We start from the raw sequence: 57120 nt of genomic DNA on the forward strand, positions 1-57120 counted from the left end.
AACAGCAGGAGGATTGAGGCGTGTCGTCTACACGCGATTTTCGCAACGTCGCCATCGTGGCCCACGTCGACCACGGCAAGACGACGCTGGTCGACGCCATGCTTCGTCAGTCGGGCGCGTTCGCTGAGCGAGCCGAACTGGTCGACCGGGTCATGGACTCCGGAGATCTGGAGCGCGAGAAGGGCATCACCATTCTCGCCAAGAACACGGCGGTCCACCGCCATCACCCCGACGGCTCCGTCACCGTCATCAACGTGATCGACACCCCCGGCCACGCCGACTTCGGTGGTGAGGTCGAGCGCGGCCTGTCCATGGTCGACGGTGTCGTGCTGCTCGTCGACGCCTCCGAGGGCCCGCTGCCGCAGACCCGGTTCGTGCTGCGCAAGGCGCTCGCGGCCAAGCTGCCGGTGATCCTGGTCGTCAACAAGACCGACCGCCCCGACGCCCGGATCGAGGAGGTCGTCGAGGAGTCGCACGACCTGCTGCTCGACCTGGCCTCCGACCTCGACGACGAGGCCGCCGAAGCCGCCGAGCTGGCGCTGGACCTGCCGGTACTGTACGCCTCCGGCCGTGAGGGCAAGGCCTCCAAGGAGCGTCCCGAGAACGGTTCGGCGCCCGACGCCGAGAACCTCGACGCCCTGTTCGACGTGCTCATGGAGAACATCCCGGCGCCCAAGGGCAACCCGGAGGCTCCGCTGCAGGCCCACGTCACCAACCTCGACGCTTCGGCCTTCCTCGGCCGTCTCGCCCTGGTTCGCGTGCACAACGGCGAGCTGCGCAAGGGTCAGAACGTCACCTGGATCAACGCCGACGGCGCCAAGCAGGTCAAGATCACCGAGCTGCTGCAGACCATCGGCGTCGAGCGTCAGCCGGGCGAGGTCGCCGTCGCCGGTGACATCGTCGCGATCGCCGGCATCCCGGACATCATGATCGGCGACACCCTCGCCGACACCGAGAACCCGGTCGCCCTGCCGCGCATCTCCGTCGACGAGCCCGCCATCTCGGTGGTCATCGGCACCAACACCTCGCCGCTGGTCGGCCGGGTGCAGGGCCACAAGCTGACCGCACGCATGGTGAAGTCGCGCCTGGACCAGGAACTGATCGGCAACGTGTCGCTGCGCGTGCTCGACATCGGCCGTCCCGACGCCTGGGAGGTGCAGGGCCGTGGTGAGCTGGCGCTGGCCATCCTGGTCGAGCAGATGCGCCGCGAGGGCTTCGAGCTGACCGTCGGCAAGCCGCAGGTGGTCACCAAGACCGTCGACGGCAAGGTGCACGAGCCGTTCGAAGAGCTGACCATCGACTGCCCCGACGAGTACCTGGGCGCGATCACCCAGCTGCTGGCCGCCCGCAAGGGCAAGATGGTGCAGATGAGCAACCACGCCGCGGGCTGGGTGCGCATGGAGTTCATCGTGCCCTCGCGTGGCCTGATCGGCTTCCGCACCGTGTTCCTCACCGAGACCCGCGGCACCGGCATCGCCAACGCCGTCTCCCACGGCTACGCGCCGTGGGCCGGTGAGATCCGCGCCCGCCACACCGGTTCGCTGGTGTCGGACCGCGCGGGCACCGTCACCCCGTTCGCGATGATCCAGCTGGCCGACCGTGGTCAGTTCTTCGTGGAGCCGGGCTCGGACACCTACGAGGGCATGGTCGTGGGCATCAACCCGCGTGCCGAGGATCTCGACATCAACGTCACCCGCGAGAAGAAGCTGACCAACATGCGCAGCGCGACCGCGGACACGTTCGAGACCATGGCCAAGCCGCTGCAGCTCGACCTGGAGCTGGCGATGGAGTTCTGCGCAGGCGACGAGTGCGTCGAGGTCACCCCGGAGGTGGTCCGCGTGCGCAAGGTGGTGCTCGGCGCCAACGAGCGTGCTCGCGACCTGTCGCGCCGCAAGGCGCGTGACCGCGCGGTGAGCAACTCCTGATCGAGTTCTGACAGTGGGACGGTACTTCGGTACCGTCCCACTGTCGTTTTCGCAGAGACCGGTGCCGGGATCCGGACAGATGGGCGAGGTAGGGTGCCAGAGTGAGTTCGGGGGTCAGACGCGCAAGGTGGCGCGTGGCGGTGATGGTGATGGCGGCCTCGACGGCGGTCGTCGCCGGTTGTACCGCGAATCCACCGCCGCCGATCGAGAGCACCGATTCGCCCAAGACCACCCAGGCCAAGCCGGGGAAGAACACCGTCGTGGTGGCGATCGATGACATCGGCATCGGCTTCAATCCGCATCTGCGCTCGGATCAGTCACCCGCGACGAACGCGGTGAGCTCGATGGTGCTGCCGAGCCCGTTCCGGCCGGTGCCGAACCCGTCGCTGCCCGGCGTGGTCGACCGGGTGCCCGACGCCTCGCTCATCGAGTCGGCGGATGTGACGGCCCAGGAGCCGTTCACGATCACCTACACGCTGCGTAATCAGGCCAACTGGTCCGACGGTGCCCCGATCGCGGCCGAGGACTTCCGGTTCCTGTGGCAGCAGATGACCACCCAGCCGGGCGTGGTCGATCCGGCGGGCTACCGGCTGATCTCGGACGTGGCGTCCTCCGGTGGCGGCAAGACGGTCACCGTGACGTTGACCCAGCCGTATCCGGCCTGGCGCGAACTGTTCTCGAACCTGCTGCCCTCGCATCTGGTGAAGGACTCGCCGGGCGGGTTCACCAGCGGCCTGGTCGACCGGATTCCGGTGTCGGGCGGCAATTTCACGATCAAGTCCGTCGACCGCGGCCGCGACGAGATCCTGCTAGAGCGCAACGACCGTTTCTGGGGCACCCCGGCCGCACCGGACCAGATCCTGTTCCGCCGCGGTGGAACTCCCTCGCAGCTGGCCGAATCGCTGCGCACCGGTGACGCGCAGATGGCGCTGGTGCACGGCGGGGTGGCCACCCAGGCGCAGCTCGCCGCGATCCCGTCGGTGCGGACCAACATCATGCCGCAGGCCAGGGAACTGCAACTGGCGCTCAACGGCCGCTCCGGCGACCTGACCGACGTGCGGGTCCGCAAGGCGGTGCTCGCGCTGCTCGACCCGGCGCTGCTGGCCACCGTCGGCGCGCAGACCGGCGGCTGGGTGGAACCCGCACGCGCGCAAGTCCTTCCGCCGTCGAGCCCCGGCTACACCCCGACCGCCCCGCCGCGGCCGACCACCGACGAGGCGTTCGCGCTGCTGGCCGAGGCCGGTTTCGGGCGTGCGCCGGAGACACCGCAAACCGGTTCGCCGACCTCGCCCGCCCCGCGCCCGCGGTCGGTCGCGCGCAACGGCAAGGGGCTCTCGGTGCGGATCGGCGCCGTCATCGAGGACGCGCAGGCGCAGGCCGTCGCGAACACCGCCGCCGACCAATTGCGCAGTGCGGGCATCGAAGCCACGGTCCGCGGCCTGCCGGCCGACGAGCTGTACGGCAAGGAACTCACCGAGTCGGGGATCGACGCGATCGTGGGCTGGGAGCTGGCAGGCGACGACCCGGCGACCGTGCTGGCCTCGCGCTACGGCTGCCCGCCCGTGGAGGTCGCCGGTGCCGACAGCAAGTCGCTGGCCGCGGCCGAGGCATACCGCAAGGCGCCGAGCAATATCGGCGGCGTGTGCGATCCGGCCCTGCAACCCTCGATCGACGAGGCACTACGCGGTATCGACGTGCCGCGCATCCTGACCGAGGCCGAACCCCGGCTGTGGGAACTGTCGACCGTGCTGCCGATCGTGCAGGACAATGTCGTCGCCGCGGCGGGCCCGCGGGTGGACGGTGTGTCGCTGTCCGGGGCGATCCAGGTCGGCATCTTCGGAGATACGGCGCAATGGCGGAGGCTCCCATGACGCAATCCCACCGTGGCACCGGCGGTCTGCTGCTGGTGCACGCCCACCCCGACGACGAAACCCTCACCACCGGTGGCACTATCGCGCATTACCGTCGCCGCGGCGTTCCGGTCACCGTGGTGACCTGCACGCTCGGCGAGGAAGGCGAGGTCATCGGCGAGCGCTGGGCGGGCTTGATCGCCGGCCAGGCCGACCAGCTCGGCGGGTACCGCATCGCCGAACTCACCGCCGCGCTGGCCGCGCTGGACGCGGGCGAGCCGTGGTTCCTCGGCGGCGCGGGCCGGTGGCGCGATTCCGGCATGGCGGGCACGCCGTCGGCCGAACATCCGCGGGCCTTCGTGAATTCCGGTGACGCCGCGGTCGACGCGCTCGTCGCGGTGCTGCTGGAACTGCGCCCGCGTGTGGTGGTCACCTACGACCCGCGCGGCGGCTACGGCCACCCCGACCACATCCGCGCCAACGAGATCACCACCGCCGCCGTCGCCGCGGCCGCCGAGCAGGGCTGGGACGTTCCCAAGTTCTATTGGACCGTCACCGACGGCGACCTGCTGCGCCAGCACACCGCCGCCCTCGCCCGTCGCACCGTCGACGAGCTGCCCGGCGCGCTGCCCGCCGGTTGGCGGTTGCCGATCGAGGCCGAGCTGGCCGCGATGTCGACCAGTGGCGTGACCACCGTGGTCGACGTGTCCGACGCGGTCTCGGCCAAGCGGGCCGCGATGCGCGCGCACGCCACCCAGGTCACCGTCGCGCCCAGTGGCCGAGAGTTCGCCCTGTCCAACAACATCGCGCTGCCGGTCCTGCCGGAGGAACATTTCACGCTGGTGCGCGGCACCCGTGGCCAGGTCGGGGCGGACGGGTTCGAGCACGACCTGTTCGCCGGTCTCGAGTGAATAGACTCGCCGCCATGGTGACCGACTCCGATCAGCCCGCAGGTACCCCCACCGCCGTGCTGCGGTCCGTGCGCCTGCCCGCTGGACTCGACCCGGTGCTCTCGGGTCTGATCGTCGTCGCGCTGCTCGCCGACGCGCTGATCACCCTGGCACTCGAGGTGCTGTTCCTGCCGCTCTACATCGGCACCCTCGCGTTTCCGGTGGCCGCGCTGCTGGCGGCGCCGATCAACGTGGCCCTGGTCTACGGCATGGAATCGGTGACCGACCGGCTCGGCTTCACCTTCGCTCCGATCGTGGTGTGGGTCTTCGGCTTCCTCGTTGCGTCCTCGCGCGGGCCAGGCGGCGACGTGCTGCTCGGCAGCGACGGCCGCACCCTGCTCCTGCTGGCCTGCGGTGTGCTCGCGCCGCTCGCCTACCTCTACTACCGCGCGAATTTCGGCCTGTTCCGGTCGAGCTGAGTCAGCCGCGCCGGGTTTCGGCGCCGTCCAGGAGCAGGTCGATGGCCTGGGTGAACCTGCTGACCACCCCGGCCGCCGCTTCGGCGACGACCTGCGGACGCTGCTCGACGTAGCGCCGGTGCAGGCGCGGGTACCGCGTCGACGCGGCCGCGCTGGCCGCCATCACCTGGTCGACCCACTGCTGGGTCGACAGCCCGCTGCGGGCGACGGTCATCAGCATCGCCGCCTCGTTGGCGCAGGCGCCGACGATGAACTGGAAAACGGTGTTGGTGGTGATGTCGACGACGTCGTCGTCGAAGCCGCCCGCCTCCACGATGGCGAGCATCGAGTCGGTCAGCCGCATCATGTTCGGGCCCAGGTAGGTCAGGGCCGCGTTGCTGAGCACGATCGTGATCCACGGGTGCGCCAGCAGGGTCGCGCGCAGTGCGTCGGCCTGCTCGTGCATCGGCACGCGCCAGTGCTGCGGGTCGGGCGCCGGGCACTTGACCTCGCCGATGACCTGGTCGACGACCAATTCCAGTAGTTCGTCCTTGTTCGCGACGTGGGTGTAGAGCGAGGTCGCGCCCGCGCCGAGCCGCGCGCCGAGCTTGCGCATGCTCAGCGCGTCGAAACCCTCCGTGTCGAGCAGGCCGATCGCCTCGGCCACGATCTGGTCCCGGCTGAGGGCAGGCTGGTCGCGTCGTTCGCGCGCGGGCCTGGTCCAGACCGATGCGATCGCATTCGAGTTCGTGCTGGCTGCGGCCATCGCTTGCCTCCTCCGGTGGGTGATTACGTGCACTGTACGGACATCGTACAACGTTCCTCTTGCGAACATCGTGCGAATAACCGTACAGTGTGCGGCATGCCCGCACGGCGTGCGGAGAACTTCGAGAGGAGAGCGCGAACCATGCTCACAACGACTTCCGCGGACGAGAGGGTCCGCAATCCCCGCCGCTGGCTGATCCTGATCGTGCTGTGCCTGAGCTCGCTGGTGCTGGTGGTGGACAACATGGTCCTCACCGTCGCCATCCCGCAGATCGCCACCGATCTCGGCGCGAGCTCCCAGCAGATCCAGTGGATCATCGACGCCTACCTGCTGGTGTTCGCCGGCCTGCTGCTCACCTCGGGCAGCCTGTCCGACCGGTTCGGCCGCAGGTTGGTGATGGTGATCGGCCTGGTGCTCTTCGGCGGTGCGTCACTGCTGGCCGCCTATGCGGGCAGCGCCGAGCTGTTGATCGCGGGCCGTGCGCTGATGGGCATCGGCGGCGTGCTGATCATGCCGAGCACGCTGTCGATCCTGATCACCGTCTTCGACGACGACGAGCGGCCCAAGGCCATCGGCGCGTGGAGCGCGGTCGCGACGGTCGGCATGGTCGGCGGTCCGGTCGTCGGCGGTGTGCTGCTCGATCACTTCTGGTGGGGTTCGGTGTTCGTGATGAACGTGCCGATCGCGGCGGTCGCCATCGTGGCGGCGCTGGTGCTGATGCCGGAATCCAAGGGCCCGTGGCGCAAGCCCGACTTCCCCGGCATGCTGACCTCGATCATCGGCATGACCGCGCTGGTGTGGACCATCATCTCGGTGCCGCACGCCGGCTGGACCGACCGCGGTGTGCTGACCGGCTTCGCCGTGACCGTGCTCGCCCTCGGCGCCTTCGTGATTCGTGAACTGCGCACCGATGCGCCGATGGTCCCGCTGCAGCTGTTCCGCAATCGCACCTTCACCGGCTCCAGCTTCTCGCTGGTCCTGGTGACCTTCGCCAACGGCGGCCTGGTACTCGTGCTCACCCAGTACCTGCAGTTCGTGCTCGACTACTCGCCGATGGAGACCGCCCTGGCCTTCACGCCGATGGCGATCACCCTGCTCGTCGCCAACGGTATCGGCGCGGTGCTGGTCGGCAAGGTGGGCGCGCGGATCGTCACCATCGCGGGTCTGGTCGTCGTTGCCGCGGGCTTCGCGGTGCTGGCGACGCTGGACGCCGGTGCGAGCTTCACCCTGCCCGCCGTCGCGATGGCGCTGCTCGGCGCCGGTGGCGGTCTGGCGATGCCCGCCGCGATCGGTGCGCTGATGAGCGCGGTGCCCGAGGACCACGCCGGCGTCGGGTCGGCGCTCAACGACACCATCCAGCAGGCAGGCGCCGCCCTCGGTGTCGCGGTGCTCGGCGCCGTGCTGGCCGGTACCTTCGCCGGCGCCATGCCGGATTCGGCGCCCGCCGCGGCCAGGGAGTCGATCGCGGGCGCGGTCGGCACCGGCGACGACACCGTCATCGGGCTGGCCAGGGACGCCTTCTGCACCGCCATGCAGGTCACCTTCGGCGTCGGCGCCCTCGCCTCGCTGGCCGCCGCGGTACTCGCGGTCATCCTGATGCGCGACACGAAAGCTGTTGCGGGTCAGGAAGAACCGGCGAAGGAAGCGGTCACGGTCTAGTTGCCGCAGTACGCGCGAACGGCCGGGAGTCGGCTGACTCCCGGCCGTTCGCCGATGCCGGTCCCCTCACGGCGAGGCGACCGTCGACGAATCGGATTTCGGGTGCTGCCACGGCCACTGCCCGGTCAGTTCGAGCTGTAGCGAATAGCTGAGGAAGGTTCGTACCAGCACGATCAGTGCCAGCACGCCGACGCTGGTGAAGCTCGGCGAGATGGCGACCGATCGGATGATGTCGGCGGCGACCAGGAACTCCAGCCCGAGCAGAATGGCCCGGCCGAGCCCGCGGCGGTAGCTGCGATACGCGTGTTCGAAGTCCCCGCGACCGGCCACCTCGCGGGCGAAGCGAATCGTGCCGATCAGTCCGCCGAGCACGATCGCGGCGACGCCCGCGGCGTCGAGCACCTTCCCCGCGGTCTCGATGATTTCGGTGAACTCCACGAACCGCCCTCCGTCCGCACCACAACACCTCTCAGGAGGCTACGCCGCACCCCCATCGGTAGCGGGTGGACACTCGGTGTGACCGGCGATCAGCGTGTGCCCCGCAGACCGGGCGTGACGGCATCGATCAGCGCGACGGCCTGGTCGATGGGGATGTCGACCACCTGGTAGGCCTTCTTGCCCGCGGCGGTGGCGGCGACCACGGTGGCCAGGCCTGCCCTGCGCTGCCAGTAGGTGCGGCGGAGGGTCCAGCCGATGATGCCGGGCGCCTCCAGGCAGTCGCGATTGCGGTCGAGGCTGCCGCGGCGGGTGATCAGCCAGGTGGGGCCGGTGCTGCCGGGCAGTACGCGGTGGCCGAGGCTGCGGTAGCGATCCTCGGCGAGCACGGCATTGAGGACGGCGAACACGACGGGCACCGACCAGATCCAGGTGGGCAGCGGACCGGTGGTCACGGCGAGGACGATCAGCACCGCGGCCAGGATGCCGACCGGCCACGCGGCCTTCGTATAGCGGCGACGGCGTGCGGCCGGACCGTGCTGGATCAGGTCCATCGTGCCGAGAGCTGAGCCGGTGATCGGTTGCGGCGCAGCATAATCCGCGGGCTTTGTCAGGAGCTCCGGTGTGCGGGAGTGCACCGCCTGCTCTCCGCCGCTCTGCCCGCCCGGCTTGCGGCGGGTGCGGAGGAGTTCGTCGAGGGTGCGTTCGACGGCGGTGCGTGGCGCCTGGGGCAGGATCTTCTGGCGCGGATTCTCGCCGGTCATGATCATTTCCAGCTGGGCGGCCTTGGCGGCGCGCAGCAGCAGGGGATCGTTGAGGGTCGCGCCGCGGAAGCGGGCCAGGTCGAGGGTGATCTGGCGTTTGGTGAACAGCCCGTGGTGCAGGTGCAGGGTGGCGCCGTTGTCGATCACCCGCAGCCCGAACCACAGGGCGAGGTACTGCGCGCACGCGGCGAGGCTCACCAGGATCACCGAGAGCAGGATCAGTCCGGAGATGACGATCGCCGCGATCGGTGCGCTCTCGTCGTCGATGTGTTGCACGGCGGCCGATCTCGACAGCACGTCGATGAGCCCGTACTGGGCGCCGATGCCCGCGATCGGCGCGACCACCGCCAGACCGGTCAGCGACAGCGGCGCGTAGCGCACCCACGCTGTCTGCCAGTGCCCGATCTCGGTGCCCGCCTCGCTTGCCGATTCAGCAGGTGAGACATGATGCGCCACATCGGAGTCGGACTGCCCTGGCACGTATTGCCCGGTGTGCGCGAGCAATTCGGCGCGCAGAGCGGGAATGCGGCTGATGTCGAGCGCGTCGAGCTTGAACTCCTCGCCCTTGTCGGTCTGCTTGCCGGTGCCGATGGCCAGCACCGCCAGACCCAGAATCCGGTGCAGCAGATCGGCTTCCACATCCACCGACCGGATCCGCGGCCGCGGCACCGACAGGGTGCGCCGCTGCACGATCCCGCTGCGCAACTGCACATGATCGGCGTCGATGCGGTAGGAGGTGGTGAACCAGCGGGCGACGCCGTACGCGGCGACCAGCGTCACCGGGATCAGGGTCCACAGCGGATTACCGCTGGTGGTGCCGACGATGACCGAGCCGAGCAGCACCGGAATGTATTTCATGATCTCGGTGACCGGGTACACCAGCAGCATGCGCGGATCGAGCCGCTGCCAGTCGGCGAGCTGCATCGCGGACCCGGTCACGTCGCGTCCCCGCGATGCTGGGCGGCGATGGCGGCCAGCCTTGCCACGGTCTGCTCGGCGTCCGGCAGATCGAGCGCGCTGATCTTCACCGCGCCCGCCGAGGACGCGGTGGTGACGGTGACGGTGGCCAGCCCCAGCATCCGTTCCAGCGGCCCGCGCTCGGTGTCGACGGTCTGCACCCGCGAGATCGGCGCGACCCGCGACTCCTGATCCAGCCACCCGACCCGCGTGTACACGGCCTCGTCGGTGACCTCCCACCGATGCACCGCGTACCGCCACAGCGGCACGACGACCACCCCGAGCACCGCGAGCGCGACGATCACCAGCCCCGCTGCCACCTGCCACCCGCGCCGGTCCGCGTCGAGCATCGCCCACACCGCGAGCGCCACGCACAGCATCCCGATCCCGATCGCGTTCTCCAGCGCCCACAGCAGCTTGGCCTTGGAACTCGGACGCCAGGCCGGTTCGGCCAGAATGGTGGAGCGCGGCAGCGACATGGTGCCATGGTTTCATGCGGGGGCGGTGAGATCACCCCCTCGGGAATATGTGCGGTCGTGTGGAGGGTTGTCGTCCGACGAGGATGACCACCGCGTGCCCGCAGCGGGCCCGTGACCAGCCGACCGCACGTTCGGGAAAGAAGTAGCGCATGATCGACGGGGTGACCGAGCTTCCGAACCCGAGCGTTCCCCTGCCGCCGCCGAGTCCCGCCGCGATGCGCCGGGCGCTGCGCCGGGCCCGCGACGGTGTCACCCTGAACGTCGACGAGGCCACCGTCCTGCTGCACGCCACCGGCGACGATCTCGCCGACCTGTGCGCGAGCGCGGTCCGGGTCCGCGACGCGGGCCTGGAATCGGCGGGCCGCCCCCGCACGATCAGCTACTCGCGCAATGTCTTCATCCCGCTGACCAAGCTGTGCCGGGACAAATGCCACTACTGCACGTTCGTCACCGTGCCGGGCAAGCTGCGCGCCGAGGGCCACGGCATGTTCCTCGAGCCGGACGAGGTGCTCGAGATCGCCAGGCAGGGCGCGGCGCTGGGCTGCAAGGAAGCCCTGTTCACCCTCGGTGACCGGCCGGAGGACCGCTGGCCCGAGGCCGCGCAGTGGCTCGACGAACGCGGCTACGACTCCACCCTGGACTACCTGCGCGCGGTCTCCATCCTGGTGCTCGAGGAGACCGGCCTGCTGCCGCATCTGAACCCCGGCGTGATGAGCTGGGCCGAGATCGCGCGCCTCAAGCCGGTCGCGCAGTCGATGGGCATGATGCTCGAGACCACCTCCACGCGGCTGTTCACCGAGAAGGGCCAGTGCCACTACGGCAGCCCCGACAAGGACCCGGCGGTGCGGCTGCGCGCGATCACCGACGCGGGCAGGCTCTCGGTGCCCTACACCACCGGCATCCTGGTCGGCATCGGCGAGACGCTCACCGAGCGCGCCGAGTCGATCATGGCGATCCGCAAGCAGCACCGCGAGTTCGGGCACATCCAGGAAGTGATCGTGCAGAACTTCCGCGCCAAGGACGACACCGCCATGCGCGATGCCCCCGACGCCGATGTCGCCGAATTCCTGGCGACCGTCGCGGTGACGAGACTGCTTCTCGGACCGGATGTTCCGGTGCAGGCGCCGCCGAATCTGGTCTCGCACAGCGATTGCCGCGCCCTGATCGACGCCGGCATCGACGACTGGGGTGGGGTCTCGCCGGTGACGGTCGACCACGTGAATCCCGAACGCCCGTGGCCGAACCTGGACACCCTGCGCGAGATCACCGAATCGGCCGGATTCACCCTGGTCGAGCGCACCTCCGCGCATCCGAAATACGTGCGGGCCGGGCACCCGTGGATCGATCCGCGCATCGGCGCGCACGTCGCCGCGCTCACCGATCCGGCGACCGGTCTGGCCAGGCCCGACGCGCTGCCGGTCGGCCTGCCCTGGCAGGAACCCGACGAATCGTGGGATTCGGTCGGCCGCGTCGACCTGAACACCGCCATCGATACCGAGGGTCGAAACACCGAGAGCCGCAGCGATTCCGGGCTCGGCCAGGAGGTCGTCGGCGCGTTCGGTGACTGGGAGACCATCCGCGAACACGCCCGCGACCTGGCCGTCACCGCGCCCGAGCGGCTCGATTCGGACGTGCTCGACGCCCTGCGCGCCGCCGAGAAGGACCCGGCCGGACTCACCGACGACCAGTACCTCGCGCTGGCCACCGCCGACGGCGTGAACATGGATGCCATTGCGGCACTGGCCGATTCGCTGCGCCGCGAGGTCAACGGCGACGACGTCACCTACGTGGTGAACCGGAACATCAACTTCACCAACATCTGCTACACCGGCTGCCGGTTCTGTGCGTTCGCCCAGCGCAAGGGCGACGCGGACGCCTTCACGCTGAGCACCGACGAGGTCGCCGACCGTGCCTGGGAGGCGCATGTCGACGGCGCCACCGAGATCTGTATGCAGGGCGGCATCGACCCCGAACTGCCTGTCACCGGCTATGCCGATCTGGTCCGCGCCATCAAAGCCCGCGTCCCGTCGATGCACGTGCACGCGTTCAGCCCGATGGAGATCGTCAACGGCGCCTCCCGCGGCGGCCAGAGCATCCACGACTGGCTCTCGGCGCTGAAAGAGGCGGGGCTGGACTCCATTCCGGGCACCGCGGCCGAGATCCTCGACGACGAGGTCCGCTGGGTCCTCACCAAGGGCAAGCTGCCCACCTCGGCCTGGATCGAGGTGATCACCACCGCGCATCAGCTGGGCATCCGGTCGAGCTCGACGATGATGTACGGCCACGTCGACAACCCCAAGCACTGGGTGGGCCACCTGCGTGTGCTGCGTGGCATCCAGGACGAGACCGGCGGCTTCACCGAGTTCGTCCCGCTGCCGTTCGTCCACCAGAGCGCCCCGCTCTACCTGGCAGGCGCGGCCCGCCCCGGCCCCACCAACCGCGACAACCGCGCGGTGCACGCCCTGGGCCGCATCATGCTGCACGGCCGCGTCGACAACATCCAGACCAGCTGGGTCAAGCTCGGCACCGTCGGCACCCAGATGATGCTCACCGGCGGCGCCAACGACCTCGGCGGCACCCTGATGGAGGAAACCATCTCCCGCATGGCCGGCTCCCAGCACGGCTCGGCCAAGACGGTCGCCGAACTGACCGAGATCGCCGCAGGCATCAACCGTCCCGTCCGCGAACGCACCACCGTCTACGGAACAGTGGAAGCGAAACCTGTCGCCCTGCCCCTGACAGTCAGCTAGCGGCGAAGATTCGCGAGTCCGGGTCAGGATTCGAGGCGGGCCCGGATGGTGGCGAGGCGTTCTCGGAGTTCGCGCTCGTCGATGATGCCGCGTGTGACGAGCGAATGCGCCAGGGCGACGAGCTGGTTCTCGGGGTAGGGCAGGCTCGCATAGAGGGTCGCCGAGAGCGTGTCTTCTTCGTCGCGCCTGCGCTGGAAATCCGGGATGTCGGCGTCGCAGCGGGCGTGGTCGAGGGCGTCGCAGATTCCGTCGAGGCTGGTTTTCCACGGCGGCACGGGATTGCCGACACCGTAGGCGGCGGCCATGCGCGGCCACACCTGGTTGCGTTCGACGATGGCTTTCAGCGGCTCGATGTCGTGGGGCGTGCTCATTGCCCGCTCCCTTGCTCGGTGACCGGGTGGACGGCCGGACGGGTCGCGGTGATCACGTTCGTGGTCACGCCCGGCTTGGGCAGGGCGACGCCGATCAGACAGTCGCGGGTGAGGATCTCCGTGAGCTGATCTTCGTCCCAGCCGTCGGTACCCGCGGGGCGCAGGGGCATCACCATGAAGCGGTGCTTCTGGTTCGAGTCCTGCACGCGCACCGCGACGTCCTCGGGCAGGGTGAGCCCGAACTCGGACAGCACCTGGCGCGGCCAGCGGACCATGCGCCGCCGGTAGTTGGGCGTGCGATACCACTCGGGTGAATTGCCCAGGATCGGGCGCGGATAGCACGAACACAGCGCGCACACGATCACGTTGTGCAGGGTCGGGGTGTCTTCGAGGATCGAGAACGCCGTGAAGTCGCTGGGTGTGCCGAAACCTGTCGGCTCCAGCCAGTCCACGCCGACTTCCTTGCTCGCGGTCATCGGTTCGGCGAGCGCGAGCGCCTTGAAGTCCGGATCGAGCCAGGACTTGGCCACCAGGCGCGCGGCGGGCGTCGGGCCGATCTGTTCGGCGAATTCGGTGAATCGCCGGTGTTCCTCGGCGGTGAAGATGCCCTTTTCGATGCACAGCTCGCGCAGTGCGATCTCCAGCACTTCGAAATCGGTGATCTCGTCGACCATCGGTGCGACGGTACGTTCGTGATCGTGATCGTGATCGTGCTCGTGGCCGGTCATGGAGTCCTTTCCCGATCAGGTGTCAGTTCGCCGGGCTGAGCCACCGTTCGGGGATCTCGGTGCGCAAGACGTCGGTGCCGATCCCGGTGTAGGTGTCCCACAACTGCGACAGGTTGAACTCGACGACATAGAACCACTCGGGCTTCGCATCGTGGCGGTCCCACGTCTCGTCCTCGGGGGCCGGGCTTTCGTAGGCGAGCGCGGCGATCTTCCCGACCGCGCCGCGCACGTATTCCGGCGTGCGGGTGTAGAACAGCGCGGGCAGTTCCCGCACGAGCACCTGTTCGCCGACCTGGAACCGCGCCGCGCCCGCACGACCCGCGAACACCTGCGGATCGCCCTTGCCGACCGCGTCGATGTGATGGCGATTGCGCTCGACCTGCGAGCCGTCGCCCGCGAACTTCGGCTCGGCCGTCGGCGTCTTCCCGGCCAGGCCGCCCTCGTAGCGCGCCTTGACCTCGAGCATCCGCTCACTCAGTTCCGTCAGCCCGATGTGCTGCTTCTCGGCCAGAACCCGCGCGACGGCCAGCAGCCATCTACCGTAGTAGGGAAGGCCGAGGTACATGGTGCGTCCGAGATCGACATTGCCGATCCGGCGCCGCTCCTCGGACAGCCAGATCCCCCGCCAGGCCAGCACCTCGCAGATCACATAGGTGTTGTGCTCCCACGTCTCGTACTGCTTGTTCTCGTACCTGATGGGAGCATCGGGCTCACCGCCCACATCGTGATCGGTCTTGAGGTACGCCCACAGACGTGCGTGGTCGAGGAGGTCGGGAGCCGGTGCATCGGGAAGCTCGGGATAGGAGGACTTGAGCCGGGCAACCAGATCCAGCGCGGCCGCACGATCTTGCGCCGTATTCATGGCGAGTCCCTTCGTCGCGCGGAGACAACGAGTTCCTTGCACCAAATCTAGGGCCCCATACTGCGAAGGTAAAGAGTGATCGGCTGATCGGGAGTGCGAGTTAGGGCAGGCTGACCTGGGACTGAGGCATGGTCTCGGGATAGGGTTTCGGGTGGCGGAGTACCACCGCAGGTGAGGACAGACTAGGAGAACGGCAGTGCCGTACATCATCGCTGAACCGTGCGTTGACGTGAAGGACAAGGCGTGCATCGAGGAATGCCCCGTGGATTGCATCTACGAGGGTGGTCGCATGCTGTACATCCAACCCGACGAGTGCGTTGACTGTGGTGCGTGTGAGCCGGTCTGCCCGGTGGAGGCGATCTTCTACGAGGACGACACCCCGGACCAGTGGAGCGGTTACATCAACGCCAACGTCGACTTCTTCGACGAGTTGGGTTCGCCCGGTGGCGCCACCAAGGTGGGCAAGGTCGACTTCGACCCGGCCTTCATCAAGGCGCTGCCCCCTATGGCAGAAGAATGAGGGTCAGCAGTCTGCTGCCCGATTTTCCCTGGGACACGATCGCCGCGGTCAAGCAGAAAGCGGCGGCGCATCCCGGTGGGCTCGTCGACCTGTCCGTCGGCACCCCGGTCGACCCGGTCGATCCGCTGATCCAGGCGGCATTGAACTCGGTCGCCGCGGTGCCCGGATACCCGACCACGCACGGCACCCCTGAGCTGCGCGCCGCCGCCGTCGCGGCGCTGGCCCGCCGGTTCGGGGTCACCGGCGTCGACGAGGCGGCCGTGCTGCCCGTGATCGGCACCAAGGAGCTCATCGCCGGGCTGCCGCGCCTGCTCGGCCTCGGTGCGAACGATCTGGTGGTGATCCCCGAGATCGCCTACCCGACCTACGAGGTCGGCGCGCTGCTGGCGGGCGCGAAGCCGTGGCGCGCGGACGGTCTCACCCAGATCGGCCCGCAGAACCCGGCGCTGATCTTCGTGAACTCGCCGTCGAACCCGACCGGCAAGGTGCTCGGGGTCGAGCATCTGCGCAAGGTGGTCGCGTTCGCCCGCGAGCGCGGCGCGATCGTCGCCTCCGACGAGTGCTACCTGGGGCTGACCTGGGAGGGCGAGGCCCTCTCGATCCTCGACCCGCGCGTGTGCGATGGCGACCACACCGGTCTGCTGGCGATCCACTCGCTGTCGAAGACCTCGAACCTGGCCAGCTACCGCGCCGGATTCGTCGCCGGCGACCCGGAACTGGTCGCCGAACTGCTCGAGGTGCGCAAGCACTCCGGCATGATGCTGCCGTTCCCGATCCAGGCCGCGATGACCGCCGCACTGGGCGACGACGAGCACGAGGCGAAGCAGCGCGGGCTGTACCGCGCGCGTCGCGAGATCCTGCGAAAGGCCTTGCAGCAGGCCGGTTTCCGCATCGACTTCTCCGACGCCGGCCTCTACCTGTGGGCCACCCGCCGTGAACCGTGCCGGGTCACCCTGGACTGGCTCGCCGAGCGTGGAATCCTCGCCGCCCCCGGCGATTTCTACGGTCCGCGCTCGCCGGAACACGTGCGTATCGCGCTCACCGCGACCGGCGAACGGGTGGCCGCCGCGGCCGAACGGCTGGTCTGACCCACCGCTTCCGCAAACCCCGGGCACCGATGTGCCCGGGGTTTCGTTTGTTCGAAACGTGTTCGTTTCACTGCAAGTCTCGGTATAACAGGTTCTCATTGCAGTCTCGATGAGGAGCCGCACAGTGCGTGAATTCTTGTATGAAAAGCCAGGTAGTAACCGATACACCGGCGGTGTGTCCCGTCGCCGGTTCCTAGCTGCAACAGGTTTCACGCTAGGCGCGGCTGCGCTGGCTGGTCGCGCCGTCGCCACCGCCGCTCCCGCCCTCGACGGCGACAAGGTGCCCGCCCTGGTGATCGGCAGCGGGTACGGCGGCTCGGTCGCCGCGCTGCGCCTGGCCCAGGCCGGGATCGACGTGCTGGTCGCCGAGATGGGGATGTCGTGGACCAAGCCGGGGCCCGACGGCGACATCTTCTGTCCCGTACTGAAACCCGACGGGCGGTCCTACTGGCTGCGGGAGACCACCGACCAGCCTGTCGGCTACTTCCTTGGCGGTTCCTACAACAAGGACATCGACCGCTACACCGGTGTGCTCGACTCCGAGGGTTTCGGCGGCATCCGGGTCTACCAGGGCCGCGGCGTCGGCGGCGGGTCGCTGGTCAACGGCGGCATGGCGGTGACGCCCAAGCGGGAGAACTTCGGCGCGATCCTGCCCTCGGTCAACGCCGACGAGATGTATGCCACCTACTACCCGCGCGCCAACAGCGCGCTCGGGGTGAACCACATCGACCAGAACTGGTTCGAGTCGGCCGAGTGCTACCAGTTCGCGCGGGTGGGCCGCAAGCATGCCGAAAGATCCGGTTTCGGCTGGACTTTCGTGCCCAACGTCTACGACTTCGAGTACATGAAGAAGGAGCAAGCGAACACGGTGCGTCGCTCCGCGCTCGCCGGCGAGGTGATCTACGGCAACAACGCGGGCAAGCGCTCGCTGGACAAGACCTACCTGGCGGCGGCCACCGGCACCGGCAAGGTGACGATCGCCGCCCAGCACATGGTCACCTCGGTCACGCCCAGCGGCAGCGGCTACGAGGTCGAGATGGCCCAGATCGACACCCAGGGTCGCACCACCGCCACCAAAAAGGTTGTCGCGGACCGGGTCTTCTTCGCGGCGGGCAGCGTCGGCACCAGCAAGCTGCTGGTCGCCATGAAAGCCAAAGGGCAGCTGCGCAATCTGTCCGACGCGGTCGGTCAGAAGTGGGGCAACAACGGCAATGTCATGGTCGGTCGCGCCAACCACATGTGGGACGCCACCGGCAGCCTGCAGTCGGCCATGCCGTGCCTGGGCATCGACAACTGGGCCGACGCGGGTGGCCCGGCATTCGCCGAGGTCGCGCCGTTCCCGTCCGGCATCGAGACGTATGTGAGCCTGTACCTGGCGATTACGAAGAACCCGAACCGGGCGAAGTTCACCTTCAACTCCGGCACCGGCAAGGTGGATCTGAACTGGCAGACCGCCTGGAATCAGTCCTCGATCGACGCGGCCAAGCGGATCTTCGACAAGATCAACAAGAAGGAAGGCACGATCTACCGGACCGACCTGTTCGGCGTCTACAAGACCTGGGGTGACGACTTCACCTATCACCCGCTCGGCGGGTGCGTGCTCAACGAGGCCACCGACAACTATGGTCGCCTGCACGGATACCAGGGCCTCTACGTCATCGACGGCGCGCTGATCCCCGGCAACACCAGCGTGAACCCGTTCGTCACCATCACCGCGCTGGCCGAACGCAATATCGAACGCATCATCGCCGACGATCTGGGCTGATCTCGCGCTCCGGCTGCCGGATCGGCTATGGTCCGGCAGTCGGAGCAGTGGAGATCGGAAGGCTCGTCACGGATGCACGGGGTGGAATTCGGCGCGGGCACGGTGTTCGCCGGGTATCGGATCGAACGGCTGCTCGGCCGGGGTGGAATGGGGACGGTCTACCTGGCGGCGCATCCGCGGCTGCCGCGGCAGGTGGCGCTGAAACTGCTGAATCGCGAACTGTATTCGGACCCGGAGGTACGCGGCCGGTTCGAGCGTGAGGCCGATGTGTCGGCGCATCTCGATCATCCCGGCATCGTGTCGGTCCTCGATCGCGGCGTCGAGGACGGGCTGATGTGGATCTCCATGCAGTACGTCGACGGCACCGACGCGTCGGTGTTTCGCGGCACATCACTGGATCCCGCCCGCGCCGTCGACATCGTCGCCCAGACCGCCGAGGCGCTGGACTACGCCCACGAACGCGGCGTCCTGCACCGAGATGTGAAGCCCGCCAACATCTTGCTGGCCCGCGCCCGCAGCGGCGACCGCGTCCTGCTCACCGACTTCGGCATCGCCCGCCTCCGCGGCGACGCCCGCCAGCTCACCCGCACCGGCGCCTTCCTGGCCACCCTCGCCTACGCCTCACCGGAACAGCTCTCGGGCGCCCCGGTCGACCACCGCTCCGACCAGTACTCCCTCGGCTGCACCCTGTTCACCTTGCTCACGGGTGAAAGCCCTTTCCCCGCAGACAATCCCGGCGCGGTGGTCGCGGCCCACCTGAGCAAGCCGGCGCCGCGTGCGTCCGCCGCGGTTCCCGCCCTGCCCGCGGGCATCGATGCGGTGATCGCCCGCTGCCTGGCAAAGGATCCGACCGAAAGATTCGGCAGCTGTGCGGAGTTCGCGGAGACGGCCGTCGGTGCGTTGGGGTCCGCTTCGCGGCCGAACGCGCAGGCATCGAACCCGTCGGCGCCGCAGGCACAGGCGCTACGCGAATCCGGGTCGCAGGGGCCGGTCGCACAGTCGGATTCGAGGCCGACGATGGCAACACTTGTCGCGCCCCCGAATTCGGCGCCCCAACTGCCGCTTGCCGGCGGACCCGGCTGGGGTGGGCCCGTCGGCAGCTCGGCGAGTCCGCATCGGGGCGCGACTCCGCCGCCGCGCAAGGCGGTGTCCTCGCGATGGCGGGCACTCGCGGTGACCCTGCTCGTACTCGCCATGGTCGCCGGTGTCGGCCTCGTCGGTGTCGGCGCGATCTACTGGAAGTTCGTGCGGCCCACCCGGGTGCCACCCGCCCCGACCTGGGGTGCACACGAGTCGGTCGCGTCGGGCTTCACCGACCTGATCCCGATCCGGCCCGACGGCCGCGGCTGGCGCGACGCGTCGTGTTCGGCCACACCCTCGCTGGTGGTCCTGCCCGGCGACCCGGCACCGCTGCGCCAGATCACCTGCACCGACGCCAACGGCGTGCTGGCCTGGTACACCGAGTACCCGACCGCCGCCGACGCCGAGGCCTACCTCGCCCGCCACACCACCGAGGACGCCATCCGCCAGCTGCACCACACCAGCCTGGCGGCCTACCGCCCCCGCGACCCAGCCGCACCGTTCACCCTGGCCGCCAGAGAACGCGGCAATGTGTTCAGCGCCAACTCGGTGGTCGAGGTGTCCTGGCCCGGTCATTCCTTCGAGGAGACCCGCGACGACTGGTGGCAGCAGGCATCCTTCTGACCGGTCACGCGCCGAGCGCGCACTGATCCGGGCGATCTTGGGGCGGCGGCGATAGCCTCGGGGTATGGACGCTGTCACGGTGGTTCCGGTGCCCGCGAACGAGCCCGCGCAGTCGTATGCGCCGGGGACGGCGGGGCGGGAGCGGCTGCGGGCGCGGTTGAGGGAGATCGCGGGGGAGTGTGTGGATGTGCCGATGGTGATCGGCGGGGTAGAGCGCAGCGGGGAGGGGGAGCGGCACGGGATCGTGGCGCCGCATCGGCGGTCGCTGGTGCTCGGCACCTATACCGATGCCACGCATGAGGAGGCCAGTGACGCGATCGAGGCGGCCATTGCCGCGGGGCCGCAGTGGCGGGAGATGTCGTTCGATGCGCGCGCGGCGGTTTTCCTGCGGGCCGCCGATCTGATGGCGGGGCCGTGGCGGGAGACCGTCGCCGCGGCGACCATGCTCGGGCAGTCGAAGTCGGCGGTGCAGGCCGAGATCGACGCGCCGTGCGAGCTGGTCGACTTCTGGCGGTTCAATGTCGCCTATGGCAGGCAGCTGCTCGAGTGGCAGCCGCAGTCGAGCCCCGGTGTCTGGAACCGGATGGACCACCGGCCGCTGGAGGGTTTCGTCTACGCGATCACCCCGTTCAACTTCAGCGCCATCGCGGGCAATCTGCCCACCGCGCCCGCGCTGATGGGCAATACGGTGATCTGGAAGCCGTCGTCCGCGCAGACGCTCGCGGCGTGGGTCACCATGCAGATCCTGCTGGCCGCCGGCCTGCCGCCCGGCGTGATCAACCTGGTCACCGGCCACGGCCGGAATCTCTCGGAGGTCGCGCTCGCCGATTCGCGCCTGGCCGGTATCCACTTCACCGGTTCGACCAAGACCTTCCAGCACCTCTGGCACCAGGTCGGCGCGAATATCGGTGGCTACAACGCCTATCCGCGGCTGGTCGGCGAGACCGGCGGGAAGGATTTCATCCTCGCGCATCGCTCGGCGGACCCGGATGCGTTGTCCACCGCCATGATTCGCGGCGCCTTCGAATATCAGGGCCAGAAGTGCTCGGCCGCCTCCCGCGCCTACGTACCGCGGTCGCTGTGGCGGACGATGGGTGAGAAGTTCCTGGCCGCGGTCGAGGAGATCAGCTACGGCGATGTCGCCGATCTCGCGAATTTCGGTGGGGCGGTGATCGATCAGCGCGCCTACGACAAGGGGGTCACCGCGATCGAGCGGGCCAGGGACGCCGGCGTCACCATCGCGGCGGGTGGCACCTACGACGACAGCGTCGGCTGGTTCGTCCGCCCGACGGTCCTGATCGCCGACGACCCGCGCGACGAGGCCTTCAGCACCGAGTACTTCGCGCCCATCCTGCCGGTGTACGTCTACGACGACGACGCACCCGACGCCTTCGATGTCATTCTCGCCGAGGTGGATTCGACGTCACCGTACGCACTCACCGGCGCCGTCTTCGCCCAGGACCGCGCGGTCATCGAGAAGGCTAGTGCCGCACTGCGTTTCGCGGCGGGCAACTTCTACATCAACGACAAGCCCACCGGCGCGGTGGTCGGTCAGCAGCCCTTCGGCGGAGCCAGGTCCTCCGGCACGGACGACAAGGCGGGATCTCCGCTGAACCTGCTGCGCTGGGTCGCCCCGCGCGTGATCAAGGAAACCTTCGTCCCGCCGACCGGCCACCGCTACCCGCACATGGGCTAGTGCGGGCCGACCACCAGGCGCACGATCAGCGCGGGCAGTGCGTCGAGCACATCCGCGGACTGGTCGGCCGGGCTGCCGTAGGTGTGCGCGGCCACCGAGAAACCGGATCCGAAGGACGCGGAGGCGACCTCGGGGGCGCCCACATCCGACCAGCCCCACTTGCTGCCCTGCACGCCGGGCAGCTGGGCGGTGCCCCAGTTCTGGGGTGTGCCGTCGGCGGCGGTATTGCTCGCGCCCGCCATCCACTCGAAGATCGGCGAGCCGGGGTCGGTGCGCTGCTTGGCGGACAGGAAGTCGGTGATGTCGGCCGTGCTGGTGCTCGACCGGCCCCAGTCGGCGGTGCCGTGGGTCTGGCGCAATCCGTATTCGCTCGCGGTCGCCTCGATGGCCTGCGGATACTTGGACGCGAGCTGGGTGGCGGCGCCGTCGTCGGAGTCGCGGATCATCCGCTCCGACAGCGCCCGGTCCTCCGGCGAGCCGTCGCCGTGGCGCAGCGCGTAGTCGACGATGTAGAGCTTGGACATCGACAGCGCCGAGCGCGACTCGTGCTCATTGGCTGTGCCCCAACCGAATCCGCCGGGTGTGCGCAGCGAGATGGCGGTCCGTGGCGGCACCGTGGTCGGGTCCTCGTCGGCGTTGGCGGCGGGCGCGGCGATCACGAGACCGACGGCGACCGCCGCCACGCACCCTGCCAGTGTTCGAATACTCACGAGCGTTCCTCCGATTCTGCGGCGACGGCGATCAGATCGTCGGGAATGAAACCCGAAAGTCGCAGGTCAGCGGGGGAGGCGCGCGGGAGCGCCGATCAGATCAGCGGCTTGCCCCTGTGGTTGCGGCGGCGCATGTCGGCCAGGGTCGCGTTGAACGGGAAATTGCGGACGACCCGCGGCATCCGGCCCCACACCACGCCGCTGGCGCGCATCAGCTGGTTGAGCTTGCGCTCGTCATGCTCGGTCCAGGTGAGGCCGAGTTCGTCGCGAAGGTGCTGGGGGAGCAGGCCGGTGGTGAACCAGCGGTGGAACCGGGCGAACGGCAGCCGCAACGGCGGGCTGATCATCTTCAGGTCGAGCAGGTCGTCGAAGTAGGCCTTGATGGTGGGATCGACGCTGGTCATCGGCAGATTCGCGGCCCAGTAGGCGTCGAATGCGGCGCGGTCGGCAGGCCACATCGCCTTCGGCACCTGCAAGGTGGTGCCGAGGTGGTGGGCGTACTCGTAGAAGGTGTCGGCGATGTCGTCGTCGATGGGGCCGTAGACGCGGCGCATCACGTCGACCGAGCCCCAGTACAGGCAGGCGGCCACCCACAGCTGCAGGTTCTTGTCGAAGGCGTTGTACTTCACCGGGCTCGCGGCCGTGGAGTGGACGTATTTGTGCGCGCCGTTGATCGCGGTGCGGTAGGCGGCGCGATCGGCGTCGGTGCCCATCAGCGCCACCGACAGATAGGTGAGGGTGGTCCGTGTTCGCTTCACCGGATGCTTCATGATGCTGCCGCTGTGTACTCGCGATTCCGCGACGCCGTAGCCGACGGGTGCCAGACTGAGCTGCATGATCACATTGGCGGTCGCGCCCCAGAAGGCGGCCGAACCGTCGACGTAGTCCCGGATGTCGAATTCCGCCGGTTCGGTCCGACCCGAACGTGCGCGAGCAAGGATGGTCATCGTTGACCCCTTCATCGGTGAGAGAACTATATGGAGAATGTCTCATCATGTCGTCGGGGAGTCAACGGACGGCGGCGCGTAGCACCGAAACATCGCCGCGTTAGCGTGGACGGATGCCCTACGGTCCGCCGCTGCTGCTCGCCTCGCTGAATCCCAACGCCATCGCCGCCGGGGCCGACATTCCCGACGCCGTCACCATCGATGATGCCACTTTGTCGCGATCCGACCTGCTGGGTGCGGCGACCTCGGTGGCCGAGCGCATCGCCCGCGCGGACCGGGTCGCGGTGCTGGCCGAGCCGACCGTGCGCACGGTGCTCGCGGTGGTCGGCTGCCTGATCGCCGGGGTGACCGTGGTGCCGGTGCCGCCGGACTCCGGTGCGGCCGAGCTCGAGCACATCCTGCGTGATTCCGGTGCGCAGGCCTGGCTCGGCGCGGCACCGGAGGGGACCGAGCTGCCGGTGGTGCCGGTGCGCCTGCACGCCCGCTCCTGGCACACCTATCCCGAGCCGGATCCCGCGTCGACGGCCTTCATCCTCTACACCTCGGGCACCACCGGGGCGCCCAAGGGCGTGATGCTGAGCCGCGGGGCGATCGCCGCCGGGCTCGACGCCCTCGCCGAGGCGTGGGACTGGACCTGGAAAGACACACTGGTGCACGGACTTCCGCTGTTCCATGTGCACGGGCTGATCCTCGGCCTGCTCGGACCGCTGCGGGTCGGCAGCCCGGTGATCCACACCGGCAAGCCGACACCCGAGGCCTACGCGGCGGCGGGCGGCAGCCTGTACTTCGGGGTGCCGACGGTGTGGTCGCGGATCGTCGAACAGCCTGAGCTGGCACGGCAATTGGGCAAGGCCAGGCTGCTGGTGTCGGGCAGCGCGCCGCTGCCGGTGCCGGTGTTCGAGAAGCTGGCCGAGCTCACCGGGCAGCCGCCGGTGGAGCGCTACGGCATGAGCGAAACCATGATCACGCTGTCGACCCGCGCCGACGGCGAGCGTAGGCCCGGCTGGGTCGGCACCCCGGTCAGCGGCGTGGAGACCCGGCTGCGCGACGAGTCAGGGGCGCCCGTCCCGCACGACGGGGAGAGCATCGGCGCCCTCCAGGTGCGCGGGCCGATGCTGTTCGACGGGTATCTCAACCGGCCCGAGGCCACCGCGGCGGACTGGACCGAGGACGGCTGGTTCCGCACCGGCGACGTCGCCGTCATCGACGCCGACGATTTCCACCGCATCGTCGGGCGCGAGTCCATCGACCTCATCAAATCCGGTGGCTATCGCATCGGCGCAGGCGAGATCGAGACCGCCCTGCTCGGTCATCCCGCGGTGGCCGAGGTCGCCGTGGTCGGCCTGCCCGACGACGACCTGGGCCAGCGCATCGTCGCCTTCGTCGTGCCGCGCGAGGGTGGTTCCGCCGAGCTCGGCGCCGAGCTGATCGCCCATGTGGGCGCGCAGGTTTCGGCGCACAAGCGGCCGCGCGAGGTCCGTTTCGTCGACACGCTGCCCCGCAATGCGATGGGCAAGGTGCAGAAGAAGCTACTGGGCTGACGCGTGCGTCACCGGGCCCGCTTCTCGCTGCCCCTGGCGCTCAGCGCGCGGATCGGCCCGATGAGGCGATGGTAGATCGGCCGCACCACCCGGGCGGGCAGGTAGCGGTGCCGCTCCTCCTCCCAGACCCGCGCCCTGCGGTGCGCGGCCAGCGGTGACCACTTGTCGGGGTCGGCGGGCGGCGAGGTGTGGAATTCGATGCGGCACAGGTGCTTCGTATTGACGAAGCCGTACTGGCGTGGGCTCACCAGCCGCACCGGAGCGCCGTGGTCGCTGTTCAGCGGCTGTCCGTCGAGCCGGTCGGCGATGAGCACGTCGTCGGCGAGGGCGTCCTCGAGCAGGACGACCGACTGGTAGCCGTCGAGACCTTCGAAGACGACATGGCTGATCGTCGCGCCCGGACGCAGTGCCGGCTCGACCCGCAATCGGTAGAACGTCGTGAACGGGGTGCCCTCCCACACCAGGCCGGTGGCCGACCAGCCTGCGACGCAATGGAAGTCGGCTTCCATGCGCTGCCGCGGCAGCTGGGCGAGGTCGGTCTCGGACAGGGTGACGGGCGCCGTCACCGCGCCATCGATCTCGATCACCGGGTGTTCGGGGACCGGCGGCGGCGGGTGATGGAGGTGGGTGCCGAAGCGGGGGAAGCCTTCGACGGCGCGCTGGCCGGGTGGGAGTGGCATCGTTCCTCCAGTTATACGGTTCCGTATAAGAGTCGAGCGTACTGCGCGCGGCGGGCCGAGTCGAGTATCGGCCGGGTCACTCCGGGATGCGCACGGCCCGGAGCTTGTCGGGATTGCGCACGCAGTACACCGCCGTGACGACGCCCTCGGTGACCTCGATGGAGGTCACCTGGTCGAGCACGCCATCGAGGGTCGCGGCGACCGTGGGCATCGCGTTGTAGACGCCGAAGTGCACGCCCACCTCGCCCATCCGGAAGCCCTTCTGGAACAGGCCGATGACCAGCCGCGCCACCTTGTCCGGCCCGAACACCGGCCTGCGCACCGCGCTGACCACGCCGCCGCCGTCGCCGATGAAGACCACGTCGGGAGCGAGCACGTCCATCAGCGCCTGCACATTGCCGGTGGCCGCCGCGATCGAGAAGCGCTCGGCCACCGACTGCGCCTCGGCCGGTGTCGCGATCGCGGTGGGCCGCTTCTCGTGCACGCGATCCCTGGCACGCTGATTCAATTGCCGCACAGCCGCTTCGGATTTGCCGACGGCCGTGGCGATCTCGGCATAGCTGAACGCGAACACCTCGCGCAGCACGAACACCGCCCGCTGCACCGGGGTCAGGGTCTCGAGCACGAGCAGCATCGCGGTGGTCACCGCCTCGCCGGTCAGCACGTGCTCGACCCCGCCCTCGGACGCCGCGGCCAAGGGCTCGGGCAGCCACGGCCCGATGTACTCCTCGCGCCGGCGCGCGGCCGAGCGCAGGACGCCGAGCGCCTGCCTGGTGACGATCTGGGCGAGGTAGGCGCGCGGGTTCTCGACGGGAGCCAGGTCGACGTCGACCCACCGCAGATAGCTGTCGTGCAGCACGTCCTCGGCGTCGACGACCGAACCGAGGATCTCGTAGGCGATGGAGAAGAGCAGTCGCCGGTTCTCGGCGAAGGTCTGCTCGTGCTCGGCGCTCACCGCTTCGGACCGCTCAACCACACACTGTTGCCGGTGCGCGCGCTCCACGCGGCATACCGGACGATGCGCTCCTTGGTGAACGCGGCGCCGCGGCCCGCGAACGACACCGGTAGCGGGCTGTCGTCGCGGCGCGAGGACTGGACGACGGCGTCGCGCCTGCCGACGCTCAGTGCCTGGCCGCTATATCCCATCGAATAGGGCCGTGGCTCACGTCCTTCGATCATCCGGACCAGCGTATCCACCGCGTGCGCGCCCTGCGGCGCCGCCGTCGCGCAGGCCATTCGCGCCCCTGGCACGGCGGCGCAGTCGCCGATGACGAAGACGCGCGGATCGGTCACGCTGCGCAGGTACGGGTCGACCAGCGCCCGGCCGTCGGCGTCGACCGCGAGCCCGCTGCGTGCGGCCAGGTCGGGCACCCCCGACACCACCGCCCACAGCGTCAGGTCCGACGCGAGTGCGCCGCCCGAGCGCAGCCGCACCGTTCCGTGCTCGATCCGCTCGACCGCGTCCGTCCGGATCTCCACGCCCAACCTGTCCAGCCCGCGCCGCACGCGCCGCTGTCCGCCTGCCGACAGGCTCGCGCCGATCTCGGCCCCCACCAGTCGAACTCGTAGATCCGGCCTGGCCTCCGCGATCTCCGCCGCGGTCTCGATGCCGGTCAGTCCGCCCCCGATGACGGTGACGGCCCGGTCCGCGGGCAGCGCGGCCAAGGCCGCGCGCGCCTGCTCGGCGCCCTCCCACGTGCCGACCGGGATCGCGCCGGGCAGCGGCGTCGCCGTGCTGCCGACCGCGACGAACAAGTGGTCGAAGTCGACAGCGGTGCCGTCGTCGAGAGTCACGGTGCCGTCGCCGATCTTGTCCGCGCCCGCCACGCGGGTCGCGATGGCGGGGGCGAGCATGTCGGCGAGTGGGGTCGCGGCCGTGCCGGTTCCGGCCAGTTGCTCGTGCAGCCGGACCCGTTCGACGAAATCGGGCCGTGGGTTGACCACGGTGATCCGGGCCTCCGGAGCCTTCTTCGCCAGTCGGTTCGCCGCCACGGTTCCCGCATATCCTGCGCCGATCACCACGATGTCCATCGTCTGCCTCCTGCCGGGAAAAATCTGGGTCGGCTATGGGATGCGGGAGAGGCCATGTTTGTGATGGTGATCTGGGTCACGCACCATCGGTGCTGGGGCCGACGAGTTCGGCGACGGTGAGGCCGCGCTCCGGGAACGACAACGGCCCCGCACTCTCGCGAGTACGGGGCCGCCGGGGAGAAACCTCAGTCGTTGGCGTGCAGTGCGGCGTTGAGTTCGATGCCGGTGCCCTTGCGCGGCACGACCTCGACCGCGCCGGTGGTGGAATTGCGGCGGAACAGCAGGTTGTTCTGACCGGCCAGGGTCGCGGCCTTGACCACGGTGCCGTCCGGTCCGGTGACCTTGGTGCCCGCGGTCAGGTACAGACCGGCCTCGAGGACGCAGTCGTTGCCGAGCGGGATGCCAAGGCCCGCGTTCGCGCCGAGCAGCGAACGCTCGCCGACCGAGATCACGGTGGTGCCGCCGCCGGACAGGGTGCCCATGGTGGACGCGCCGCCGCCGATGTCGGAGCCGTCGCCGACGACGACGCCCGCCGAGATGCGGCCCTCGACCATCGAGTTGCCCAGGGTGCCCGCGTTGAAGTTGACGAAGCCCTCGTGCATGACGGTGGTGCCCGAGGCGAGGTGCGCGCCGAGCCGGACCCGGTCGGCGTCGCCGATGCGCACGCCCGACGGCACGACGTAGTCGACCATCCGGGGGAACTTGTCGATGCTGAGCACGGTGACCGGGCCGCGGGCGCGCAGCTTCAGCCGGGTCTGCTCGAAGCCGTCCACCGCGCACGGGCCGTGGTTGGTCCACACGACATTGCTGAGCAGGCCGAACTGGCCGTCGAGGTTCACGCCGTGCGGCTGCACGAGCCGGTGCGAGAGCAGGTGCAGGCGCAGGTAGACGTCGTGCGCGTCGACCGGGGCGGCCGACAGGTCGGCGATCGTGGTGCGCACCGCGATCACCTCGACGCCGCGCGCCGCGTCGACACCGAGCAGCTCGGCGAACTCGGGCACCTCCGCCGCCTCGACGCGCTTGGAGCCGGTCTCGGTGAATGCGCCCAGCTCGGGGCTGGGGTACCAGGTGTCGAGGACGGTGCCGTCCGAGGTGACGTTCGCGATGCCGACTGCAGTTGCTCCCTGAATACTCACGGTGCTCATTTTGCCCGGTCTGCGGGGAATTGTGTCGGCCACCCCCGACGCACACGGGTGCGCGGGCAGAATCGCCCGCGCACCCGTGTGGTGTTGCTCGCCTCGGGTCAGGGCTGGCCGGTGGCGAACGCGATGACGGAGTCCAGGAATTCCTGGCCACCCATCACGTAACCGCCGATCAGCATTCCGGCCGGGATGGTGATCAGCCACAGGAACGGGAAGAACGCGCCGATGATGCCGCCGATGACGATGCCGGGCAGATTCTTGTCGACCTGCTCCATGAGCCGGTCGTAGGAGCTGATGTCGCGCAGACCCGCGACGTCCTGCAGCTTCGCGGTGTCCTCCTGCGTCATCGACGCGGCCAGCGTGACGGTGCGGCCGTCCTCGCTGATCTGCGGGGTGACCGCGATCGGCAGCCCGGCGACCTCGGAGCGCAGCGGCGCCTGGTCGACGGTCACGCCGTCCTCGGTGCGCAGCTGCACCGCGGAGCCGTCCGCGGCGAGCACGAACCGGCCGCTGTCGACCGCCCAGGTGATGGTCTTGTCGGCAGGCGACACCGCGGTGGTGTAGTTGATGCCGTCGGCAACCCCAGAAGTCGCGCCCCCCGAAGCCACTACGGCAGGCTGCTCGGTCGCCACGGCGGGCCGACCGTTGGCGGTGGCCGCGGAAATCCCCATCGCGGTGATCGCCAGGAATGCAGCGGTAGTGATCTTTCCGAACTTCATTTCGTGTGAACCCCTCCGTTTTCCGGCTGCCCGGATATTGGCAGCACGAGAACGCCAACTCGGCGCAATTCGACTGCCACACAAGGGGGTTCATCGTCAAACAATCGCAATATTTGCCCTTGATTCGCTCCGTCGACCGGCGTCCGTACTACTGTCGAGAGGTGACTTTCGATTTGCATGCCGACCCCATTCAGCTGACGGCCGCCCTGGTCGACGTCCCCAGTGTGTCGCTGGACGAGGTCAAGATCGCGGATCTGGTCGAGCAGGCATTACGGGAGCAGACCACCGGGTTCGAGGTGCTGCGGCACGGCAACGTGGTGCTGGCGCGGACCCACCGCGGGCTGCCGACGCGGGTGATTCTGGCCGGGCATCTGGACACCGTGCCGATCGCCGACAACGTCCCGAGCCGCCCGGACACGGTGGACGGCGAGCCTGTGCTGTTCGGTTGCGGCACCGTCGACATGAAGTCCGGCGACGCGGTGTTCCTGCACCTCGCGGCCACCATCGCCGAACCCGCGCACGACCTGACGCTGATCTTCTACGACGCCGAGGAGATCGCCGCCGAATTCAACGGACTCGGCCGTATCGAACGGGAACTGCCGGAGTGGCTCGACGGTGATTTGGCCATCCTCGGCGAACCCTCCGGCGGCTGGATCGAGGCCGGGTGCCAGGGCACGCTGCGGGTGCGGCTGAGCACCGCGGGCGTGCGGGCGCATTCGGCAAGGGCCTGGCTCGGCGTCAACGCGATCCACGGGCTCGCGCCGGTGCTGGCCCGGTTGTCGGCCTACGAGGCGCGTGAGGTCGACATCGACGGTTGCGTGTACCGCGAGGGCCTGTCGGCCGTGCGCGTGTCCGGCGGGGTCGCGGGCAATGTGGTGCCCGATGCCGCCGAGGTGGATGTGAACTTCCGCTTCGCCCCCGATCGCACGGTCGAGCAGGCCATCGCCCACGTGCGCGAGGTGTTCGACGGGCTCGACGTCGACTTCGTGGTCACCGACTCCTCACCCGGCGCGCTGCCCGGCCTCACCGCGCCCGCCGCGCGCACCCTCATCGACTCGGTCAACGCGCACGGTGGTGGCGGCGTCCGGGCCAAGTACGGCTGGACCGATGTCTCCCGCTTCGCTGCCCGCGGCATCCCCGCCGTCAACTTCGGTCCCGGCGACCCCAATCTGGCCCACAAGCGCGACGAACACGTCCCGCTGAGCCAGATCACCGCTGTCGCCGCGATGCTGCGCACCTACCTGTCAGCCCGCTGACGACTGCCGGTCAGGCGGACCCAGTAGCGTGGGGGTATGTCTACCGATTCCGCTGATCAGGCTGGGAAGGTCAAACCCACGGCGAAGTTCCGTGGGCCGGTGATGTTCCGGCGGGATCGCAAACCAGGGATGCGGACCGCGGACCGGAACCTGCTCGACACCCGGCAGGACAGCGACTGGGTACACACCGATCCGTGGCGGGTGCTGCGGATCCAGGCCGAATTCGTCGAGGGATTCGGCGCGCTCGCCGAGGTTCCGCCCGCGGTCACCGTGTTCGGTTCGGCGCGCACGGCGAGCACCGATCCCGAGTACGTGGCGGGCAGGGCGATCGGAGCCGCGCTCACCAAGGCCGGTTTCGCGGTGATCACCGGTGGCGGACCTGGCGCGATGGAGGCCGCCAACCGCGGGTCGTCGGAGGCGGGCGGCTACTCGATCGGGCTCGGCATCGAGCTGCCGTTCGAGCAGGGCCTCAACGACTGGGTCGATCTCGGCATCAACTTCCGGTACTTCTTCGTGCGCAAGACGATGTTCGTGAAGTACTCGCAGGCCTTCGTCTGCCTGCCGGGCGGCTTCGGCACCCTCGACGAACTGTTCGAGGCGCTGACCCTGGTGCAGACCCGCAAGATCACCCGGTTCCCGATCATCTTGTTCGGCACCGCCTACTGGTCGGGTCTGGCCGACTGGCTGCGTGATTCGCTGGCGGGTTCGGGAAAGATCGCGCCCGAGGACCTCGACCTGCTCCAGCTCACCGACAGCGTCGACGAGGTCGTGCGCATCATCCAGGGCGAGACCGGCAATCACGCGAACATCGAGCGGCTCGGCACCGAGGACAAGTGGTGAGCGCGCCCTACTCCGTCTGCGTCTACTGCTCGGCCAGCACCACCGATCCCGATCTGATCAGCCTGGCCGCGCGCGTGGGTACCGAGATCGCCCGGCGCGGTTGGCAACTGGTCTCCGGCGGCGGTCACGTGTCGATGATGGGCGCGGTCGCCACCGCAGCCCGCGCGGGTGGCGCGCACACCGTCGGGGTGATCCCGAAACATCTGGTGCACAAGGAAGTCGCCGATGTCGACGCGGGCGAGCTGCTCGTCACCGACACCATGCGTCAGCGTAAACAGCTGATGGAGGCCCGCTCCGACGCGTTTCTCGCGCTGCCGGGTGGGGTCGGCACGCTCGAGGAGTTCTTCGAGACGTGGACCGGCGGCTATCTCGGCGAGCACGCCAAACCCGTTGTGGTGCTGGACGCGAACGGCTTCTACAGCGGGCTGTTCCGCTGGATCGATGAACTGTACGAGCGCGGAATGGTGGCGCCGCACGCGCGCGACCGCATCACCGTGGTCGCCGACCTGCCCGCCGCATTCGCTGCGCTGAACCCGGCTGCGGCCGGCTAGGAGAGATTCGACGTGAGCAATGACGCCCGCTCGACCGTGAGCGTTTTCGACCTGGCCAAGGCGCTGCCCGGGATGGCGCTGGACGCGCCAGGCATGCTGCGCAATGCGCGCGGAATGCTGGTGGGGCCCAAGGCCAAAGCCTCCATCGGCCTGTATTTCCAGCGGGTCGCCCACCGCAGGCCCGACCGCGTGTTCCTGCGTTTCGAGGGCCGCTCCTACACCTATCGTGCCGCCAACAGCGAGGTGAACCGGTACGCGGCAGTGCTTTCCGCGCGCGGGGTGCGGCGCGGCGACGTGGTCGGCGTGCTGATGACCAACCGGCCGGAGACCCTGTTCACGGTGCTCGCCGTGCTCAAGCTCGGTGGCAGCGCGGGCCTGCTCAACTACAACCAGCGCGATCAGGTGCTCGCGCACAGCATCGGCCTGCTCGACAGCGTGCTCAACGTGGTCGGCGAGGAATGCGCCGAGGCCCTGGACTCGCTGCCCGAGCCCGCCGCGAACGTGCTCACCGCCGAGGAACTCGCCGAATCCGCCCGCACCGCACCCGATGCCGACCCGGCCGTGTGCGCCCAGGTCACCGCGGGCGAGCGGGCGTTCCTGATCTTCACCTCCGGCACCACCGGCCTGCCCAAGGCCAGCGTGATGACCCACTATCGCTGGACCAAGAGCATGGCCGGGCTCGGTGGCCTCGGCGTTCGGTTGCGCGCGGACGACGCCCTGTACTGCTGCCTGCCGCTGTATCACAACAACGCGCTCACGGTCGCGCTGTCGGCGGTGCTGGCGGGTGAGGCGACCTATGTGCTCAGCCGCAAGTTCTCGGCGTCGGGATTCTGGGACGAGATCGCCCGCGAGCGCGCGACGGCGTTCATCTACATCGGCGAACTGTGCCGGTACCTGCTCAACCAGCCGGTGCGGCCCGCCGAGAAGAACAACCGGGTCCGCCTCGCCGTCGGCAACGGTCTGCGGTCGGAGCTGTGGGACGAGTTCCGCAGGCGGTTCGGGATCGGCCGGGTGGTCGAGTTCTACGGGTCGAGCGAGGCGCCGCTGGCGTTCGTCAACGCGTTCGGCGTCGACCGGACCGCCGGACTGTGCCCGCTGCCCTACGCGGTCGTGGAATACGACGACGAGACCGGCAAGGCGCGGCGCGGCAGCGACGGGAAGCTGCGCCGTGTGCGCTCGGGTGGGGTCGGCCTGCTGCTGGCGAAGGTGAACGACCGCCAGCCCTTCGACGGCTACACCGACAAGAAGGCGTCGGAGTCCAAGCTGGTCCGCGACGGCTTCAAGAAGGGTGATTGCTGGTTCGACACCGGCGACCTCGTCCGCGATCAGCACTTCTGGCACATCGCCTTCGTCGACCGGCTCGGTGACACGTTCCGCTGGAAGGGCGAGAACGTGGCGACCACGGAGGTCGAGGGCGCGCTCGACCACGACGAGAACATCGAGCAGGCCGTCGTCTACGGCGTCGACATCCCCGGCACCGACGGCAAGGCGGGCATGGCCGCGGTGACCCTGCGTCCCGGCGCGGAGTTCGACGGCAAGGCGCTGGCGGCGACGGTCTACCAGCGGCTGCCGATGTACGCGATCCCGCTGTTCGTGCGGGTGGTGGCGGAGCTGGAGCAGACCTCGACGTTCAAGAGCCGCAAGGTGGAGTTGCGCAAGCAGGGGTATGCCGTGGACGGGGACAGCCGGCTGTACGTGCTGTCGGGTCCTGCCACCGGCTATGTGCCGGCCTACGACGGGTACGCGGCCGACGTCGCGGCCGGTCAGGCGCCGCGGTAGCCCGGAACGCCCCGCGATAGCAAGGTAACGTCTGATTTCGCATGAACATGGGTAACTCGTCGGGCACGCCCGAACCCCGACCAGACGCACAACCGCCTGCCCGGAGCACCAGCAGAAGCGGTGCTGAGTCGTCGGCAGAAGTCGCGGTTACGCCTACCTTTTGCGGGCGGGCAGTGGCGACCGATCGTGCCCTGGTGATGGCGATCGTGAATCGCACCCCGGACTCCTTCTACGACCGTGGTGCGACATTCAGCGACGAGGCCGCCATGGAACGCGTGGCCCGCGCCGTCGACGAAGGCGCTGATCTGGTCGATATCGGCGGGGTGAAAGCGGGCCCGGGCGTCACGGTCGACGCCGTCGAGGAAACGCGGCGGGTGGTCCCGTTCGTCGCGGCGATCCGGGCGAAGTATCCCGACCTGTTGATCAGTGTGGATACCTGGCGCAGCGATGTCGCGCGGGCCGCTGTCGGCGTCGGCGCCGATCTCGTCAACGACACCTGGGCAGGCGCGGATCCCGACCTGGTGCACGTGGCCGCCGAAACAGGCGCCGGCATCGTCTGCAGTCACACCGGCGGGGCGGTGCCGCGCACGCGCCCGCATCGGGTCCGCTATGCCGATGTGGTGGCCGAGGTGACGGCGACGGTTGTCGCCGCGGCGGAAAATGCGGCGGCCGCGGGTGTGCGCCGGGACGGCATCGTGATCGATCCCACCCATGATTTCGGAAAAAACACCTATCACGGGCTCGAGTTGTTGCGCGGAATCGACGGTCTTGTAAATACCGGATGGCCAGTCCTGATGGCACTGAGCAACAAGGATTTTATCGGGGAGACTTTAGGTGTCGGTCTGACCGAAAGGGTCGAGGGCACATTGGCGGCGACCGCATGGTCGGCCGCCGCGGGCGCTCGAATCTTCCGGGTTCACGAAGTCGCCGAAACGCGGCGGGTCGTGGACATGATCGCCGCGATCCAGGGCATCCGGCCCCCCGCACGAACTCTGCGAGGTCTGGCATGAAAATCCAACACCGCGAGCCCGCCTGGGCCACCACCCACACCTGGGACACCCCCGATTGGACGGTCGGCGAGCTCGTCGCCGCCAAGGGGGGCCGCACCGTCTCGGTGGTGCTGCCCGCGCTGAACGAGGAAGACACCGTCGCCGAGGTGGTGGCCAGTATCCGGCCGCTGCTCGGCACGCTCGTCGACGAACTGATCGTGCTCGACTCCGGTTCCACCGACGCCACCGCCGCCCGCGCCCGCGCGGCAGGCGCCGAGGTGTTCACCCGCGAGGAAGCCGTTCCCGAACTCGAGCCGGTCCCCGGCAAGGGTGAGGCGCTGTGGCGCTCGCTGGCTTGCACGACGGGCGACCTGATCGCCTTCGTCGACTCCGACCTGATCGACCCCGACCCGGCCTTCGTGCCCAAACTGCTCGGCCCCCTGCTGACCATGCCGGACACCCACCTGTCAAAGGCCTACTACCGCCGCCCGCTGCGCCAGGGCGAGTCCGTCGACGCCAACGGCGGCGGACGCGTCACCGAACTCGTCGCCCGTCCGCTCCTGGCGGCCCTGCGCCCCGAACTCTCCCAGGTCCTGCAGCCCCTCGGCGGCGAGTACGCGGGCACCCGCGAACTCCTCACCGCCGTTCCCTTCGCCCCCGGCTACGGCGTCGAGATCGGCCTGCTCCTCGACACCTACGACCAGCTGGGCATGGACGCCATCACCCAGGTCAACCTGGGCGTGCGCACCCACCGCAACCGCCCCCTGGCCGACCTCGGCGTCATGAGCCGCCAGATCCTCGGCACCGCCCTCGGCCGCAGCGGCGTCACCGACTCCGGCGCCGCCCTCACCCAGTTCCCCATGATCGGCGGCGAATTCATCGCCCACTCCACCGAGGTCTCCCTCGAAGACCGCCCCCCGATGAAAACCCTTCGCCCCGAACAGGTCGCGGCGTAATCCACCGCACCGGGCGCCTCGTCACCTCGACGAGGCGCCCGTCTGCTGCCCGTGTTGCGGGTGGTCGCCTCTGCTACCTTCGCGACCGGATCGCCATCGATGAAGACCCGAGCACGGGTTCACGAGCAAGGCGGCGGTGGCCAAGATGACCAGCAGGACCCCGGCCAAGAGGACCTGCGGGTGGAGGCCGAGCAGGGATGGGTTGTCGAATTCTGGGTCCTGGATGGCGGTCCCGGGGAACAGGAAGGCTGCCAGCAGGCCCAGCCAGGGGGTGGCGAGGAGGGCGCAGGATGTGCGGATCCGGGAAGGGGTGGCGCCGCCGGGGCGGAGTAGCAGGAGCAGGGCCAGGCCGCCGAGCAGAATGGACATGACGATGTATTGGGCGTCGTGGAATTTCGCGTGTGGCGGCCAGGCGTCGTTGTGTAGGTGCTGTTCGGCGCCGGCCGGAATGACGAAATCGGCCAGTAGCGCTCCGAATACGGTGACGACGGCGACCAGGATGGCGAGCAGGCGTGCGGTCATGTCACGAAGGTCCTTGCTGGTGTGGGGTTTTCGTGGAGCGGCAGCGCAGAAAGTCGTCGACGACCGCGTGCACGTAGTCGAGGTCGAAACTGCGATGGGCGACGAGCCGGCGAAAGAACAGGGGGCCGTGCAGTTGATCGACGGCCAGGTCGACATCGAGATCGGGGGGCAGGTCACCGCGGGTGACGGCATCGGCCAGGATCGAGCGCACGACCCGGGTGCCCGACCGGTACAGCGACTCCTTGACCTCCGCGAATTTCGGGTCGACTGCGGCTCTTTCGATCAGCACTCGCATCGCCTGTTCACTGGCCGGCTGGTGGAGCATCGCGCGGGTGCCCGTCAGTTCGGTCAGGAGATCGGCGCGCAGATCACCGGTCGGCGGTGACTGCGCGCGGGCGATATGCCAGGTGATGGTGGCGCGCACCAGATCGGTCGGTTCCGGCCAGAGGCGGTACAGCGTGGCCCGGCTGATCCCGCTGCGCATCGCGACGGCGCCGTGCGTCAGACCTGCCAGTCCCTGTTCGACCAACAACTCTCTGGCCGAGGCCAGCGCGGCGTCGCGACTGCGCACTGTTCGGGGATCGGGTGGGCGCACGGAACCTCCCTGCGATACAAGATGTTTCATAACTGTGAAACAAACTGTATCGAAGTGCGGTCGGTATGTACAGAGATCCAGGCGGTTCCGGCTAGGGGCGGCGGTGGATCGGGCCGTCGAGGGCTGTCAGCGGCTGCGCCGTGGCGCCGGTTCGGTCGGCGAGGATTTGGGCGAGGATGGAGATCGCGGTTTCTTCGGGGGTGCGGGCGGCGAGGTCTAGGCCGAGGGGGCTTCGGATGCGGGAGATTTCGGTGTCGGGGAGGCCTAGTTCGTGGAGGCGGTGGGTGCGGTCGGTGTGGGCTCGGCGGGAGCCCAGGGCGCCGAGGAAGGCTAGGGCGGGGAAGTTGAGAGCCGTTGTCAGGGTGGGGATGTCGAATTTGGGGTCGTGGGTGAGGACGCAGATGACGGTGCGGGCATCGATGCGGCCAGCTTGGTGCTCCGCGGTGAGGTAGCGGTGGGGCCAGTCGACGACCACCTCGTCGGCGGCGGGGAAACGGGCTGGGGTGGTGAAGGTTTCGCGGGCGTCGACGACGGTGACGTGGTAGCCGAGCTGGGAGGCGGCCACGGCGAGGGCGCGGGTGTAGTCGTTGGCTCCTGCCAGGATCATGCGGGCCGGGGAGCGGAAGACCTGGACGAAGGTGCGTGGGCGCGTCGCGGCGGCGGGGGTGCAGTCCTGGGCGCCGATCAGGCCGTTGTGTCCTGCGGTGAGGAGTGCGGCGGCGTCCTGGTCGAGGTTGCGCCATGGTTCGATCCGGCCGGGGTGCAGGAGTTTTCGATCGGGGGTGGATTCGAGCGTGGTGGCGTAGGCGACGGGCTGGTGCGCGGTGAGGGCGGTGTGCAGGTCGCGTAGCAAGGGGAGGTCGGAGTGGTCGAGGCGTTCGACGAAGACTTCGATCTCGCCGCCGCAGGGCAGGCCGACGGTGAATTCGTCTGCCGCGGCGAAGCGTTCGGTGCTCGCGTGGCCGTCGAGCAGGACCTGTCCGGCGGTGGTGACGACCGCCGATTCGACGCAGCCGCCGGAGAGCGAACCGATGACCCGCCCGTCCGCGGTGATCGCCATCGCCGCGCCGGTGTCCCGGGGACCGGCACCGGTCCGGTCGACGACTCTGGCCAGCGCCACCGGCTCACCGGGAAGCAGATCGAGCACCTGCCCGAGCAGATCACGCATCGCGCACCGGCCTTCCCGCGGCCACCGTCCACGGGTCGTGGCCGTCGTGACCAGCCTAGCTACGGCACAGCATGCGCGCGCGGGGTCAGTCGAGGATTTCGCGGTGCTGGAGCCCGCCCGGCGCAGCGCCGTCGTGGAAGAAACCGCGGAAGATCTCGGCGGCGTGCTCGGCGGTGAACACCTCTTCGGGATAGACGTAGGTGTCGTCGTCACCGTGCGGCACGTACACCGTGGGCAGGCCGAGCCTGCTGCCGGGGGAGCCGAGGGTGTAGCGGCGGGTGACGTGGTCGACCGTGATGCGTAGCTGCAGGGTCATCGCGTCGGCCGAGCCCGCGCACCGCAGGGCGAGATCGCCGCGCGCCGCGCTGACCGTCGCGGTCACCTCGGTGGCGGGCATCGGCTCCGGGAGCACGGTCAGATCGAGTGCGTAGCGCTGATGACCGTCCATCCGGCGCAACGGGCGCAGAAAGCTGTCCACGTCCTCATGCGGGCCGATGAAGACCTTCAACCGGTCGCTGTAGGTGACGCGATGCGTGGCGACGACGACCTCGGCGGCGGCCGGCTCGACATCGAACGGGGGGACGGGCCGTGGATCCGGCGTGCCTGCCGCGCGGACGGGCAGAACCCGGCATGCGCTGGCCTCGGGAGACGAGAACATGTGACGCTCACCTACTCACACTCGGTTACTCGCTAGCAATCTAACCATCGCGGACAGTTTGTGAACCATAACAGTAGCGTGATCGAGATCACAAAGTGTGGCGAGTTTAGATGTATCTATGGACGAACCCGGGTCGTAGCCAACCTAGGGTCGGTTTCATGCCGATAAACCGGGGTGAGTAGGTCGGCGTCGACAGGTTCGCCGGTGGTGCGGTCGTACCGGACCGCGATGAGTACCGAGAACAAATGCGTGCTCGCGCGCTCGTGCAGGGTGGCGAGCCGGGTCGCCAGCAATCGGATCGCACCCAGTGAGCCGGGCGGATGCAGGCCGTCGATCAGCATGATGCTGCCGCGCCGGTCGGGGCGGGGAAGCCGGGCCAGGTAGGCGATGTCGTGCGGTTCGGTGCCGCCGGGGCGGTACACGCGGCGCGCTGCCCTGTCCTCGATGCCGCGGCGGGTGTCGCCTGCCCGGGTGACGGTCCGGCGCAGCCGTGGATCGGCGACGACCAGCTGACGCAGGCTGGGGGACAGCTCGGGGCCGCCGAGGATCACCAGGCCGTCGCGATTGAGGTCGATCGGCCTGCCGGGCAGGAAGGTCTCCACGTTCGCCACGAAGCCCAGCTGGCGCAGCAGCTCGGCCAGGCGCTGAGCGGCCGCTGGGTCGGGTGCGCCGAGTAGCCTGCCCGCGCGGACCTCGGGAGCGAGCACGGTCAGCGAGCCGTGCCCGAAGAACAGGCCCTCGGGGACCGGTCCCTGCGTGCTCACCTGGTGGATGCGCGCACGGGATAGTCCAGCCGCAGCGCCGATCCGGGCGAACGTCCAGCCCTCGGCATGGAGTTCGCGGATCACGGCGCGCCTGATCCTGGTGAGTTCGTTGATGGTCTGCTGGGCAGCCGCCACCCCGTCGGTGGCTGCTTTGAGTCTCTCGACCTTGTCCTCGATCGCGAAGACTCGTGCCACGTCATCGGCCGACATGTGCGAAGTCTAGACAGCTCGACAGCATTCCGTGTCTATATCGGTTTACATCGAACTGTCTTGCAGCACAACGGTAATCATGTTCGTCTTGGCGGCAATCACAATATTTCGAGGTAGCCGAGGATATGCGGAGGCTCTGCGACCCTGTGGCAAATGCCGACCGTGCGGTGTTTTTCGCCTGTTTACGTCGCGTCGAAGTCGATCGGGGGACGCTCGTTGCGGTCCAGCGGCTTCGACAGCGAGGGCGAGGCGCCGGGCATCCCGCTGCTCGTGCCGAACAGTTGCTGCTTGTCGGGCACCGCGCTCTCCAGATCGCGCAGCACCGAATCGTCACCGCCCAGCAGGTGCTTGGTGACCGCCGCCCGTGGGCTCATCCCGCGCAGTTCGTTCAGCTCGGCCAGCGGCTTGCGCAACTCGTCGAACTCCGGCCCCAGTTCCTGCTTCAACTGGGTGGTGGCCCCACTGGCGTAGTCGCGAACCTGGCGCAGGGAACGCGTGGTCCAGCGGACCGCGCCGGGCAGGCGCTCCGGGCCGAGGATCACGAGGGCGGCGACGAGCAGGATCATCATCTCGCTCCACCCGATGTTGCTGAACACGATCCCAGGTTACCCGGCGCGCGTCGGCCCAGCTCAGTCGGATTCGAGGGTGACCGGCACGTCCACCTGCCTGCCATCGCGGATCAACTGCACGTTCACCGTCTCACCGATCTTGTGCGACTGCACGGCGACGACCAGCTCGTCCGGACCGGTGACCTCACGGTCGCCGATCTTGACGATCACGTCGCCCTCGACGATGCCCGCCTTCGCGGCCGGGCTGCCCGGGGCCACGTCGGCGACGGCGGCGCCGCTCATCACCTCGTTGGCGACGGTCTTGGTGCGCGCGCTCAGGCCGATCACCGGGTGGTGCATCTGCCCGTCGCGGATCAGGGCCTGGGTGACGGTGGTCATCACGTCGACCGGGATGGCGAAGCCGAGGCCGACCGAACCGCCGGTCTCGCTGCGGATCGCGGTGTTGATGCCGATCACCCGGCCCTCCATGTCGACCAGCGCGCCACCGGAGTTGCCCGGGTTGATCGCGGCGTCGGTCTGCACGGCGTCGATGACGGCGTTGGTGTCGCTGCCCTCGCCTGCCAGCTTCACGGGGCGGTGCTGGGCGCTGACGATGCCGGAGGTGACGGTCTTGCTCAGGCCGAGCGGGGAGCCGACGGCCAGCACGTCGTCGCCGACCTGCACCTCGGCGGACCTGCCGAGGGTGGCCACGGTCAGGTTCTTGGCCTCGACCTTGAGCACGGCGAGGTCGGTCTTGGGGTCGCGGCCGACGATCTGGGCGGGCACCCTGGTGCCGTCGGAGAACTGCACCTGGATGGCGGCCCGATCGGACTTGTCGGTCGCGGCCATCGAGATCACGTGGTTGTTGGTGACGACATAGCCCGCGCCGTCGATCACGACGCCGGAACCGGTCGCGCCGTTGTCGCCGACGGTGACCCGGATCGAGACCACCGACGGCAGAACGGCATTGGCGACGGCGGCGATCCGGCTGTGCGGCTCCTCGATGCCCGCGCTCTGGTCGAGGGTGACCTTGCGCGAGGTCAGTGTCGAGGCGGTCTCGGCGCTGATCCGCCCGACCAACCCGCCCACGACGGCGATGCCGAGCGCGAGCGCGGCGAGCAGGGCCAGCGCCTTGGGTGCGACGCGGGAGCCGAACAGCACCTCGCGGGCGGTCAGCTTGGGGGCGACAGGCAGACGTTCGGGTTCGGGCGTCTCCACGGCGGGCGCACCGAGGCGCGCGCCCGCGGCCGGATCACGCCACGGGTCTACCGGACCGGCGATGACGGGTCGCTGCTCGGCGGAGCCGGGTTCGCGCTGCAACAGCTCGTCGGAGCCTTCGGGCCGGGCGAACGCCTCGGCCAGCACGCCGTCCGGCGGACGCTGGGTGACCAGCTGATCGGCGTCGGGGGATTTGGCCTGCTGCTGCGGGTCGTGCGGTGCGAACGAGCCGTTCTGGCCGTTCGGGCGGCGGAAGGCACGCGCGGTATGGCTGTCGATGTGCGGCCGGTACACCGGACGCGGGCCGAGGTTCGGCGCGTCCGACGGCCGCAGGTTCCCCCGGTCGGCCGCCGAATCCGCGTGTTCGGTCGATCCGGAATTCGTCGATTCGCCTGTCACGTCCGAGACTCTACTTGCGACGCCAGGTTGTCCACCGGGTCGCGGTGAAGGAATCGGTGATGAATCCGAGAATTGCCTCGTTACGGCGCGGCGGTTCGGGCGTGGTCCCCGGCAGTTCGGCCAGCGGGATGCGGGTCAGGCTGTCGTGCAGGCTGCGCGGCACGGCGACTTCGGCGGCTCGGCGCAGCGCGATGCGCGCCTGCTGCTGGGCATCGACCTCGGCCGCGCATTCCGGACAGACCGAAAGATGCTGGGCGGCGCGCAGATACGCGTTCATGCGCAGTTCGCCGTCGACGTAGGCCGCGATCGCCTCGCTGGCCAGGTGCTCGGTGGGCTGAAAGCGCGGGGTACGACCACGACCTGAGGCACTGGGGTCCACGCTCATGCGGAGTTCTTCCTTCCGACCGACATCAACCGAGAGGCCCGGTGCTGCCGAGAACGACATCACCCTGCGTAGGCGTCAGCGGAGTACCGCTGCTCAGTTCCATTATGCGCAAGGTAGTCGCGCAGTGCCTGCCGCCCGCGATGGATCCGGCTGCGCACGGTGCCCAGCTTCACGCCGAGCGTCGCGCCGATCTCCTCGTAGGACAGGCCCTCGATGTCACACAGGACCACCGCGGCACGGAACTCCGGCGCCAGTGAATCCAGCGCTTTCTGCAGGTCGGGGTCGAGGCGCGCGTCGTGGTAGGACTCCTCGGGAGTCGGACCTTCGGCGGGGACCCGGTCGTAGTCGTCGGGCAGCGCTTCCATGCGGATGCGGTTGCGGCGGCGGACCATGTCGAGGAAGAGGTTGGTGGTGATGCGGTGCAGCCAGCCCTCGAAGGTGCCGGGCTGGTAGTTCTGCAGTGAGCGGAACACCCGGATGAAGGTCTCCTGGGTGAGGTCGTCGGCATCCTGTGCGTCGCCGGAGAGGCGGTAGGCCAGCCGGTACACCCGGTCGGCGTGTTCGCGGACCAGTTCGTCCCAGGACGGCATGACGGTGCGGTCACCGGTGGCGTCGAAAGCCGCGGTACCGGTGAGTTCGGCTTCGAATTCCGCATCGTCGGCGGCGGTGAGATCGGTCGTGAGAGTCTGATCGGGCAGTGTGGCGTGACGCGCCGTGTCTACCATCGGGATGGGACACCTCCTACTCGGGACCGCTGGCACGAAACCTCGCCGGTCCGGGTCGACGAACCTTGCTAACGGAATCAACCAGCAACTGTGTGAGGTTGTTCCCGCGTCTCGTGCCCGCCGCGATCGGCTGGCCTTGCGTAGGGCAACTATTTCCTGCCCCGATATGGGGCAGATGTGGAGATCCTGAGTGTGTCCTGAGAATCCTCGCCCGTGCCGACCCTAGCCCCGCCGACAAAGGAAAAGCAGCAGTTCCAGGCCTTTCGTGACCTTTCCGCAAACTTCCGGCAATTGTGTGATGTGTGTGCGACACATCGTCGAACCGGCGCATTCGCTGAGTACACAGACCCCTTCGGTGGCCTAGCCTCTTAGCTGTGGCATCGAACGTGGAGCGGAACCTGGCCTATGTGGAGGAGTCCGTCGTCGAGGACGACGTCCTCCTGGATGCGCGCGAGCGGGCCACCGAGCTGGGCGCCGTGCCGGTGCCCGCTTCCGTCGGTGCGGTGCTGAGCATGTACGCGCAGATGCTGGGCGCCCGCGCGGTCGTCGAGGTGGGCACCGGCGCCGGGATCAGCGGATTGTGGCTGCTCGACGGCATGCGCGAGGACGGCACGCTCACCACGATCGACTCCGAGCCCGAGCATCAGCGCGCGGCCAAGGAGGCCTTCCGCACCGCCGAGATCCCGCCGGCGCGCACTCGGCTGATCAACGGCCGCGCGCTCGACGTCTTACCCCGGCTCGCCGACGGCGCCTACGACCTCGTCTTCGTCGACGCGGCCCCGATGGAGCACCCGCTCTATGTCGAGCAGGGGGTCCGGCTGCTGCGCGAGGGCGGGGCGATCATCCTGCACAACGCGCTGCTGGGCGGTCGCGTCCCCGATCAGAGCCAGCGCGATCCGGCCACCCAGGCGGTGCGCGCGGCGACCAGGGCGATCGCGGAGAATCCCGAGCTCACCAGCGTGCTGATTCCGATCGGCGACGGCCTGCTCTGCGCCTCGCGGGGTTAACCGACCCAGATTCCCTTGCCGACGGTGACCACGCCACCGTTGCTGACGGCGAACCGTTCACGGTCGCGGTCCAGGTCGACGCCGATGATTTCCCCCTCGGCGACCACCACGTTCTTGTCCAGGATGGCGTGGCGCACCACCGCGCCCTTGCCGATCCGGACACCGGGCATGAGCACGCTGCCCTCGACGGTGGCGCCGTCGTCGATCATCACGTTCGAGCTGAGCACCGAGTTACGGACGGTGGCCGCCGACAGGATCGAGCCCGCGCCGACGATCGATTCCTGGGCGAGGCCGCCGCGGGCGAACTTGGCGGGCGGCAGGTTCTCCGCGGCGCCGCGGATCGGCCAGTGCTTGTTGTAGAGGTTGAACACGGGGTGCACCGAGACCAGGTCCATGTGCGCGTCGTAGAAGGCGTCGATGGTACCGACGTCGCGCCAGTAGCCGCGATCGCGCTCGGTGGCGCCGGGCACGTCGTTGTCGGCGAAGTCGTAGACGGCGGCCTTGCCCGCCGCGACCAGCGCCGGGATGATGTCGCCGCCCATGTCGTGATCGGAGTCGGAGTTCGCGGCGTCGGCCCGGATCGCGTCGACCAGCACGCGGGTGGTGAACACGTAGTTGCCCATCGACGCGAACGTCACGTTCGGGTCGTCGGGCGTGCCGGGCGGGTGCGCCGGCTTCTCCAGGAACTGGGTGATCTTGCCCGACTCGTCGGAGTCGATGCAGCCGAACGCGCTGGCCTCGCTGCGCGGCACCCTGATGCCGGCGACGGTGACCCCGGCGCCGGAGGCGATGTGGCTGGCGACCATCTGCTCCGGGTCCATCCGGTACACGTGGTCGGCGCCGAAGACGACGATGTAGTCGGGATCCTCGTCGTAGATCAGGTTCAGCGACTGCATGATCGCGTCGGCGCTGCCGGTGTACCAGCGCGGACCGAGCCGCTGCTGCGCGGGCACCGGGGTGATGTACTCGCCGGTGAAGCCGGACAGCCGCCAGGTCTGCGAGATGTGGCGATCCAGCGAATGCGACTTGTACTGGGTGAGCACGCACAGGCGCAGATAGCCCGCGTTGACGAGATTGCTCAGCACGAAGTCGATCAGCCGATACGCCCCACCGAAGGGAACCGCGGGCTTGGCCCGGTCGGCGGTGAGCGGAAATAGGCGCTTGCCCTCGCCACCGGCGAGCACGATCCCGAGTACGTGCGGCTGGCTCCTCACCCTGTCAAAGTACAGGCTGGGCGCCACCACGGTGGCTCATGTCGACCCGAGGGTCTAATTTGGACCAGTGAGTTTTGGCACCGACAGCGAGCAGGCGCCGGCGGGATCGGTGCGAGTCGCCATGCTGACCCGGGAGTATCCGCCTGAGGTGTATGGCGGCGCGGGTGTGCATGTCACCGAACTCACCGGCAGGCTGCGGGAACTGTGTGAGGTGACGGTGCACTGCATGGGCGCGCCGCGTCATGGGGCTGTTGTTCATCGGCCTGATCCTGAGCTCTATGCCGCCAATGCCGCGCTGCAGATGATGTCGGCGCAGTTGCGGATGGCCGATGCGGTGGGTGCGGTCGAGGTGGTGCACTCGCACACCTGGTACGCGGGACTGGCCGGTCATCTCGCGGCGGCGCTGTATGGGATTCCGCATGTGCTCACCGCGCATTCGCTGGAACCGCGCAGGCCGTGGAAGGCCGAGCAGCTCGGGGGTGGATACCGGCTCTCGTCGTGGTCGGAGCGTAATGCGATGGAGTACGCCGACGCTGTCATCGCGGTGAGCGAGGGGATGCGGCACGACGTGCTCGACGCCTACCCCGCGATCGACCCGGACCGGGTTCACGTGGTGCACAACGGCATCGACGCGGGCATCTGGCATCCCGGGCCGCCCACGGGCGAGGAGATGCCCGTGCTGGAGCGCCTCGGGGTGCGTGCCGACCGGCCGATCGTCTCGTTCGTCGGCCGGATCACCCGGCAGAAGGGCGTCGGTCACCTGCTCGCCGCTGCTGCGGATTTCGACCCCGATATCCAGCTGGTTCTGTGCGCGGGGGCCGCCGACACCAGGGAACTCGAACTCGAGGTCGCTGCCGCCGTCGACGGGCTGCAACGCCAGCGCGGCAATGTGTTCTGGGTCAAGGAGATGCTGCCGACCGAACAGGTCCGCCAGATCCTGGCCGCGTCAGCGGTTTTCGTCTGTCCCTCGGTGTACGAGCCGCTGGGCATCGTCAATCTGGAGGCGATGGCCTGTGCGACCGCGGTCGTCGCGTCGGACGTGGGTGGTATCCCGGAGGTCGTCGACGACGGGGTCACCGGGCGGTTGGTGCATTACGACTCCGGTGCGACGGACGAGTACGAACGCGGGCTCGCTGCCGCCGTGAACGAGGTCGCCGGTAACCCGGCCCTGGCGGTCCGCTACGGCGAGGCCGGGCGGGCGCGCGCAATCGCCCAGTTCGACTGGTCACGGATCGCCGAGCAGACCCTCGAGGTGTACCGGAGCGTGCTGAGGTAGCCGGTCTGCCCGGCAGCCGCGGTAGACGAACCAGCGACCTTCCGCGTGTGAGGCGGACGCTGGGTGCTGCTGTCCGGGCTCGCACAGAACCATGTCTAGGAGCGCAGAGAGGCAACTCGCTGGGCACCCTGAAGTGTGTTCCGTGCCAGGCACCGCCGGACGATGTCGGTGAGTGACTGCTGGTCAGGTCGGGACGTAGGACGACACCGTCACCGATGCGGTGACCTCGGTGACGTCCGGCAGATCCGCGATGCGTGGGTCGTCGGCGGGAGTGCCATGGAAGGCTGACGGTCCCATGGCGATCACCCGGGTGACGTCGAGGCGGGACAGCTTCATCGGAAACTCGATCACGCGGTGGTCGAGGCGAGTGAAGGTTCCTGCCAGAGAGTCGGCCAGGCGCCGGTCCTTGTCGGGGTCGACTCGAACCATGTCGAGTGGGCCGACCAGCTCGCTCAGGTGGCGGGCGGTGGGGGTGACGACGACGAAGCGGCCGCGGGGAGCCAGTATCCGGGCGACTTCGGCCGGGTTGCGCGGGGCGAAGACCGACAGGACGCCGATCAGGCTGTCGTCGCGGACGGGAAGACCGCGCCAGGCGTCGGCCAGCACCGAGGACATGCGCGGGTGGGTACGGGCAGCCCGGCGCGCGGCGGGCTTGGCGACATCCAGGGCGATGCCGTACGCGCCGGGTTGGGCGTCGAGCACCGCGGCCAGGTAGTAGCCGGTCCCGGCGCCCACTTCGAGGATCGCCCTGTCGGTCGGTGAGCCACCGGCGGCGTATGCGGCGCCGGGCCCGATCACGGGGCTGCCGGCAGCGGCCGGATCGTCAGGCAGTGTCGTCCCGGTCTGCGTGGCGGGGCTGCCGACGGTGAGAGCGGCGTCAGGCTGCTGCGCCGCGGACCCGGTGCCGAAAGCCTGGGCCACCGCCGCGGCGATGGGCGCGAAGTGCCCGGCGCTCTGGAAGGCGGCGCGGGCGTCGAGCATGGCGGCGGTGTCGCCGGTCATCTTCGTCGACGCGCCGGTGAGCAGCCCGACATAGCCCTGCCGGGCGATGTCGAAGCTGTGCCCGGTACCGCAGCGCAGCGCGCGTTCGCGCGGTTGCAGTTCGTCTCCGCACTCCGGGCAGGCCAGGAGTGCGGCCACCTCGGTGAGAGCCGTCAGCTGGTGACGCTCTTCAGTTCGTCACCGAGCGCCGCAGCCTCGTCCGGTGTGAGTTCGACGACCAGACGCCCGCCACCCTCGAGTGGAACCCGCATGACGATTCCACGACCTTCCTTGGTTGCCTCGAGGGGACCGTCCCCGGTACGGGGCTTCATGGCCGCCATCCTCTGCTCCCTCCAGATCTGCGCGGTCGAGTGCGCACCTGTTCTCTGGCTCGCCGGGTGTTCGGCGGGCCACACCGGTCCTATTCTTCCCTATTGCCGTCTCGGGCGGACACCTGAGTACGAAATGTGACTGCCGAGTCGGTTGTGTTCGGGGCCGAGCGCACCCAGCAAACCTCCAGGTGATCGTCCACCATCCCGGTCGCTTGCATGAGGGCATACGCCGTCGTCGGGCCCACAAAAGCGAAGCCCCGGCGCTTCAATTCCTTTGCCAGAGCAATGGATTCGGGTGTGGTGGCGGGCACGTCCGCGATCGCCGCGGGGCGCGGGCGTGGCGCCGGCGCGAAGGACCACAGCAGCTCGTCGAGGCTCACCGGCAGGTCCCGGGCAACCTTGGCATTGGCGATCACCGCGTCGATCTTGGCGCGGTTGCGGACGATGCCGGCGTCGGCCAGCAGCCGGGCGCGGTCGTCGTCACCGAACTCGGCGACCTTCGCGATCTCGAAGCCGGCGAACGCGGCCCGGAACGCCGGTCGCTTGCGCAGGACGGTGATCCAGGCCAGCCCGGACTGGAACGCCTCGAGGCACAGCCGCTCGAACAGGGCGTCGTCGCCGTGCAGCGGCTTGCCCCATTCGGTGTCGTGGTAGTCGCGGTAGAGCGGGGAGCCGGTCGACCACGGGCAGCGGATGAGCCCGTCGTCGGCGAGTTCGGTCACGGCCGGTCCTGACCGGGCGCCACCTGGGCCTGCCACTGGCGTACCTGTGCCAGCTCCAGCTCGAGCTCGTCGATGCGCTCGGCGAGCCTGCCCAGCGCCCAGTCGACCTCACCGGCCTTGTAGCCGCGCACGACCTGCTGGAACCGCAACGCGCGCACATCGGCACCCGTCACGCCCTGAGCGGGCAGCACCGTGGCCGTGGTGCCCTCGGGTAACGGACCGAGTTCCTCGGACCGCCCGAAGACGGCGCTCGCCACCAGGAACAGCATGGCGGCAACCAACCCGACGATGAGCACGTAGAGCAGCAGCGTCAGCATACGAACAGCCTAGTTATCCCCACCGACAACTTTCGGCTCAGAGATGGCGGGTGGTATCGATGCCGAGCGACATGCCCGCCAGTCCGCGCTTGCGGACGGCCAGCTTGTCGGCGACCTCGCGCAGGGCCTTGGCGGCCGGGTTGTCCGGGTCGGCGAGCACGATCGGGGTGCCCGCGTCGCCGCCCTCGCGCAGGGCCTGCTCGATCGGGATCTGGCCGAGCAGCGGCACCGTCGAGCCGACCGCGCGGGTCAGGCGATCCGCGACGACCTGGCCGCCGCCGGAGCCGTAGAGCTCCATCCGGGAGCCGTCGGGCAGGTCGAGCCAGGACATGTTCTCCACCACGCCCGCGATCCGCTGCCGGGTCTGCAGGGCGATCGCGCCCGCGCGCTCGGCCACCTCGGCGGCGGCGATCTGCGGGGTGGTGACGACCAAGATCTCGGCGCTGGGGATCAGCTGGGCGATGGAGATGGCCACGTCGCCGGTGCCGGGCGGCAGGTCCAGCAGCAGCACGTCCAGGTCGCCCCAGAAGACGTCGGCGAGGAACTGCTGCAGCGCGCGGTGCAGCATCGGACCGCGCCACACCACGGGCGTGTTGCCCTGGGTGAACTGCGCGATCGAGATCATCTTCACGTCGTAGGCCATCGGCGGCATGATCATCCGCTCGACCTGGGTCGGGCGGGCGTCGGTGCCGAGCATGCGCGGGATCGAGTGGCCGTAGATGTCGGCGTCGAGCACGCCGACCGACAGGCCGCGCTGGGCCAGCGCGACGGCCAGGTTGGCGGTGACGCTGGACTTGCCGACACCACCCTTACCGGAGGCGACGGCGTACACGCGGGTGAGCGAGCCGGGCTGGGCGAACGGGATCACCGGCTCGGCCGAATCGCCGCGCAGCGACTTGCGCAGCTCGGTGCGCTGCTCGTCGCTCATCACGTCGAGGTCGACGGTCACCGCACCGGCGCCGGGCACGTCGGCGACGGCCTTGGTGACGCGCTGGACGATCTCGGTCCGCAACGGGCAGCCGGACGTGGTCAGATACACCTCGACGTGCACATCGCCGCTGTCGGCGATGGCGATCGACTTGACCATGCCCAACTCGGTGATCGGCTTGCGGATCTCCGGATCGTCGACCTTCGCGAGCGCCGCCCGCACATCCGCTTCCGTCATCACTGGCATATGCCCGATTTTATGCTGCTGGCAATTCGAGCGCGGTTCTGGGGCTGATAGGCGGTGTTCATCGCGTCTCGGCCCGGTTCCGCTCGACCGCGGCGGCGAAATCCGGGTGCGCGGAAACGATCAGCTGATCCGCGTCCTGATTCATCCACACGTCCGCGAAGAACCCGGATCGGCTCCACGCCAGCGTCGCCGCCAGCAGCGCGATCGGCATGCATCCGGGCAAGAAGGCAAACGCCAAGGGCACATAGAGCTGACGCAGCTCGAGTGACACCGCCGTGAAGATGCCGGCGATCGTCAGCGGCACCACCAGCAGCGCCAGCACCGCGATCCATCGGGACCGCCTGATCTCGGCCAGGCAGAATTCGCAGGCCGGGCAGTCGAACCGGACGGTCGCCTCGACCGGAAGCCGCTGCACGAACGGCGCCACGGACATCAACATGGCCCGCAGAGTCGGCCATTCCGAGTGCGGCCCGTTGGAATGCACGAAGAAGGGGCGGTGTTCGACGGCAGGCAAGCCGTGCTCGATACACACCTCGGGCATCGACTCGGTCGGCACCAGCTCCATCGGCGACTCGGTGAAGAACGGAATCCAATCGGGATCGACCTCGGTGTCGAAGACGACCTGCTGCCGGGACGTCCCGCTCGTCGCAGGGCTCACGCCAGCCATCCCCGCTGGTTGCGTTCACGGAAATAGCGGTCGTCTTCGTCCTCGTCATCCGGAGTGACAATGCGCTCGCGGTTCGGCCTGCGGGTTCCGGGAACCACGATGTTCGTAGCAGGTGCGGGCGCCGGCGGGGGCGGCTGGTCTGCGACCGGCTCCGTCCTGAACTCGTCCGGGAGCGGCTGCGACCTGAGCCGCGCCAAGTCTGCTTCGCCCTGTTCGGCCAGCCGCTGTCGCTGCTCGTCCGTCATGTCGGCGAACTGATTCATCGTGGCGGGCATCGTCTGATCGACAACCAGATTGAAAGCCTCACTGTGCAGTAGTTCGCGGGCGCTGCCCTTCCCCTCGAGGATCCCGCGCAGCTCATTCTTCAACCGCGGCTCCGTGGCGTTGTCCATCAGGACCCGCAGCGCCCTGGACAGCTGCCGTGAGATACCGATGTCACCGCGCGCCAGATCATGAATCGGCTCAGGCGGGTTCACTCAGGCTCCCGGGTGGTCGTAGTCGGTGGTGGGCAGCACCGGCATGTCAGCGGACTCGATGACAGCGGCCACGCCGAAGCCGGCACCGGCGATGCCTTCGAGGGCGGCATACCCGGAGTTGAAGGCCTGGACCAAGGTGTTCCATTCCTTGATGACCTCGAGCGTGGTCAGGGTGGCAGCGGCGACCAGTGCCGCCGTCGCGACAACGCCGACGCCGGAGAGGGCGGCGACCCTGACCGCGACCCACTCGATGAAGGCGATGGCGGCGTAGTCCAGCACTGCCTGCAGGGTGTTACTCATCGCTGTCGAGATGTGGTAGGCGGACTGGGCGAAATGCTTGATCTCGTCGGCCATGTCCTTCAGCGGATCGACCTGGGCGGAGATGGCGGCCGCGAGCTCGGTGAAGTAGGACTGCGCGCTCGTCGCCGCGTTTCCGTCCCACGTCGTGTCGACCGCGGCCGCCGCGGACTTGACCGAGTCGGAGAATGCCGAACTGTAGGCGGCGAGGTTCTCCACGGCCTTGCCTGCTTTCTGCAAAGCCTCCCAGTCACCCGAGATCTTGGTGGTGACCCATTTGAGCGGGTCGGTGCCGATCACCGTTTCACTCCACTTACCCGCCCAGTAGCTCGGCGAGACGGCATTGGAGGTGATGAGGAACTCGATCTTGTCGTTGAGCGGATCCTCGAGCGAGGGCTCGGTCAGGTGCTCGGCGGGAGCCGATGTCATGACTGACCACCCGCGGGGTAGGTCCGGTCGAGCTCATCGGCCAGCGCCTTGTCGGTGGTGCGGTATACCTGCGCCACCTTGGTCAGTTCGGTCGCGGCCGCCTCGGCGAGTGTTCCCAGCGTGGCGTAGTTCGGCGCGAGTTTGCTGTGCGCCTCGCCGACGGCGCTGAGCCCAGTACGGATCAGACCGCCGTCGCCCCACACCGTGCTGTCCAGTACCAGCCACTTCTCCAGATAGGTCGCGACATTCGCGTTGGCTTCGGCGAGTGTCTTCAAACTCGCGGCGAACGTGTCCACCGCATCTGGATCGACCTTGAAAATCTCCGACATCGAGCCCCCTTCCCGGCGGTGAAGCCGGAAGCCGCGTGTACGTCGGAGCACCTTCACAGAGGGGGCCTGCTCGGTGCAAACGCCTCAGATTCGGGGGAGGTCCGAGGGCTTGGGGGCGAGGCCGCTCGAATACGAGCCCGACCACGCCATCACGTTGGCGACGTAGGCCATCGAGTTGTTGTAGCGCAGGATCGCCTTGGACTGCTGGGAGAGGTCGCGCATGTTCAGGCCGCCGTCGCAGAGGTAGCGGCCCGCGGTGAGGGCCGCGTCGAACAGGTTCTGCGGGTCGGCGACACCGTCACCGTTGCCGTCGGCGGCGTAGCGGTGCCAGGTCTCGGGCAGGAACTGCATGGGGCCGATGGCGCGGTCGTAGCCGCCGAGGCCGTCGAGCTCGCCGCCGTCGCTGTCGTAGATGACGTTGTTGCCGTACAGGCTGCCGTCGAGGACCGGGCCGTAGACGGCCTTGATCGGGTTGCCGTCGGCGTCGGCTTTGCCGTAGGCGTGGGTGGATTCGACGCGGCCGATGCCTGCCAGCAGCGACCAGGACATCCCGCAGTGCGGATTCTCCACGGCCAGTTGCTCTTCGGCGCTCTGGTAGGCGGCGACCGCGATACCGGGAATGCCGAGCGGGCCGGCGGGGAGATCGGCCGAAGCCCGATCATCCGGCAGCGCAACGGTTTTCACCACCGGGTCGGCGGAGGGGGACTGACGAGCCTCCGCGTGCGCGACCTCGGCGATATCGACGGCCTGGGGCGCTGCGACGAGCTCGGGCGCGGCCTCCGGATCGACACCGGGCAGGTCGTGCTCGACGGCCGCGGTGCTGGTGGTCGTCGCGTCGGTCGCGGCGGCGGTAACGGCCACGAGTCCGGCGGGGACCAATCCGGTCAATGCGATGAGCGAGCTACGTCGAACCGTCGTAGCAGGCTGTTTCCGATGACGACCCACTGTGTGGTGCCCTCCTCAACCGTGTTGGATGAGAAGAGATTACCGCACCCGAGATCTTTTTGTTACCCCTCCGTGATCTGAATATCGGTTTGATTTCTACGGGGCCGGGGGACCGGGCGGCAGCGGGATGACGATGTTGAACGGCAGCGTGATCCCGGGCTGCTGAGTGGGAGCCACCGGGGCGGGTTCGGCGGGTGCGGGTTCGGCGGGCGCAGGCTCCTCGGTCGGCGCGATGCCCGGTTCGGGCGTCTTCTCCGGTTCCTCGGTCGCGGGCGCCTTGGGGGGTGCGGGCTCCCCGGTCGCGGCAGGCGTGCACACGGGCGCGGTGGCCTGCTGCTCGGGCTGGGCCGGATCCTTCGGCGCCGCGGCACCGAAGGTCTGCTCGACCGGGCGCTGTTCCGGCTCGAGCGGGTTCGGCATCTGGGCAGGCACCGGCTCGCTCACGCAGACCTCGGGCGCGGGCGCGACCGGCGCCGGGCAGAAGATGCCGCAGGGGATCGGCGGCAGACCGGGCAGCGTGATCATCACCTGCGTCGGCGTGGTGACCTTCGGCGTGTTGGGCGGCAGCTGATTGGTCGTCGACGGCGGCGCCGCGGTGACCGGCGCGTCGGTGGCGGCGGCCAGTACATTGGGCGAGACCAGCGGCGCGCTGCCCGGCGGCACGATGTCGGGGGAGATGGTCACCTGACTCGGCGCGCCACCGGTCCGGTACGCCGCCGACCAGCTCAGCACATTGGCCGCGTAGGACATCGAGTTGTTGTAGCGCAGCACCGCCCGTAGCTCCTGGGAGGCCTCGCGCAGGTTCATGCCGCCCGAGCACAGGTACTTGCCCGCGGCGAGCGCGGCGTCGAAGACATTGTGCGGATCGGCGGTACCGTCCCCGTTGCCGTCGGCCGAGTACAGCGCCCAGGTGCTCGGCAGGAACTGCATCGGGCCGACCGCGCGGACGAATCCGCCGTCGGCTTCCCTGATGACCTCGTTGCCCGGCAGCGTGCCGTCGAGCGCAGGTCCGAAGATCGGGGTGGTGGAGGTGCCCGCCGCGTCGGTGCGGCCGCTGCTGGCGTGCCCGGATTCGATGCGGCCGATGCCCGCCAGCAGGTTCCAGGTGAGCCCGCAGCCCGGCTGCGCGGTCTCCATCGCGAGTTCGGCATTGCGGTAGGCGGCGAGCACGATCTCCGGGATGCCCAGCGCGCCGCTGCCGGTGGGTAGCGAAATGCTGTGCAGCGGAACGGTTCCGGCGAAGGGCGCCAGGTTGTTCGCCGACGGCGTGAGCGCGCGCAGCTTGCGCGGCGCCTCCTGCGCGATCGGCAGCAGCCCGACGATCTCGGACGGATCGGTCTCGGGGGTGTCCTCGGTGGTGCTCGCCGTCGCGGCCAGCAGCGCTTCCGGCGCGGTCGGCGCGGTGCTGGGAGTCGCGGTCTGCACGGTCGACCCGGAGGCGACGAGTCCGGCGACGACAAGGGCCGACATTGTTATCGGAGCAGAGATTCGCACGGCCACCAACCCTTTACGTCGAAGCAGCGGCGCCGCAGAGTCCCCCTCCGGCCCGCCCGGAACAACGTGATCCAGGTTACCTACCGGTCAGGTAGTTGTAGAGCATTTCCGGTTACTCGTCTGAACCAGCTGGCGAAACCGGGGCAGGAGAGGGTGTTTGACCGGAGGTTTTCTTGCGAACGGCTTTTCGCTTCTTCTCCGTCTTCGGCGCGCCGTCCGGTGTCGTGACCGCGTCGATCCGGTCGAGCACTTCCTTGATCTCCTCGAGCTCGCGGCGCAGGTAGTCGCGGGTGGCGACGTCGCCGACGGCCAGGCGCAGCGAGGCCAGCTCGCGGGCCAGGAATTCGGTGTCGGCCTTGGTTTGCGCCGCCCGGGTGCGGTCCTCTTCGAGCGAGACCTTGTCCCGGTTGTCCTGCCGGTTCTGGGCCAGCAGGATCAGCGGCGCCGCGTAGGCGGCCTGGGTGGAGAACGCCAGGTTGAGCAGGATGAACGGGTACGGGTCCCAGCGCAGCGCGACCACGAACACATTGAGGATGATCCACACGATGACGATCACCGTCTGGATCGCCAGATACCGCCCCGTCCCGAGGAACCGGGCGACCTTCTCGCTGCTGCTCGCGAACGCCTCGGAATCCCAGTCGAGGGAAAAGCGCGAGCCGACCGGCGTTTCCAGCCGCGCACGGGCCGGGTTCTTCTCACTCACGACGTGCCTCCCTCCGAACGGAGCATGCTCGCCTCGGCATGAGCCGACGGTGGCTCCTCTTCTTCGCGCCAGTCCTCCGGCAGCAGGTGATCGAGGACATCGTCGACGGTCACCGCGCCGAGCAGATGATTCTCCGCGTCGACGACCGGCCCGCACACCAGGTTGTAGGTGGCGAAGTAGCGGGTCACCGCCGAGAGCGGCAGCTCCGGTGACAGCGGTGTCAGATCGGTGTCGAGTATCCCGCCGACCAGGTGCGCCGGCGGTTCCCGCAGCAGCTGCTGGATGTGCGCGCACCCCAGATAGCGGCCGGTCGGGGTCGCGGTCGGCGGCCGGACGACGAAGACCATCGACGCAAGGGCGGGCGTGAGATCGGGATCGCGGACCCGGGCCAGCGCCTCGGCGACGGTGGTGGACGGGCTGAGCACAATGGGTTTCGGCGTCATCAGACCGCCCGCGGTGTCGGGGGAGTGCGCCAGCAGCCTGCGGACCGGCTCGGATTCCTCCGGATCCATCAGGGCCAGCAGCGATTCGGCTTCGCTCTCGGGCAGTTCGCCGAGCAGGTCGGCGGCGTCGTCGGGGTCCATCGCCTCGAGCACGTCGGCGGCGCGGCGCACCTCGAGATGGCCGAGCAGATCGACCTGGTCGTCGTCGGGCAGCTCCTGGACGACATCGGCGAGGCGTTCGTCGTCGAAGGCGATCGCCACCTCGATGCGGCGTTTCTCCGGCAGCTCGCGCAACCGGTGGGCGACGTCGGCCGCGCGCAGGCCCTCGAACTGTTCGAGCAGGGTGGTGACGTCCTGGCCCGGCCTGCCGACTTCGGCGGGTGTCAGGCCCTCGACCTGCGACCAGTCGACCACGTGCACGGTGCGTCTGCGCCCGATCCGGCGATGCCCGCGCACGGCGACCCGGCCGACCACCCAATCCCTGGTTCTGGTCTGTTCGATGCCGAGATCGGCCACGTAGACGTCGACGCCGTTCAGATCCGGCAGACCGGGATCGTCGACCCGCACCTGGGAGTCGACGATCTGGGCCATGGCCAGCAGCTCGCCGGGGCGCTGGGCGAAGCGCCGCAGGCTCACGGTGCCGGTGTTCAGGGTGACGATGCCCGGCTCGATCGCGGTCACCCGCAGCATCGGCACGAAAATCCGCCGCCGGGTGACCAATTCGACGACCATGCCGTGCACCCGTGGCTGCTGACGCCCGTGCCGCACGGCCACGACGACGTCGCGGACCCGGCCGATAGACTCCCCGTCCGGACCCAGCACCGTCAGACCGGCGAGCCGGGCGACGTACACCCTGGTGGTTGCCATGACCCTCAGGCTAGGCCACACGAGGAGGAGCCCATGAAGCCCCGCCGATCGGTGCTTGCCGTCCCCGGCAGCAATCCCAAGATGATCGCCAAGGCCAAGGGCCTGCCGGTGGACGAGGTCTTTCTCGACCTCGAGGACGCCGTCGCGCCCGGCGCAAAGAGCGCGGCGCGGGCGAATATCGTCGCCGCGCTGAACGAACCGGGCTGGGGATCGCAGCTGCGGGTGGTCCGGGTCAACGACTGGACCACCGAGTGGACCTTCGCCGATGTGATCACGGTGGTCGAGGGCGCTGGCGCGGTGCTCGACGCGATCCTGCTGCCCAAGGTGACCGACGCGAGTCAGGTGCAGGCGCTGGATCTGCTGCTGACGCAGCTGGAGAAGGCGAGCGGGCTCGAGGTCGGGCGGATCGGGATCGAGCCGCAGATCGAGAACGCCATGGGCCTGCGC

General features: G+C 69.0%; 58 protein-coding genes (1 of these 58 running past the window's edge). 21 read left to right on the forward strand and 37 right to left on the reverse strand.

What is annotated here, in order from left to right; genetic code table 11:
• The first annotated feature begins 20 nt into the window (after positions 1–20).
• The 4 genes from typA to IEY60_RS09885 all read left to right on the forward strand — a co-directional run bounded on the left by typA (position 21) and on the right by IEY60_RS09885 (position 5144).
• Positions 21–1925: a translational GTPase TypA gene (gene typA / locus IEY60_RS09870; protein WP_189026308.1), complete on the forward strand. Its 1905-nt coding sequence runs from the start codon at positions 21–23 to the stop codon at positions 1923–1925.
• A 143-nt stretch (positions 1926–2068) separates the two neighbouring features.
• The gene (locus IEY60_RS09875; protein WP_189027460.1) at positions 2069–3796 is read left to right on the forward strand and encodes an ABC transporter family substrate-binding protein; all 1728 of its coding nucleotides are present in this window, start codon (positions 2069–2071) and stop codon (positions 3794–3796) included.
• Complete coding sequence (mshB, locus tag IEY60_RS09880) at positions 3793–4686, forward strand: N-acetyl-1-D-myo-inositol-2-amino-2-deoxy-alpha-D-glucopyranoside deacetylase (RefSeq protein ID WP_189026310.1); 894 nt, start codon at positions 3793–3795, stop codon at positions 4684–4686. Before IEY60_RS09875 ends, mshB begins: the two co-directional genes overlap by 4 nt.
• Before the next feature lie 14 nt (positions 4687–4700).
• On the forward strand, positions 4701–5144 hold the full coding sequence (locus tag IEY60_RS09885; protein WP_189026313.1) for a hypothetical protein: 444 nt from the start codon (positions 4701–4703) through the stop codon (positions 5142–5144).
• Between the two features lies 1 nt (position 5145).
• Here IEY60_RS09885 and IEY60_RS09890 read toward each other — a convergent pair whose 3' ends face one another.
• The gene (locus tag IEY60_RS09890) at positions 5146–5889 is read right to left on the reverse strand and encodes a TetR/AcrR family transcriptional regulator (RefSeq protein WP_189026315.1); all 744 of its coding nucleotides are present in this window, start codon (positions 5887–5889) and stop codon (positions 5146–5148) included.
• 141 nt (positions 5890–6030) lie between these two features.
• Here IEY60_RS09890 and IEY60_RS09895 point away from each other — a divergent pair, with 141 nt between their 5' ends.
• Positions 6031–7548, forward strand: a complete 1518-nt coding sequence (locus IEY60_RS09895; RefSeq protein ID WP_189026317.1) for an MFS transporter — start codon at positions 6031–6033, stop codon at positions 7546–7548.
• A 66-nt stretch (positions 7549–7614) separates the two neighbouring features.
• On the opposite strand, the gene IEY60_RS09900 is transcribed toward IEY60_RS09895, so the two are convergent.
• From IEY60_RS09900 to IEY60_RS09910, 3 genes are all read right to left on the reverse strand, one after another.
• Positions 7615–7986, reverse strand: a complete 372-nt coding sequence (locus IEY60_RS09900) for a DUF1622 domain-containing protein (RefSeq protein WP_189026319.1) — start codon at positions 7984–7986, stop codon at positions 7615–7617.
• Positions 7987–8075: 89 nt separating this feature from the next.
• On the reverse strand, positions 8076–9671 hold the full coding sequence (locus IEY60_RS09905; protein ID WP_189027462.1) for a PH domain-containing protein: 1596 nt from the start codon (positions 9669–9671) through the stop codon (positions 8076–8078).
• An 11-nt stretch (positions 9672–9682) separates the two neighbouring features.
• Positions 9683–10183: a PH domain-containing protein gene (locus IEY60_RS09910; protein ID WP_189026321.1), complete on the reverse strand. Its 501-nt coding sequence runs from the start codon at positions 10181–10183 to the stop codon at positions 9683–9685.
• A 149-nt stretch (positions 10184–10332) separates the two neighbouring features.
• On the opposite strand from IEY60_RS09910, the gene IEY60_RS09915 reads away from it, so the two are divergent.
• Positions 10333–12933, forward strand: coding sequence for a bifunctional FO biosynthesis protein CofGH (locus tag IEY60_RS09915; protein ID WP_189026324.1), 2601 nt, complete (start codon positions 10333–10335; stop codon positions 12931–12933).
• Positions 12934–12956: 23 nt separating this feature from the next.
• Here IEY60_RS09915 and IEY60_RS09920 read toward each other — a convergent pair whose 3' ends face one another.
• The 3 genes from IEY60_RS09920 to IEY60_RS09930 are packed head-to-tail and all read right to left on the reverse strand — an operon-like array spanning position 12957 to position 14894.
• Positions 12957–13304, reverse strand: coding sequence for a thiocyanate hydrolase (locus IEY60_RS09920; protein WP_189026326.1), 348 nt, complete (start codon positions 13302–13304; stop codon positions 12957–12959).
• A complete protein-coding gene (gene scnC, locus IEY60_RS09925) occupies positions 13301–14032 on the reverse strand; it encodes a thiocyanate hydrolase subunit gamma (RefSeq protein ID WP_189026328.1) in 732 nt (243 codons plus the stop codon). Before scnC ends, IEY60_RS09920 begins: the two co-directional genes overlap by 4 nt.
• Positions 14033–14054: 22 nt before the next feature.
• Complete coding sequence (locus IEY60_RS09930; RefSeq protein ID WP_189026330.1) at positions 14055–14894, reverse strand: SH3-like domain-containing protein; 840 nt, start codon at positions 14892–14894, stop codon at positions 14055–14057.
• Between the two features lie 196 nt (positions 14895–15090).
• Between IEY60_RS09930 and fdxA the strand changes: the two genes are divergently transcribed.
• From fdxA to pruA, 5 genes are all read left to right on the forward strand, one after another.
• On the forward strand, positions 15091–15414 hold the full coding sequence (fdxA, locus tag IEY60_RS09935; RefSeq protein ID WP_189026332.1) for a ferredoxin: 324 nt from the start codon (positions 15091–15093) through the stop codon (positions 15412–15414).
• Positions 15411–16502 carry a succinyldiaminopimelate transaminase gene (dapC, locus tag IEY60_RS09940; protein WP_189026333.1) on the forward strand — a complete coding sequence of 364 codons (1092 nt, stop codon included), beginning with the start codon at positions 15411–15413 and terminating at the stop codon, positions 16500–16502. The genes fdxA and dapC overlap by 4 nt, the downstream gene beginning before the upstream one ends.
• 175 nt (positions 16503–16677) lie before the next feature.
• A complete protein-coding gene (locus IEY60_RS09945) occupies positions 16678–18267 on the forward strand; it encodes a GMC oxidoreductase (RefSeq protein WP_505826971.1) in 1590 nt (529 codons plus the stop codon).
• Between the two features lie 72 nt (positions 18268–18339).
• Positions 18340–19971, forward strand: coding sequence for a serine/threonine-protein kinase (locus tag IEY60_RS36370; protein ID WP_189026337.1), 1632 nt, complete (start codon positions 18340–18342; stop codon positions 19969–19971).
• Positions 19972–20035: 64 nt separating this feature from the next.
• Positions 20036–21667: an L-glutamate gamma-semialdehyde dehydrogenase gene (gene pruA / locus IEY60_RS09955; RefSeq protein ID WP_189026339.1), complete on the forward strand. Its 1632-nt coding sequence runs from the start codon at positions 20036–20038 to the stop codon at positions 21665–21667.
• Here the strand turns inward: pruA and IEY60_RS09960 are convergent.
• Both IEY60_RS09960 and IEY60_RS09965 read right to left on the reverse strand, forming a co-directional pair.
• On the reverse strand, positions 21664–22377 hold the full coding sequence (locus IEY60_RS09960) for a hypothetical protein (protein WP_229739680.1): 714 nt from the start codon (positions 22375–22377) through the stop codon (positions 21664–21666). The two genes, pruA and IEY60_RS09960, sit on opposite strands and share 4 nt — an antisense overlap.
• Positions 22378–22472: 95 nt before the next feature.
• The gene (locus IEY60_RS09965; protein ID WP_189026341.1) at positions 22473–23324 is read right to left on the reverse strand and encodes an oxygenase MpaB family protein; all 852 of its coding nucleotides are present in this window, start codon (positions 23322–23324) and stop codon (positions 22473–22475) included.
• Between the two features lie 113 nt (positions 23325–23437).
• Here IEY60_RS09965 and IEY60_RS09970 point away from each other — a divergent pair, with 113 nt between their 5' ends.
• The gene (locus tag IEY60_RS09970; protein ID WP_189026343.1) at positions 23438–24865 is read left to right on the forward strand and encodes an acyl-CoA synthetase; all 1428 of its coding nucleotides are present in this window, start codon (positions 23438–23440) and stop codon (positions 24863–24865) included.
• Positions 24866–24873: 8 nt separating this feature from the next.
• On the opposite strand, the gene IEY60_RS09975 is transcribed toward IEY60_RS09970, so the two are convergent.
• The 5 genes from IEY60_RS09975 to IEY60_RS09995 all read right to left on the reverse strand — a co-directional run bounded on the left by IEY60_RS09975 (position 24874) and on the right by IEY60_RS09995 (position 29437).
• Positions 24874–25545: a molybdopterin-dependent oxidoreductase gene (locus IEY60_RS09975; RefSeq protein WP_189026345.1), complete on the reverse strand. Its 672-nt coding sequence runs from the start codon at positions 25543–25545 to the stop codon at positions 24874–24876.
• Positions 25546–25621: 76 nt separating this feature from the next.
• Positions 25622–26500, reverse strand: a complete 879-nt coding sequence (locus IEY60_RS09980) for an RNA polymerase sigma-70 factor (protein WP_189026347.1) — start codon at positions 26498–26500, stop codon at positions 25622–25624.
• Entirely contained in the window at positions 26497–27576 is a 1080-nt protein-coding gene (locus tag IEY60_RS09985) for an NAD(P)/FAD-dependent oxidoreductase (RefSeq protein WP_189026349.1), read from the reverse strand. Before IEY60_RS09985 ends, IEY60_RS09980 begins: the two co-directional genes overlap by 4 nt.
• 185 nt (positions 27577–27761) lie before the next feature.
• Positions 27762–28712 carry a 2,3,4,5-tetrahydropyridine-2,6-dicarboxylate N-succinyltransferase gene (dapD, locus tag IEY60_RS09990; RefSeq protein WP_189026351.1) on the reverse strand — a complete coding sequence of 317 codons (951 nt, stop codon included), beginning with the start codon at positions 28710–28712 and terminating at the stop codon, positions 27762–27764.
• 107 nt (positions 28713–28819) lie between these two features.
• Positions 28820–29437, reverse strand: a complete 618-nt coding sequence (locus IEY60_RS09995; RefSeq protein WP_189026353.1) for a DUF8020 domain-containing protein — start codon at positions 29435–29437, stop codon at positions 28820–28822.
• Positions 29438–29598: 161 nt separating this feature from the next.
• On the opposite strand from IEY60_RS09995, the gene dapE reads away from it, so the two are divergent.
• The 6 genes from dapE (at position 29599) to IEY60_RS10025 (ending at position 35808) form a co-directional block, all read left to right on the forward strand.
• Positions 29599–30693: a succinyl-diaminopimelate desuccinylase gene (gene dapE, locus IEY60_RS10000; RefSeq protein ID WP_189026355.1), complete on the forward strand. Its 1095-nt coding sequence runs from the start codon at positions 29599–29601 to the stop codon at positions 30691–30693.
• A 36-nt stretch (positions 30694–30729) separates the two neighbouring features.
• Positions 30730–31533: an LOG family protein gene (locus tag IEY60_RS10005; protein ID WP_189026357.1), complete on the forward strand. Its 804-nt coding sequence runs from the start codon at positions 30730–30732 to the stop codon at positions 31531–31533.
• Positions 31530–32084 (forward strand): LOG family protein, encoded by a 555-nt coding sequence (locus IEY60_RS10010; RefSeq protein WP_189026359.1) that lies wholly within the window; start codon positions 31530–31532, stop codon positions 32082–32084. The genes IEY60_RS10005 and IEY60_RS10010 overlap by 4 nt, the downstream gene beginning before the upstream one ends.
• A gap of 12 nt (positions 32085–32096) precedes the next feature.
• Positions 32097–33863, forward strand: a complete 1767-nt coding sequence (locus tag IEY60_RS10015) for a long-chain-acyl-CoA synthetase (protein WP_189026361.1) — start codon at positions 32097–32099, stop codon at positions 33861–33863.
• 173 nt (positions 33864–34036) lie between these two features.
• Entirely contained in the window at positions 34037–34873 is an 837-nt protein-coding gene (folP, locus tag IEY60_RS10020) for a dihydropteroate synthase (protein ID WP_229739681.1), read from the forward strand.
• Entirely contained in the window at positions 34870–35808 is a 939-nt protein-coding gene (locus IEY60_RS10025; protein ID WP_189026363.1) for a glucosyl-3-phosphoglycerate synthase, read from the forward strand. The genes folP and IEY60_RS10025 overlap by 4 nt, the downstream gene beginning before the upstream one ends.
• A 21-nt stretch (positions 35809–35829) precedes the next feature.
• Here IEY60_RS10025 and IEY60_RS10030 read toward each other — a convergent pair whose 3' ends face one another.
• The 9 genes from IEY60_RS10030 to sigE all read right to left on the reverse strand — a co-directional run bounded on the left by IEY60_RS10030 (position 35830) and on the right by sigE (position 43000).
• Positions 35830–36330: a DUF6640 family protein gene (locus IEY60_RS10030; RefSeq protein ID WP_229739682.1), complete on the reverse strand. Its 501-nt coding sequence runs from the start codon at positions 36328–36330 to the stop codon at positions 35830–35832.
• Between the two features lies 1 nt (position 36331).
• A complete protein-coding gene (locus IEY60_RS10035; RefSeq protein ID WP_189026366.1) occupies positions 36332–36925 on the reverse strand; it encodes a TetR/AcrR family transcriptional regulator in 594 nt (197 codons plus the stop codon).
• Positions 36926–37016: 91 nt separating this feature from the next.
• Positions 37017–38093: an XdhC family protein gene (locus tag IEY60_RS10040; protein WP_189026368.1), complete on the reverse strand. Its 1077-nt coding sequence runs from the start codon at positions 38091–38093 to the stop codon at positions 37017–37019.
• A gap of 85 nt (positions 38094–38178) precedes the next feature.
• The gene (locus IEY60_RS10045; RefSeq protein ID WP_189026370.1) at positions 38179–38751 is read right to left on the reverse strand and encodes a hypothetical protein; all 573 of its coding nucleotides are present in this window, start codon (positions 38749–38751) and stop codon (positions 38179–38181) included.
• A gap of 116 nt (positions 38752–38867) precedes the next feature.
• Positions 38868–39725 (reverse strand): hypothetical protein, encoded by an 858-nt coding sequence (locus IEY60_RS10050; protein ID WP_189026372.1) that lies wholly within the window; start codon positions 39723–39725, stop codon positions 38868–38870.
• Positions 39726–39907: 182 nt separating this feature from the next.
• Complete coding sequence (gene tatB / locus IEY60_RS10055; RefSeq protein WP_189026374.1) at positions 39908–40321, reverse strand: Sec-independent protein translocase protein TatB; 414 nt, start codon at positions 40319–40321, stop codon at positions 39908–39910.
• A 33-nt stretch (positions 40322–40354) separates the two neighbouring features.
• Positions 40355–41890, reverse strand: coding sequence for a S1C family serine protease (locus IEY60_RS10060; protein ID WP_189026376.1), 1536 nt, complete (start codon positions 41888–41890; stop codon positions 40355–40357).
• Between the two features lie 10 nt (positions 41891–41900).
• Positions 41901–42275, reverse strand: coding sequence for a zf-HC2 domain-containing protein (locus tag IEY60_RS10065; protein ID WP_189026378.1), 375 nt, complete (start codon positions 42273–42275; stop codon positions 41901–41903).
• 59 nt (positions 42276–42334) lie between these two features.
• Positions 42335–43000, reverse strand: a complete 666-nt coding sequence (gene sigE, locus IEY60_RS10070) for an RNA polymerase sigma factor SigE (protein WP_229739683.1) — start codon at positions 42998–43000, stop codon at positions 42335–42337.
• Between the two features lie 374 nt (positions 43001–43374).
• Here sigE and IEY60_RS10075 point away from each other — a divergent pair, with 374 nt between their 5' ends.
• Positions 43375–44007: an O-methyltransferase gene (locus IEY60_RS10075; RefSeq protein ID WP_189026380.1), complete on the forward strand. Its 633-nt coding sequence runs from the start codon at positions 43375–43377 to the stop codon at positions 44005–44007.
• Here IEY60_RS10075 and glgC read toward each other — a convergent pair.
• Positions 44004–45221 (reverse strand): glucose-1-phosphate adenylyltransferase, encoded by a 1218-nt coding sequence (gene glgC / locus IEY60_RS10080; RefSeq protein ID WP_189026382.1) that lies wholly within the window; start codon positions 45219–45221, stop codon positions 44004–44006. The two genes, IEY60_RS10075 and glgC, sit on opposite strands and share 4 nt — an antisense overlap.
• Before the next feature lie 109 nt (positions 45222–45330).
• On the opposite strand from glgC, the gene glgA reads away from it, so the two are divergent.
• On the forward strand, positions 45331–46497 hold the full coding sequence (glgA, locus tag IEY60_RS10085; protein WP_189027468.1) for a glycogen synthase: 1167 nt from the start codon (positions 45331–45333) through the stop codon (positions 46495–46497).
• Between the two features lie 183 nt (positions 46498–46680).
• On the opposite strand, the gene IEY60_RS10090 is transcribed toward glgA, so the two are convergent.
• The 13 genes from IEY60_RS10090 to IEY60_RS10150 all read right to left on the reverse strand — a co-directional run bounded on the left by IEY60_RS10090 (position 46681) and on the right by IEY60_RS10150 (position 56673).
• A complete protein-coding gene (locus IEY60_RS10090; protein WP_189026384.1) occupies positions 46681–47637 on the reverse strand; it encodes a putative RNA methyltransferase in 957 nt (318 codons plus the stop codon).
• A gap of 14 nt (positions 47638–47651) precedes the next feature.
• Positions 47652–47819: a DUF3117 domain-containing protein gene (locus IEY60_RS10095; protein ID WP_011211259.1), complete on the reverse strand. Its 168-nt coding sequence runs from the start codon at positions 47817–47819 to the stop codon at positions 47652–47654.
• 80 nt (positions 47820–47899) lie between these two features.
• Entirely contained in the window at positions 47900–48532 is a 633-nt protein-coding gene (locus IEY60_RS10100) for a DNA-3-methyladenine glycosylase I (RefSeq protein WP_189026386.1), read from the reverse strand.
• Complete coding sequence (locus IEY60_RS10105; RefSeq protein ID WP_189026388.1) at positions 48529–48849, reverse strand: DivIVA domain-containing protein; 321 nt, start codon at positions 48847–48849, stop codon at positions 48529–48531. The genes IEY60_RS10100 and IEY60_RS10105 overlap by 4 nt, the downstream gene beginning before the upstream one ends.
• Positions 48850–48886: 37 nt before the next feature.
• Positions 48887–50023 carry an Mrp/NBP35 family ATP-binding protein gene (locus IEY60_RS10110; protein WP_189026390.1) on the reverse strand — a complete coding sequence of 379 codons (1137 nt, stop codon included), beginning with the start codon at positions 50021–50023 and terminating at the stop codon, positions 48887–48889.
• Positions 50024–50081: 58 nt separating this feature from the next.
• A complete protein-coding gene (locus IEY60_RS10115; protein WP_189026392.1) occupies positions 50082–50681 on the reverse strand; it encodes a hypothetical protein in 600 nt (199 codons plus the stop codon).
• A complete protein-coding gene (locus IEY60_RS10120) occupies positions 50678–51166 on the reverse strand; it encodes a hypothetical protein (RefSeq protein ID WP_189026394.1) in 489 nt (162 codons plus the stop codon). The genes IEY60_RS10115 and IEY60_RS10120 overlap by 4 nt, the downstream gene beginning before the upstream one ends.
• Positions 51167–51892, reverse strand: a complete 726-nt coding sequence (locus IEY60_RS10125; protein ID WP_189026396.1) for a WXG100 family type VII secretion target — start codon at positions 51890–51892, stop codon at positions 51167–51169.
• Positions 51889–52221 carry a hypothetical protein gene (locus IEY60_RS10130; RefSeq protein ID WP_189026398.1) on the reverse strand — a complete coding sequence of 111 codons (333 nt, stop codon included), beginning with the start codon at positions 52219–52221 and terminating at the stop codon, positions 51889–51891. Before IEY60_RS10130 ends, IEY60_RS10125 begins: the two co-directional genes overlap by 4 nt.
• Positions 52222–52305: 84 nt before the next feature.
• A complete protein-coding gene (locus IEY60_RS10135; RefSeq protein ID WP_189026401.1) occupies positions 52306–53166 on the reverse strand; it encodes a lytic transglycosylase domain-containing protein in 861 nt (286 codons plus the stop codon).
• A gap of 96 nt (positions 53167–53262) precedes the next feature.
• Positions 53263–54660: a lytic murein transglycosylase gene (locus tag IEY60_RS36200; RefSeq protein WP_268241464.1), complete on the reverse strand. Its 1398-nt coding sequence runs from the start codon at positions 54658–54660 to the stop codon at positions 53263–53265.
• A 112-nt stretch (positions 54661–54772) separates the two neighbouring features.
• Positions 54773–55363 carry a DUF1003 domain-containing protein gene (locus IEY60_RS10145; protein WP_189026403.1) on the reverse strand — a complete coding sequence of 197 codons (591 nt, stop codon included), beginning with the start codon at positions 55361–55363 and terminating at the stop codon, positions 54773–54775.
• On the reverse strand, positions 55360–56673 hold the full coding sequence (locus IEY60_RS10150) for a magnesium transporter MgtE N-terminal domain-containing protein (RefSeq protein ID WP_189026405.1): 1314 nt from the start codon (positions 56671–56673) through the stop codon (positions 55360–55362). The genes IEY60_RS10145 and IEY60_RS10150 overlap by 4 nt, the downstream gene beginning before the upstream one ends.
• 33 nt (positions 56674–56706) lie before the next feature.
• Between IEY60_RS10150 and IEY60_RS10155 the strand changes: the two genes are divergently transcribed.
• Positions 56707–57120, forward strand: the 5' end (the start) of a protein-coding gene (locus IEY60_RS10155; RefSeq protein WP_189026407.1) for an HpcH/HpaI aldolase/citrate lyase family protein. The gene runs 543 nt beyond the window's last position; the window shows 414 of its 957 coding nt (coding positions 1–414); its start codon is at positions 56707–56709; its stop codon lies off the right edge, out of view.

The organism is Nocardia rhizosphaerihabitans (assembly GCF_014646295.1).
Classification (GTDB): domain Bacteria; phylum Actinomycetota; class Actinomycetes; order Mycobacteriales; family Mycobacteriaceae; genus Nocardia; species Nocardia rhizosphaerihabitans.

Bases quoted from the DNA above. Each gene is read 5' to 3' on its own strand.
- IEY60_RS09875 (WP_189027460.1), top strand. From the start codon at position 2,069: ATGGTGATGGCGGCCTCGACGGCGGTCGTCGCCGGTTGTACCGCGAAT.
- mshB (WP_189026310.1), top strand. From the start codon at position 3,793: ATGACGCAATCCCACCGTGGCACCGGCGGTCTGCTGCTGGTGCACGCC.
- IEY60_RS09885 (WP_189026313.1), top strand. From the start codon at position 4,701: ATGGTGACCGACTCCGATCAGCCCGCAGGTACCCCCACCGCCGTGCTG.
- IEY60_RS09890 (WP_189026315.1), bottom strand. From the start codon at position 5,889: ATGGCCGCAGCCAGCACGAACTCGAATGCGATCGCATCGGTCTGGACC.
- IEY60_RS09895 (WP_189026317.1), top strand. From the start codon at position 6,031: ATGCTCACAACGACTTCCGCGGACGAGAGGGTCCGCAATCCCCGCCGC.
- IEY60_RS09905 (WP_189027462.1), bottom strand. From the start codon at position 9,671: ATGCAGCTCGCCGACTGGCAGCGGCTCGATCCGCGCATGCTGCTGGTG.
- IEY60_RS09910 (WP_189026321.1), bottom strand. From the start codon at position 10,183: ATGTCGCTGCCGCGCTCCACCATTCTGGCCGAACCGGCCTGGCGTCCG.
- IEY60_RS09915 (WP_189026324.1), top strand. From the start codon at position 10,333: ATGATCGACGGGGTGACCGAGCTTCCGAACCCGAGCGTTCCCCTGCCG.
- IEY60_RS09920 (WP_189026326.1), bottom strand. From the start codon at position 13,304: ATGAGCACGCCCCACGACATCGAGCCGCTGAAAGCCATCGTCGAACGC.
- scnC (WP_189026328.1), bottom strand. From the start codon at position 14,032: ATGACCGGCCACGAGCACGATCACGATCACGATCACGAACGTACCGTC.
- IEY60_RS09930 (WP_189026330.1), bottom strand. From the start codon at position 14,894: ATGAATACGGCGCAAGATCGTGCGGCCGCGCTGGATCTGGTTGCCCGG.
- dapC (WP_189026333.1), top strand. From the start codon at position 15,411: ATGAGGGTCAGCAGTCTGCTGCCCGATTTTCCCTGGGACACGATCGCC.
- IEY60_RS36370 (WP_189026337.1), top strand. From the start codon at position 18,340: ATGCACGGGGTGGAATTCGGCGCGGGCACGGTGTTCGCCGGGTATCGG.
- pruA (WP_189026339.1), top strand. From the start codon at position 20,036: ATGGACGCTGTCACGGTGGTTCCGGTGCCCGCGAACGAGCCCGCGCAG.
- IEY60_RS09965 (WP_189026341.1), bottom strand. From the start codon at position 23,324: ATGACCATCCTTGCTCGCGCACGTTCGGGTCGGACCGAACCGGCGGAA.
- IEY60_RS09970 (WP_189026343.1), top strand. From the start codon at position 23,438: ATGCCCTACGGTCCGCCGCTGCTGCTCGCCTCGCTGAATCCCAACGCC.
- IEY60_RS09975 (WP_189026345.1), bottom strand. From the start codon at position 25,545: ATGCCACTCCCACCCGGCCAGCGCGCCGTCGAAGGCTTCCCCCGCTTC.
- IEY60_RS09985 (WP_189026349.1), bottom strand. From the start codon at position 27,576: ATGGACATCGTGGTGATCGGCGCAGGATATGCGGGAACCGTGGCGGCG.
- IEY60_RS09995 (WP_189026353.1), bottom strand. From the start codon at position 29,437: ATGAAGTTCGGAAAGATCACTACCGCTGCATTCCTGGCGATCACCGCG.
- IEY60_RS10005 (WP_189026357.1), top strand. From the start codon at position 30,730: ATGTCTACCGATTCCGCTGATCAGGCTGGGAAGGTCAAACCCACGGCG.
- IEY60_RS10025 (WP_189026363.1), top strand. From the start codon at position 34,870: ATGAAAATCCAACACCGCGAGCCCGCCTGGGCCACCACCCACACCTGG.
- IEY60_RS10030 (WP_229739682.1), bottom strand. From the start codon at position 36,330: ATGACCGCACGCCTGCTCGCCATCCTGGTCGCCGTCGTCACCGTATTC.
- IEY60_RS10040 (WP_189026368.1), bottom strand. From the start codon at position 38,093: ATGCGTGATCTGCTCGGGCAGGTGCTCGATCTGCTTCCCGGTGAGCCG.
- IEY60_RS10045 (WP_189026370.1), bottom strand. From the start codon at position 38,751: ATGTTCTCGTCTCCCGAGGCCAGCGCATGCCGGGTTCTGCCCGTCCGC.
- IEY60_RS10050 (WP_189026372.1), bottom strand. From the start codon at position 39,725: ATGTCGGCCGATGACGTGGCACGAGTCTTCGCGATCGAGGACAAGGTC.
- IEY60_RS10065 (WP_189026378.1), bottom strand. From the start codon at position 42,275: ATGAGCGTGGACCCCAGTGCCTCAGGTCGTGGTCGTACCCCGCGCTTT.
- sigE (WP_229739683.1), bottom strand. From the start codon at position 43,000: ATGGTAGACACGGCGCGTCACGCCACACTGCCCGATCAGACTCTCACG.
- IEY60_RS10095 (WP_011211259.1), bottom strand. From the start codon at position 47,819: ATGGCGGCCATGAAGCCCCGTACCGGGGACGGTCCCCTCGAGGCAACC.
- IEY60_RS10105 (WP_189026388.1), bottom strand. From the start codon at position 48,849: ATGCTGACGCTGCTGCTCTACGTGCTCATCGTCGGGTTGGTTGCCGCC.
- IEY60_RS10110 (WP_189026390.1), bottom strand. From the start codon at position 50,023: ATGCCAGTGATGACGGAAGCGGATGTGCGGGCGGCGCTCGCGAAGGTC.
- IEY60_RS10125 (WP_189026396.1), bottom strand. From the start codon at position 51,892: ATGACATCGGCTCCCGCCGAGCACCTGACCGAGCCCTCGCTCGAGGAT.
- IEY60_RS10130 (WP_189026398.1), bottom strand. From the start codon at position 52,221: ATGTCGGAGATTTTCAAGGTCGATCCAGATGCGGTGGACACGTTCGCC.
- IEY60_RS10150 (WP_189026405.1), bottom strand. From the start codon at position 56,673: ATGGCAACCACCAGGGTGTACGTCGCCCGGCTCGCCGGTCTGACGGTG.